Annotated in this window: 40 protein-coding genes and 2 pseudogenes; 21 read left to right on the forward strand and 21 right to left on the reverse strand. The window is 35.7% G+C overall.

What is annotated here, in order from left to right; all coding sequences use genetic code 11:
- Positions 1 to 254: 254 nt before the first annotated feature.
- Both ACTF48_RS05940 and ACTF48_RS05945 read left to right on the forward strand, forming a co-directional pair.
- Positions 255 to 557: a DUF983 domain-containing protein gene (locus ACTF48_RS05940; protein WP_438962230.1), complete on the forward strand. Its 303-nt coding sequence runs from the start codon at positions 255 to 257 to the stop codon at positions 555 to 557.
- Positions 541 to 1,167, forward strand: a complete 627-nt coding sequence (locus tag ACTF48_RS05945) for a Crp/Fnr family transcriptional regulator (RefSeq protein WP_438962231.1) — start codon at positions 541 to 543, stop codon at positions 1,165 to 1,167. Before ACTF48_RS05940 ends, ACTF48_RS05945 begins: the two co-directional genes overlap by 17 nt.
- A 320-nt stretch (positions 1,168 to 1,487) precedes the next feature.
- Here ACTF48_RS05945 and purB read toward each other — a convergent pair whose 3' ends face one another.
- The 19 genes and pseudogenes from purB to ACTF48_RS06040 form a co-directional block, all read right to left on the reverse strand.
- Complete coding sequence (gene purB, locus ACTF48_RS05950) at positions 1,488 to 2,831, reverse strand: adenylosuccinate lyase (protein ID WP_438962269.1); 1,344 nt, start codon at positions 2,829 to 2,831, stop codon at positions 1,488 to 1,490.
- A gap of 52 nt (positions 2,832 to 2,883) precedes the next feature.
- A complete protein-coding gene (locus ACTF48_RS05955) occupies positions 2,884 to 3,444 on the reverse strand; it encodes an adenylosuccinate lyase (protein ID WP_438962232.1) in 561 nt (186 codons plus the stop codon).
- Positions 3,444 to 4,259: a hypothetical protein gene (locus tag ACTF48_RS05960; protein WP_438962233.1), complete on the reverse strand. Its 816-nt coding sequence runs from the start codon at positions 4,257 to 4,259 to the stop codon at positions 3,444 to 3,446. Before ACTF48_RS05960 ends, ACTF48_RS05955 begins: the two co-directional genes overlap by 1 nt.
- A 44-nt stretch (positions 4,260 to 4,303) precedes the next feature.
- Positions 4,304 to 4,987 (reverse strand): SIR2 family NAD-dependent protein deacylase, encoded by a 684-nt coding sequence (locus tag ACTF48_RS05965; protein WP_438962234.1) that lies wholly within the window; start codon positions 4,985 to 4,987, stop codon positions 4,304 to 4,306.
- 9 nt (positions 4,988 to 4,996) lie between these two features.
- Entirely contained in the window at positions 4,997 to 6,160 is a 1,164-nt protein-coding gene (locus ACTF48_RS05970; RefSeq protein WP_438962235.1) for a class I SAM-dependent methyltransferase, read from the reverse strand.
- Positions 6,161 to 7,264, reverse strand: coding sequence for an AI-2E family transporter (locus ACTF48_RS05975; protein WP_438962236.1), 1,104 nt, complete (start codon positions 7,262 to 7,264; stop codon positions 6,161 to 6,163). It abuts the gene before it with no gap.
- Between the two features lies 1 nt (position 7,265).
- A complete protein-coding gene (locus ACTF48_RS05980) occupies positions 7,266 to 7,904 on the reverse strand; it encodes a DUF4159 domain-containing protein (protein ID WP_438962237.1) in 639 nt (212 codons plus the stop codon).
- Positions 7,905 to 8,233: 329 nt separating this feature from the next.
- Entirely contained in the window at positions 8,234 to 9,052 is an 819-nt protein-coding gene (gene kdsA, locus ACTF48_RS05985; protein WP_438962238.1) for a 3-deoxy-8-phosphooctulonate synthase, read from the reverse strand.
- A gap of 3 nt (positions 9,053 to 9,055) precedes the next feature.
- Positions 9,056 to 9,463 (reverse strand): rhodanese-like domain-containing protein, encoded by a 408-nt coding sequence (locus ACTF48_RS05990; RefSeq protein WP_438962239.1) that lies wholly within the window; start codon positions 9,461 to 9,463, stop codon positions 9,056 to 9,058.
- Between the two features lie 9 nt (positions 9,464 to 9,472).
- The gene (locus ACTF48_RS05995) at positions 9,473 to 9,781 is read right to left on the reverse strand and encodes a rhodanese-like domain-containing protein (RefSeq protein ID WP_438962240.1); all 309 of its coding nucleotides are present in this window, start codon (positions 9,779 to 9,781) and stop codon (positions 9,473 to 9,475) included.
- 1 nt (position 9,782) lies between these two features.
- Positions 9,783 to 11,198: an MBL fold metallo-hydrolase gene (locus tag ACTF48_RS06000; RefSeq protein WP_438962241.1), complete on the reverse strand. Its 1,416-nt coding sequence runs from the start codon at positions 11,196 to 11,198 to the stop codon at positions 9,783 to 9,785.
- Positions 11,199 to 11,300: 102 nt separating this feature from the next.
- A complete protein-coding gene (locus ACTF48_RS06005) occupies positions 11,301 to 11,987 on the reverse strand; it encodes a thioredoxin family protein (protein ID WP_438962242.1) in 687 nt (228 codons plus the stop codon).
- 2 nt (positions 11,988 to 11,989) lie between these two features.
- Positions 11,990 to 12,472: a TlpA disulfide reductase family protein gene (locus ACTF48_RS06010; RefSeq protein WP_438962243.1), complete on the reverse strand. Its 483-nt coding sequence runs from the start codon at positions 12,470 to 12,472 to the stop codon at positions 11,990 to 11,992.
- 168 nt (positions 12,473 to 12,640) lie between these two features.
- A complete protein-coding gene (locus ACTF48_RS06015; RefSeq protein WP_438962244.1) occupies positions 12,641 to 13,138 on the reverse strand; it encodes a YkgJ family cysteine cluster protein in 498 nt (165 codons plus the stop codon).
- A 228-nt stretch (positions 13,139 to 13,366) separates the two neighbouring features.
- On the reverse strand, positions 13,367 to 14,257 hold the full coding sequence (locus ACTF48_RS06020; protein WP_438962245.1) for a bifunctional 5,10-methylenetetrahydrofolate dehydrogenase/5,10-methenyltetrahydrofolate cyclohydrolase: 891 nt from the start codon (positions 14,255 to 14,257) through the stop codon (positions 13,367 to 13,369).
- A gap of 73 nt (positions 14,258 to 14,330) precedes the next feature.
- A pseudogene (locus tag ACTF48_RS06025) lies at positions 14,331 to 14,591 on the reverse strand (four helix bundle protein); the annotation flags it as partial.
- A gap of 9 nt (positions 14,592 to 14,600) precedes the next feature.
- Positions 14,601 to 14,723: a hypothetical protein gene (locus ACTF48_RS06030; protein WP_438962246.1), complete on the reverse strand. Its 123-nt coding sequence runs from the start codon at positions 14,721 to 14,723 to the stop codon at positions 14,601 to 14,603.
- Between the two features lie 31 nt (positions 14,724 to 14,754).
- A complete protein-coding gene (gene ffh, locus ACTF48_RS06035; RefSeq protein WP_438962247.1) occupies positions 14,755 to 16,083 on the reverse strand; it encodes a signal recognition particle protein in 1,329 nt (442 codons plus the stop codon).
- A gap of 286 nt (positions 16,084 to 16,369) precedes the next feature.
- On the reverse strand, positions 16,370 to 17,251 hold the full coding sequence (locus tag ACTF48_RS06040) for a Brp/Blh family beta-carotene 15,15'-dioxygenase (protein WP_438962248.1): 882 nt from the start codon (positions 17,249 to 17,251) through the stop codon (positions 16,370 to 16,372).
- Between the two features lie 86 nt (positions 17,252 to 17,337).
- Between ACTF48_RS06040 and ACTF48_RS06045 the strand changes: the two genes are divergently transcribed.
- Positions 17,338 to 18,072, forward strand: a complete 735-nt coding sequence (locus ACTF48_RS06045; RefSeq protein WP_438962249.1) for a bacteriorhodopsin-like — start codon at positions 17,338 to 17,340, stop codon at positions 18,070 to 18,072.
- A gap of 248 nt (positions 18,073 to 18,320) precedes the next feature.
- Here ACTF48_RS06045 and ACTF48_RS06050 read toward each other — a convergent pair whose 3' ends face one another.
- Complete coding sequence (locus ACTF48_RS06050) at positions 18,321 to 18,752, reverse strand: FKBP-type peptidyl-prolyl cis-trans isomerase (protein ID WP_438962250.1); 432 nt, start codon at positions 18,750 to 18,752, stop codon at positions 18,321 to 18,323.
- A 253-nt stretch (positions 18,753 to 19,005) separates the two neighbouring features.
- Between ACTF48_RS06050 and typA the strand changes: the two genes are divergently transcribed.
- The 5 genes from typA (at position 19,006) to ACTF48_RS06075 (ending at position 24,807) form a co-directional block, all read left to right on the forward strand.
- On the forward strand, positions 19,006 to 20,811 hold the full coding sequence (gene typA, locus ACTF48_RS06055; RefSeq protein WP_438962251.1) for a translational GTPase TypA: 1,806 nt from the start codon (positions 19,006 to 19,008) through the stop codon (positions 20,809 to 20,811).
- Positions 20,812 to 21,120: 309 nt separating this feature from the next.
- Positions 21,121 to 22,059, forward strand: coding sequence for a hypothetical protein (locus ACTF48_RS06060; RefSeq protein WP_438962252.1), 939 nt, complete (start codon positions 21,121 to 21,123; stop codon positions 22,057 to 22,059).
- 2 nt (positions 22,060 to 22,061) lie between these two features.
- Positions 22,062 to 22,352 carry a hypothetical protein gene (locus ACTF48_RS06065; protein ID WP_438962253.1) on the forward strand — a complete coding sequence of 97 codons (291 nt, stop codon included), beginning with the start codon at positions 22,062 to 22,064 and terminating at the stop codon, positions 22,350 to 22,352.
- 65 nt (positions 22,353 to 22,417) lie between these two features.
- A complete protein-coding gene (locus tag ACTF48_RS06070; RefSeq protein ID WP_438962254.1) occupies positions 22,418 to 23,509 on the forward strand; it encodes a DegT/DnrJ/EryC1/StrS family aminotransferase in 1,092 nt (363 codons plus the stop codon).
- Positions 23,509 to 24,807, forward strand: coding sequence for an O-antigen translocase (locus ACTF48_RS06075; protein WP_438962255.1), 1,299 nt, complete (start codon positions 23,509 to 23,511; stop codon positions 24,805 to 24,807). Before ACTF48_RS06070 ends, ACTF48_RS06075 begins: the two co-directional genes overlap by 1 nt.
- 57 nt (positions 24,808 to 24,864) lie before the next feature.
- On the opposite strand, the gene ACTF48_RS06080 is transcribed toward ACTF48_RS06075, so the two are convergent.
- Positions 24,865 to 25,260, reverse strand: a complete 396-nt coding sequence (locus ACTF48_RS06080) for a hypothetical protein (protein ID WP_438962256.1) — start codon at positions 25,258 to 25,260, stop codon at positions 24,865 to 24,867.
- A 150-nt stretch (positions 25,261 to 25,410) separates the two neighbouring features.
- Between ACTF48_RS06080 and ACTF48_RS06085 the strand changes: the two genes are divergently transcribed.
- From ACTF48_RS06085 to ACTF48_RS06145, 13 genes and pseudogenes are all read left to right on the forward strand, one after another.
- Entirely contained in the window at positions 25,411 to 26,178 is a 768-nt protein-coding gene (locus ACTF48_RS06085; RefSeq protein WP_438962257.1) for an exonuclease domain-containing protein, read from the forward strand.
- A gap of 134 nt (positions 26,179 to 26,312) precedes the next feature.
- Complete coding sequence (locus ACTF48_RS06090; protein ID WP_438962258.1) at positions 26,313 to 29,090, forward strand: LuxR family transcriptional regulator; 2,778 nt, start codon at positions 26,313 to 26,315, stop codon at positions 29,088 to 29,090.
- A 293-nt stretch (positions 29,091 to 29,383) separates the two neighbouring features.
- Complete coding sequence (locus ACTF48_RS06095; protein ID WP_438962259.1) at positions 29,384 to 32,560, forward strand: glycoside hydrolase family 2 TIM barrel-domain containing protein; 3,177 nt, start codon at positions 29,384 to 29,386, stop codon at positions 32,558 to 32,560.
- Positions 32,561 to 32,572: 12 nt separating this feature from the next.
- Positions 32,573 to 34,018: a hypothetical protein gene (locus ACTF48_RS06100; protein WP_438962260.1), complete on the forward strand. Its 1,446-nt coding sequence runs from the start codon at positions 32,573 to 32,575 to the stop codon at positions 34,016 to 34,018.
- 18 nt (positions 34,019 to 34,036) lie between these two features.
- The gene (locus ACTF48_RS06105; protein WP_438962261.1) at positions 34,037 to 34,891 is read left to right on the forward strand and encodes a glycoside hydrolase family 16 protein; all 855 of its coding nucleotides are present in this window, start codon (positions 34,037 to 34,039) and stop codon (positions 34,889 to 34,891) included.
- Positions 34,892 to 34,925: 34 nt separating this feature from the next.
- Positions 34,926 to 35,699, forward strand: coding sequence for a PKD domain-containing protein (locus tag ACTF48_RS06110; RefSeq protein ID WP_438962262.1), 774 nt, complete (start codon positions 34,926 to 34,928; stop codon positions 35,697 to 35,699).
- A 153-nt stretch (positions 35,700 to 35,852) separates the two neighbouring features.
- Positions 35,853 to 37,256 (forward strand): Ig-like domain-containing protein, encoded by a 1,404-nt coding sequence (locus ACTF48_RS06115; RefSeq protein ID WP_438962263.1) that lies wholly within the window; start codon positions 35,853 to 35,855, stop codon positions 37,254 to 37,256.
- 130 nt (positions 37,257 to 37,386) lie between these two features.
- Entirely contained in the window at positions 37,387 to 40,851 is a 3,465-nt protein-coding gene (locus ACTF48_RS06120; RefSeq protein ID WP_438962264.1) for a hypothetical protein, read from the forward strand.
- A 67-nt stretch (positions 40,852 to 40,918) separates the two neighbouring features.
- Positions 40,919 to 42,178 carry a glycosyl hydrolase family 17 protein gene (locus tag ACTF48_RS06125; protein ID WP_438962265.1) on the forward strand — a complete coding sequence of 420 codons (1,260 nt, stop codon included), beginning with the start codon at positions 40,919 to 40,921 and terminating at the stop codon, positions 42,176 to 42,178.
- A gap of 92 nt (positions 42,179 to 42,270) precedes the next feature.
- A complete protein-coding gene (locus ACTF48_RS06130; protein WP_438962266.1) occupies positions 42,271 to 43,746 on the forward strand; it encodes a glycoside hydrolase family 30 protein in 1,476 nt (491 codons plus the stop codon).
- Between the two features lie 5 nt (positions 43,747 to 43,751).
- Entirely contained in the window at positions 43,752 to 46,088 is a 2,337-nt protein-coding gene (locus ACTF48_RS06135; protein ID WP_438962267.1) for an MFS transporter, read from the forward strand.
- Positions 46,089 to 46,090: 2 nt separating this feature from the next.
- Positions 46,091 to 47,008 (forward strand): glycosyl hydrolase family 17 protein, encoded by a 918-nt coding sequence (locus ACTF48_RS06140; protein ID WP_438962268.1) that lies wholly within the window; start codon positions 46,091 to 46,093, stop codon positions 47,006 to 47,008.
- A 280-nt stretch (positions 47,009 to 47,288) separates the two neighbouring features.
- Positions 47,289 to 48,998 (forward strand): annotated as a pseudogene (locus ACTF48_RS06145) (hypothetical protein); the annotation flags it as partial.

Consider the following 48,998-nt stretch of genomic DNA (forward strand, 5'->3'; position numbering starts at 1 on the left):
CACTAATATATAGATTTATTAAGAAACATGGAAGTGAGTTATGAATAGACATACTTACAAGTTGAAGATTACTCTATCATAAAAGAAAGTAATCTGTAACAAGTGTTACACTTGTTACAAATTCCTGAAGGTATTTTTGAGGTAAAACATTTATTACCTTGAAAAATTCTATTTTATACAGTATTTTGTTCTTAAAGTGTCCTCAATGCAGGCAAGGAGAGTTCCTTGAGGCCAATCCTTATAATTTTTCTAATATGAATAAAGTTAAAAAGAACTGTCCTAAGTGTGATTTAAAGTACAGTATTGAGCCTAGTTTTTATACTGGTTCTATGTATGTATCTTATGGAGTAGGAATCGCTTTTGCGGTGGCAACTTATATGTTGTTACTTATTTTTGGCTTTGCTGATAACCCTTTTACTATTTTTATTGCGATTGTTACAGTTCTAGCCATAACTTTTCCATATATTGGTGCTGTTTCAAAATCTATATGGGCTCACTTATTTTTCAAATATGATAAGCTCATAGCAAATCAAGTAAAAAATGATTCAGGAGCTTAATGAATATTATGGGTCCCAGTTTGAATTACCACTCATAGAAGAAATCAACAGTGTTGCCACATTTGTAGAAATGCCAGCTGGACAAGACGTCATGAAGCCAGGGCAGTACATTAGATCCATGCCCTTACTACTTTCTGGAAGTATTAAAGTTATGAGGCCAGATGATAATGGTGATGAACTTTTATTATATCATTTAGAGCGCGGTAGTACCTGTGCCATGACTATGACCTGTTGTGTAGGAAACACTAAAAGTGAAATACATGCAGTAACAGAAACACCTGTCAAGCTGCTCATGATTCCTGTTTCTAAAATGGAAGAATGGTCTTCTAAGTATAAAACCTGGCGCAATTATGTTTTTGCAAGTTATCATGAGCGCATGATGGAATTACTAGAAAGTGTAGATAAAATAGCGTTTCACAATATGGATGAACGTCTAGAAAACTATCTTAAAGATAAAATTAAGATACTTAATAGTAAACATATTTACACGACTCATAAAGAAATTGCGGCAGACCTACATACTAGCCGAGTGGTGATTTCAAGGTTGCTTAAAAAAATGGAAAACCTAGGTAGGATTCAATTGCACCGCAGCTTTATAGAGGTTTTATAAAATGCTTTTATGTTGGTGTTTACCAGTTGTTTCTTTTTAAAATCTGAACCAGCTGTAACTATTCAATGAGTTTTGTGTGAATCCTGTATTCCTTATACCTATTTACATTCCTAATGTCGCATATAATTCGTTTCTTTTTCGCCTATATTTCAAAATAAAATGAAACCGTAGCTTAGGCTATGCTTTAATTTTCTTTATCATCTAGTCAAAAAATAATTCAAATTAAGAATACAGCATCAGAAACATAAATTGGTATTAGATCCAGCTTTTGTGAACTTACTGTTTTACTGTGGAATCGAGTAAGTAAAAGGTTTTTTGAATTAAATACCAGTAAATGTAGCAGGTGTAATCGCTTTCATTTCCTTTTTAATAGCATCACTGACTTGAAGACCTTCTATAAATTTAGAAATACTTTCTCCTGTTATTTTTTCGTTAGTTCTAGTCAGCTCTTTTAAAGCTTCATAAGGATTAGGGTAGGCTTCACGTCTTAAGATAGTTTGTATAGCCTCAGCCACTACGGCCCAGTTATTTTCTAAGTCTTGAGCAATCTTAACTTCGTTTAATAGAAGTTTACTTAAACCTTTCATTGTTGCTTTTATAGCAATCATGGTATGTGCAAATGGGACACCTACGTTACGTAGAACAGTAGAGTCTGTTAAGTCACGCTGTAATCTTGAAATAGGTAATTTTGCAGATAAGTGTTCAAAAAGTGCATTTGCAATACCTAGGTTTCCTTCACTATTTTCAAAGTCTATAGGGTTTACTTTATGCGGCATAGCACTAGAGCCTACTTCACCTTTTTTTATTTTTTGCTTAAAGTAATCCATGGAAATGTAAGTCCATATATCTCTGTCTAAATCTATAAGAATAGTATTGATACGTTTTAAGGTATCAAATAACGACGCCATATGATCATAGTGCTCGATTTGAGTAGTCGGGAAACTGTGCGTTAAACCTAGTCTGTTTTCTACAAAATCTTCACCAAAGTTTTTCCAGTCTACCTGTGGAAATGCCACATGATGTGCATTATAATTTCCTGTTGCTCCACCAAATTTTGCTGCGTGCTGCACTTGATCTAGCATGTTTAATTGTTCTTCTAATCTAACGGCAAATACATAAAACTCTTTACCTAGTCGAGTAGGAGAGGCTGGCTGGCCGTGAGTGCGCGCCAGCATGGGAATATGAGCCCAGTCTGCACTGAGTTTTTCAAGTGTTTCTTTTAATGTCTCAATTTCGTTTCTGTAAACTTCTTCTACAGCATCTTTTATAGAAAGTGGTATTGCTGTATTGTTAATGTCTTGAGAGGTTAACCCAAAATGGATGAACTCCTTATGTTCTTCAAGACCGAGTTGATCAAATTGTTCTTTGATAAAATATTCCACGGCTTTTACATCGTGATTAGTTACTTTCTCGATGTCTTTTATAGCTTGTGCATCTGCATCAGTGAAATGGCGGTATATAGCTCTTAACTGCTCTTGGGTTTGTTCAGGAAATGGCTGGAGTTGTTGTATTCCGCTTTCGCTTAAAGCGATAAAATATTCAATCTCTACCAGCACACGGTAGCGTATTAAGGCATATTCTGAAAAGAAAGGTGCAAGGGTATCGACTTTAGAATGGTAACGACCATCTATGGGAGAAATAGCTTGTAAAGCACTAGGCATAATTATGTCTTTAAAGCGTGCTAAGATACGATTTTAAATACTGATTTTCTTAGATTTAAGAATCTAATTTATCAATAATATGACGAGCACTGGACTTAAAACCGTTACCATAATCCTCATCTAATTTTTGAAGTAGAATAGGTTTTAATTCTGGATAAATCCAGTCAAATTCTTTCCCAAATTCATATAGTGCATATACGGCATAAGCCATATTTGCAGTTTTATCTGTGGTGATTAAAACCTGAAAACAACCTTCTACCATCTGCTCACGAATCTGTTTTGTTAATAGTGCCTTTACGGTGTTTTCATGTTTGTGATAATATTTTTTAGAAAGAATACTTGCTATTTTACAAAGCGCTCGCATACCTGAGGAGTTGATGGGCATTTCATATAAGGCACCTATCTCCTTGAGGTAAGGATAACAGTATTCTTCATGTAATAAAAAGGACTGCTCTAGTGCCCAGCATGCTTGATGAGAAATCTCATTTTCTGGATTGCAAAAGTGGATGAGGTCTGGAAGTAAATCGTGTTTTACCGCAGTAGTTCCTAGACGTACTCTTTCGGCTTTATAAGCTTTGAGCTGTTCTAGTTGAGTTTTGAGTTGGTTTGCGGTCATTAATCAAAGAATGCTTTGAACTCTTTGTGTTCAGCGCCAAATTTATTTAAATCTATTGAAAAGAAAACCGATTCATTACCAGCATCGCAAATAATCTCTAAAACGTTTTGAGCATCTACTTCTCTTATTTTAGGGCGTTGACTGGTTTGTTTAGGGTCATTTTTATCATTAATCACCCAAGTTTCTTCATAAGCGATATCGCTTAGTAAACTTTTGGTTCTACAGAGCTCACCTTTGTTAGAGGCAGCAGTATAAATTGAATAAATAGTTCTTCTCGTGGTTTCAGTATTATCTGTAGGTGTTTGATCTAGTTGAATTCTAAAAAGTATACGTGCATCAGGATTAGATATAATATTATTATCCATATGAAGTCGCGATGTTTTAACACAACTAGTATTGTTCCCGTTACATGACCAATAGCCTTCTTTGCTCGATAGTTCTAGTTGTACTTTGCATCCATAACATGAAACAGAACGGTTACTGATTTTATAACCATCCTTATATTTTGTAAGTAGTGCTGCGGTTTGAATATTTTCACCGGTATTAGTTGCTACTAGTGCGTATACAAAAGTATCACTATCAGCTATTTTAATCTTTTTAATATTAAAAGTTCCAGCCTTAAAAAGATCAGGCGTTTCAGAATCATTGATCATCTCGTTCCATTCAGTTATCAATTCATCGTTTTTAATACGATCCCCATGGAATTTATAGAGTGATAATTCTTTTACTTTTTGAGCGGTTAAATCTTCAGGCATATCGTTTTCTACACAAGAAAACAAGAAACTCACTAAAATGAGCAATAAAAAAATTCTCATAAGACACCTTTTCCTAAAGATATGAAAAAATATTTTGGAAAAAATTAACCTTCTAGAGTTAATAAATCAGCCACTTTTTGTACTCCAGTACTCGCTTTTTCGGCGAGTACTTTTAAACGGCCCTTACTTTCTAAAGATGGATTAGGATCTACGAAGTATATGGGGCAGTGTTGCGGTGCAAAATCTTTAAGTCCTGCAGCTGGATAAACTTGAAGTGAGGTTCCTACTATAAGAAGTACATCTGCCTTTGCTGTAATCTCTATAGCTTGTTCCATAGCTGGAACTTCCTCACCAAACCATACAATATGTGGTCGCAATTGCGATCCAGCGTCACATAAATCACCTAAATGAAGATCATTTTCCCAGTATTTCTGGTCCATATAATTCTTACTGCTACGTACTTTGCGTAACTCACCATGTAAATGAATGACCTTAGAAGAACCAGCACGTTCATGGAGATCATCTACATTTTGTGTGATCACATGGACATTAAAATTGCGCTCCATTGCAGCGATGCAGTGATGTGCATGGTTAGGAGCTACTTCTTTTAACTGTGCTCTACGCTGGTTATAGAAATTAAGTACCAGTTCTGGATTTGCAGCAAACCCTTGTGGTGATGCGACTTCCATCACATCGTGTCCTTCCCATAAACCACCAGCATCTCTAAAGGTAGAGATTCCACTTTCTGCACTTACACCAGCGCCAGTTAATACGACTAAATTTTTCATCGGGTTAAATTATACTTTTTGAGCCTCAATAACAACTTGGTTACCATGAATGCTTGTAAAAAAAAGATAATCGGTGTCATGTTCTTTGAGTTGAAATTTTTGGCGTAATTGATGTACGCTTTCGCGGAAGTTTCTAGTCACCACAGCACGATGACTTTTACCATAGGAACGCTTTATTTCTTTAGGTTTGTATGCTTTAATTGCTTTAATTAAAAAAGTTCTTCCCGGAAAATTAATCTGTTTCTCGCTGGTAAATAGATGAGCGTCTTGGTCTATTTTTTTAAGCTCAAACTGCTCACAAATACTGCCAAAGGCTTGTGATTTCATTACAGCAGCATTAGGCTCGTAGAGGTAGGTAAGTGGCTCGCTCAGTGAAGGTAGTACTGTAGTATTCCATTTAAAATTGAGCTGTGGTTGTTCTGTTTCTAGATTTACACAGTGGATAAGAGGTGTGCATTCTTCTTTTTCAACAATCCAGAGCAGTTCTTTTACTTCATTTTTTACCGCAACTATATGCACCGCACTTACATGTTTGAGTTGTTTGAAACCGGCAGTAAGGTCTAGCATGGGTGATGTTTTAATCATCACACGTTTTCCTTTTTCTAATAATAATTTTAGATTATGGATCACGTTAGGTTCATAATCTTCTAGTAAAATAGCTTTACTATTCACGGCAGTTTTACGGCTTGGATCTAGATATATTAAGTCATAGCTATGTGGAGATCCTGTTAAGAACTCTATACCGTCACCAGCGATACTTTTTGTTTGTAACTCTTGTGCCTTAAAGGATTGTGAGGCGATTTCTTGTAATGAAGTGTTGAGTTCTACGTGTGTGGTTTTTGAATACGCTTTCGCGAAAGCGGCTATATCAATACCGAATCCGCCTGTTACATCAATCATGCGCTCACCATCATATAAGCCAGCCTTATAAAGTGCTGTGGACCAAGAGCTGGTTTGTTCTAGATTCATTTTAGGCGGGAAAATGACCTTTTTATTATTAAATAGATGCGGGAATTTAGCCCGTGCTTTTTGCAATCCCACCAGTTGTTGAGTGAGTTGCTTACTGGTGATATCAGTAAATGGGTGTTTTTTAAGAATGAAAGATGCCGCATGATCATGGAGGTGCTCCATTAAATAATCACGTACATCTTGCTGTAACAGCTTTAAATTCATCTATAAATTACGTGTGAGTTTCTGGACTATTTTATACTCGCTTAAAAACTCTTTAGAAATCACTTTAAGGGCTGTGTAAGTAGGTATAGCAAGCACTAAACCTAAGACACCAAACAATAATCCAGCAATTAAAATAATGATAAATATCTCTAGTGGATGTGATTTTACACTCTTACCAAAGATCAGTGGCTGGTTTATAAAGTTATCTATGAGTTGCACTACAGCATAGCCTATAGCTACTATGATTAACTTAGGTAGAATAGTTACCGTAAAGTCTGCATCTAGGTTATCACTGATCACAAAAGCCATCATAAGCACAGATCCTATTACTGGTCCTAAATAGGGAATAAGGTTTAACAGTGCGCAAAAAAACGCGATGATTAAAGCGTTCTCAACACCTACTATGAGTAAAATGATACTGTACAGGATAAATAATATAATTACTTGTAGCACTAGACCTATAAAGTATCGTGAGAGTAAGTTTTTAATACTATTAAAGGCTCTTAAAAATTTCTCTTCGTTCCCTTTTTTAGCAAATATTAAGACACCTTCTACAAGTAACCTGCTATCTTTTAATAAGAAAAATGTAATAAATAAAACGGTAAAAACACCGATCATGATATTACCTAGTGTGCCAAATAGAGTGTTTACAAATGCTGGAATTATCTCTACATTAAAATTTTTAATGTAGTCTAAACTTTGCATGCGATCTAGTAGGTTTACATTATCGATACCAAAGAAATCACTAACTTGAACGTTCAGTACTTCTAGATTAGCACCTACTTCATCCCAGTTGATATCTTCTAAGTTTTCCATTTGTTCCAGGACTACAGGAATAATCATGTATGTGACACTAAGCAATAGCGTTATGATTATAAACAAAGTGATTACTACGGCGAGAACATTAGGGAATTTTAACCGATCTCTTAAAAGAATTACTAATGGTCTACCTATTAAAGATAATACTGCGGCGATACCTATGTATAATATCACAGATTGTATACTCCATAAGAACCAAAACAAAAGTAAAATTCCTCCTATAATACCTAGGGCTCTTAAGATTCCATAAGCAATAGATTTTGCAGATAAGGCAGTCTGTTTCATATTAATGAGTAAAAACGTATTTAATAATATTTGCTCCCATATCCAGTGCTTTTTTGCGCACTTCTGGAGGATCATTATGTACTTCTGGGCTTTCCCAGCCGTCACCTAGATCTGCTTCAAAGGTGAATAATAGAACCAATCTACCTTCATGAAAAATACCTAGAGCCTGTGGTCGCTCACCATCATGTTCATGTATTTTAGGCAAACCTTTAGGGAATGAAGCGTGGTTATTAAAAATTTCATGGTTTGCGGGTAATTCTATAAGTTCCTTATCAGGGAACAGTTTTATAAGTTCTTTTTCTAGGTAAGGTCTCATTCCATAGTTATCATCTATGTGTAAAAAACCACCACTAAGCATGTAGTTTTTTAAGTTTTCTAGATCTTCTTCATTGAAAATTACATTACCATGTCCGGTCATGTGAACAAATGGATACTGAAAGATGTCAACACTGCTTGCCTCTACCGTTGCAATTTCAGTAGATAATTGCGTGTCTATTTCTTCATTACAGTAACTAGCTAGGTTAGTTAAGGCAGTAGGGTTTGCATACCAGTCGCCACCACCATTATATTTGAGCACTGCGATTTCTTGTGCTGCGACTAGATTAAAAGTAGCTATTAAAAGGATTAATAAATTCTTCATAAGGTCAAATATCTAACAATCTTTGAGAGGTTGAGCATTTTATCATTATTTTTTTGTTGAATAAACGGTTACTGCTTGATAAAAAGGAATACTAGTTAATCATTTAATACCGCATATAAAATCGTTTCCTTTTAAGTTTTTATACGTTAAAAAACAATTAAGCAGCTACCACTATGCAGTGATTACTTGTCTCTATAAACTTAAAAATAATTCAATTCACTTTAGCGACATTATAAACACATTATGGTAGGAGTGATATCTAATTAGGACATAAAAAAAAGCCTGAGATATAGAATATCAGGCTTTTTGAACTGCGTATTATATCGTTCTTAAAACGACTGCACCATTTTTCTAATGGCTACGAGTCGTGTTAGTAGTCCTTCTAAATATTGTAAATCGAGCATATTTGCCCCATCACTTTTTGCATTTGCTGGGTCAAAGTGTGTTTCTATAAATAAACCATCTACGTGATTCACTATTCCTGCCCTAGCAATAGTTTCTATCATGTCAGGTCTACCACCAGTAACGCCACTAGATTGATTAGGTTGTTGTAAACTGTGTGTAACGTCAAGTACGGTAGGAGCAAACTCTCTCATAGTAGGAATTCCTCTAAAATCTACAATCATATCTTGATAACCGAACATAGTACCACGATCTGTAATCCATGCTTTATCGCTTCCTGTATCTTTTACCTTCTGTACCGCATGTTTCATAGCCTCTGGAGACATGAACTGCCCTTTTTTTAGATTGACTACTTTACCCGTTTTGGCTGCGGCTACGACTAGGTCTGTTTGTCTCACTAAAAACGCTGGAATTTGTAGTACATCTACATATTCAGCGGCTTTTGCAGCATCACTTACTTCGTGAATATCAGTAACTGTAGGAACTCCAAAGGTTTCAGACACTTTACGTAATATTTTAAGTGCCTTTTCATCACCTATACCGGTAAAACTATCTATACGGCTGCGGTTTGCTTTTTTAAAACTTCCCTTAAAGACATAAGGGATTTTAAGGTCATCTGTAATTTTCACCACTTTTTCAGCGATACGCAGTGCCATATCTTCACCTTCTATAGCGCATGGTCCACACAGGAGAAAAAAGTTATCTGCCGCTGCGTGTTTGATTTTTGGGATATCTGTTAATTGCATCTGTTATTCTTTTGTTTTTAGAACTATTTCTTTGCCGCTTGCTTTCCATTTACTCAAACCGCCATCGAGGTCAAAAATTTTTATAAACCCTTTGTCTTCAAGGATTTTTGCACATTGAGCGCTTTCTAAACCACCATCACAATAAACAAGTACAGGTTCTTTATGATTCAGTTCAGCAATGATCTTTTGAAGATTTTTACTATCTAATGGTATGTTGATAGCTCCTTCTAGATGTCCTGTTTCAAACTGCTTTTTGGAACGCACATCTACTACCACAGCCGCTTCAGACTCCATAATTGCTTCAGCCTCTTCAGGGCTTATCATTTCTATGGTTCCTGCTTTTGCGTCAAAACAACTTTGAGTAACTGCAACGGCGAGCACAAGACTTAGTATTAAGAGTATTTTCTTCATCAGTATAGGTTAAGCGATGTCGCCGTCCCACTCGCTAAAACCGCCTATTAAATTATAAGTAGTTTTAAAACCCATCTGGTTCATGATCTGGCAGGCCTGAGCACTACGTCCACCAGCTCTACAATAAACGTAATAGTTCTTAGACTTATCCATTTCCTGAAGAGCTGCCATGAGTTCTTGTGGTTTGAAAATATCGTGGTGTACTGCATTTGGAATCATGCCTTCGGCCACCTCGTCATCAGTGCGCACGTCTATAATTACCGCATGATCGTCTGTTGCGATAAGTTCTTTCCATTCTTGTTTTGTTATATCTTTCATACTAAATTGAACAACTTGATGTTTCAACTATTTTTTGAGTTCCTAAATTAGTCTTTTTTATGGCGCCAAAACCACCTTCTACGTTTACTACATCATGGATACCATGGGCAGCTGCAATACTAGCAAAAATTACTGATCTATAACCACCACCACAATATACATGGTAACGTTTACTGTGATCTAGTGTGGAGAGTTCACTGTGAATTTGATCTAGCGAGTGTAATGGTACTCCATCTACGTGAGCACTATTATATTCACCAGGTTTGCGTGCGTCTATAGGGTTTACGACTGATCCATTTGCGAGACCATCTATAAAATTTTGTGCAGTAACATTTTCTGTTTGTTGCGTTTCAAAACCTGCGTTTTTCCATGCTTCAATTCCGCCATCTAGATATCCTAAGGCGTTATCATAGCCTACTCGAGCTAATCGTGTTACTGTTTCTTCTTCACGACCGTGAGGTGCGATAAAGATTATTTTCTGATCTATGTTTTCTATAAGAGCACCTACCCATGGAGCAAACTGCCCATCTAGTCCTATAAACCAGGATCCTGGAATACTTGCTGCGGTGTACTCTTGTGGAGTGCGCACGTCGAGTACTAGATAATCTCCATCATCTACCAGTGCCTTAAAAGACTGGGCATTCATAGCGGTATTTCCTCGAGAAATAATCTCGTCTATACTAGAATTAACACCTTTATTCATCCACACGTTTTTAGGGAAATAAGCAGGTGGTGGCGCTATACCAGTAGTCAGTTCTTTTATAAAATCTTCCTTACTCAAATCTGTAGCAAGGGCATAATTAGTCTTCTTTTGATTTCCTAAGCTGTCATAAGTTTCTTTACTCATACTCTTACCACAAGCACTTCCTGCACCATGCGCTGGATATACGATAATGTCATCTGGTAATGGCATGATTTGATGGTGTAAGGAATCATACAAATGACCAGCGAGATCCTCAGTGCTTAAGTCAGACTTTGCGGCAAGATCTGGTCTTCCCACATCACCTATGAATAATGTATCACCTGTAAAAATTGCTTTTTCTTTACCTTCTTCGTCTTTTAATAAGTAGCAAGAAGATTCCATGGTATGACCAGGCGTGTGTAGTAGTGTAAATGTTACTGCTCCTACTTGAAAAACTTGTCCGTGTTTTGCTTTCGCGAAAGCGTAACTCGTCTCAGCATTAGGGCCTAATACAATGGTAGCACCTGTCTTATCTGCTAGATCTACGTGACCAGAAACAAAATCTGCATGAAAATGTGTGAGGAACACGTATTTAATGGTAACCTTATCTTGAGCTGCTCTATCTATATATTGTTGTACTTCTCTTAATGGGTCTATAATAACAGCCTCACCAGCCGATGCGATGTAATAAGCACCTTGAGCAAGACATTTAGTGTAATGTTGTTCTAAAATCATGTGTTGTGAGCTATTCTTTGTGCAAAAATACGATTTTGAAATAGTTCTAAATAGAAAAACCCATGCATAAACATGGGTCTAGGATTAATAAAATGGATGGTATTATTTTTTAATAGAACATCCTATGGCAACGGTTTTAGATGGATTAATTTCTTCACCATTTATCAAGTGGTTTACAGCATCCCTGAGATAATCATTTTTAATAGCGCTTGCATCTTTATGATTATCATCTATGGCTCCTATATATTTAACAATGTTCTCACCATTTTCCTTTTGTAGTAAAAACACATGTGGTGTTTTAGTAGCTCCATATTGCGGATATATTTTCTGTCCTGCGTCAAAAAGGTAAGGAAAAGTAAACCCTTTTTCCTGAGCTCTCACTTTCATATTTTCAAAACTATCTTCTGGATAAGCTGCTGGGTTATTAGGATTAATAGCAATAACTGGATAACCTTGTTCTTTAAACTCTTTATCTAGGGCTATAATGCGATCTTCATAAGCCACAGAATAAGGGCAGTGATTACAAGTAAATATCACTATAAAACCTTGAGCCTCTTTAAAGTCTTTTAAAGAAACCATGGTGTCATCTATGTTTTTAAGCAAAAAGTCTGTTGCCACATCACCTATATCATAGCCGTTTATAGCTCTTGCTGTAGTCGTTTTCTTTTTTATGGTATTTGGGGTTTCGTTTTCATGGTCTTTATTAGTGTCAAAACTAATAATGCCACTGGCTAAAACAGCTATTAACGCCATAACGGCAACTGCGGTTAATACTTTTAATGTTTTCATGATTATTTATTCATTAAGGATAATACCTCTGTTTCTAACTCCTTATATTGAAATTCTTGATTAAAGAATTTTTTTTGATTCTTATATTTTAATAGTGTAACTGGAATAGCGCCATCCCAGTGTTGATCTACCATAGGGATGTACTCTGCGGCATAAGGGTGATTCAATAACTTTACTTGCGACTGGATGTTGTTCTTTTTAAGAAAAGGGTTCACTTTACTTTCTAGGTTTTCCACATCATCTAAAGAGATGAGTATGACATCAATATCATCTTTATATGCGGCTTGTAATTTTTCAAAAGCAGGTAATTCATCTACACATGGTTTACACCACGTAGCCCAGAAGTTAATAACTTGAAGTTTTTCAGGGGCTCCATCCATTAAGTGAGTCATGCCCTCAAGATCTATAACGATTGCCTTTTGTGGAACAGGCTCACTACAGGAAATAACGATTAATAACAATAAGGGGAAAATAATATTCTTCATAAGGTCAAAGATAATACAGCTTTAGAATATGATATTTATTTTAACTACCCTTAGCATTTGCTTGTTAATTAATCTTAAGAAATAATGCTGGTCCTACATTTAATACCAAATTGAATCTATTTTAACGACATTTTAAACACAAATAGGTATGAAAGCCTAAAAAAAGTCTCAATTCATGGGAATAGAGGCTTTCATTTTTTCTACTATTTTAAAGGCTGCTGGACAAATAGCGGTATTCTTTACCGTTAGATTTCCTATTTGTTGGAATTTGCGCCGGTCTGTATGTGGATATTCTCTACAGGCTTTGGGCCTGACTTCATATATAGAACAATAATTATCTGCTCCTAAGAAATGACATGGTACTTGCTGTAGGACATAATCATTATCTTCATCCACACGTAAAAACTGGTCAATGAAATCGCTAGGTTTCATTTTAAAGTGCTTTGCAATTCTATCGATGTCTTTATGAGTAAATAAAGGTCCGGTGGTTTTACAGCAATTTGCACAAGTAAGACAATCTACATCTTCAAAAGTTTCATCGTGCAGTACTTGCATGCGAGCGTCTAGATCTCGCGGTGTTTTTTTCTTAAGTCTTTTAAAATATGCTTGATTCTCCTTTTTCTTTTGGGCAGCAAGTTGCGGTAACGATTTTAAAAAATCTTCCATTATTTACATTTTCTATAAGTCATAAAGCTCATATACCTCATTAACTTCACGTAGTTATATGACTCTAAATAAAGTTTAGTGAGTCTCTTTAAATTATGCGTTACTAATAACAGAGTTTAAAACTGGATTTATTTAAGTCCTATAGCGTTTCTACCAGAAAATGAAATGCATGTTTTGTAAAACTCGCTTTGAACACTTACACACTATACAGGAAGTCGTGTTTTTAAATTATGATCTGTTTGCCGCTCTGTGACGTTCTCTAGCGAGTAATGTGTTTTTTAAAAGCATAGCTATGGTCATAGGACCTACACCACCAGGAACCGGTGTGATATGGCTTACTTTTTTAGATACATTTTCGTAATCTACATCACCAGTGATGTAGTAACCACGTTCACGAGACTCATCTGGGACACGAGTGATTCCCACATCTATAATTACTGCATCATCTTTTACCATTTCTGCTTTTAAGAATCCTGGTACACCTAGTGCTGTGATAATAATATCTGCCTGTGATGTGATTTGAGTAATGTTTTTTGTGTGACTATGAGTAAGTGTTACCGTAGAGTTTCCTGGGAAACCTTTTCTACCCATTAAAATACTCATAGGTCTACCTACGATGTGTGAACGACCTATCACTACCGTATGTTTCCCTTTAGTATCCACATTATAGCGGTCTAATAATTCCAAAATCCCAAAAGGAGTCGCAGGAATAAAAGTACTCATATCCAGAGCCATTCTACCAAAGTTAGTAGGATGGAAACCGTCCACATCTTTATCTGGATCTACGGCCATTAAGACTTTCTGGGTATCTATTTGTTTAGGAAGTGGTAGCTGCACGATGAACCCGTCAATCTCTGGATTATTGTTAAGTTTTTCAATTTCCCTTAAGAGTTCTGTTTCACTGGTCGTATTAGGCATGCGCACCATAGTGCTTTCAAAACCCACACGTTCACAAGCACGAACTTTAGAACCTACATAAGTTAAACTAGCACCATCATTCCCTACAATTACAGCAGCGAGGTGAGGAACTTTTTCTCCTTTATTTTTCATTTCTTGAACGATCTCTGTAATCTCGTTCTTAATGTCGTTACTTGTTTTTTTTCCGTCGAGTATAGTCATTTTGGTGAATTATTGCCAATTGCCCATTTTTAAATTGCTTGCGCAATTATAGATTGTCAATTAAAATTAATAGTTATATATCGTATTTTTTTCCCTTTCGGTCACTTTTTTTAAGATATTTCATAGAACCAGCGGTTTGCGCTTTACAATTCTCCATTTTTGAAGCTATATCAAGAAACTTATTTTGATCTACATATTTTCTATCAAGGCATCTGTATAATTGAGATTTTGATTCTCCACAACTTGCTTTAGCAATGCTTAAGAACTGTATAAACTCTTTATTACCGTCTCTATCAAATCCTTCGGCAATGTTATCCATAACAGAGGCTGTTGAACGATTTAATTAATTCCACAAACCATAATCTTTTTGAAGATCACTAATTAAATATAGGTCGTAAACGTCGTTACATATTTCTCTAGATTTCTTCCATATTTCGAGGTCTTCAAATGATTGGTAATGAGCCATAGGTTGTTTTCTTAATAAAAATAGGAAATCACTATCTCATTTTACCTAGCGCATTCATCATGGCTTTTCCTTTACCACCTTGCATCATCTTCATCATTTTGCTCATTTGATCAAACTGCTTTAAGAGTTGATTTACCTCTGTTACAGTCGTACCACTACCTTTTGCGATTCTTTTTTTACGAGAACCATTAATGACTTGTGGTTTTGTGCGTTCTTCTACGGTCATGGAATGTATAATAGCCTCTATTCCTTTAAAAGCATCATCATCTATATCTACACCTTTGAGCATTTTTCCGGCACCTGGGATCATTCCCATAAGGTCCTTCATGTTACCCATTTTCTTGATTTGCTGGATTTGGGAAAGAAAATCATCAAAACCGAACTGGTTTTTTGCAATCTTCTTGCTTAGTTTGCGTGCCTCTTCTTCGTCAAACTGTTCTTGAGCTCGTTCTACAAGGGAAACCACATCTCCCATTCCTAGGATACGATCTGCCATACGTTCTGGGTAGAACACGTCTATCGCTTCCATTTTTTCTCCTGTACCTATAAACTTTATAGGCTTATCCACCACAGTTTTAATAGATAGAGCCGCACCACCGCGAGTATCACCATCTAACTTAGTAAGGATCACACCGTCAAAGTTGAGACGATCATTAAAAGCCTTGGCAGTGTTTACTGCATCTTGTCCTGTCATCGCATCAACCACAAAAAGAGTTTCTTGAGGTTTTATAGCCGCATGAACATTTGCAATTTCGGTCATCATTTGCTCATCTACAGCAAGACGACCAGCGGTATCAATAATTACAGCATTGAAACCATTTTGTTTTGCATGAGCAATGGCAGCTTGAGATATTTTAACGGGATCTTTTTCATCACGGTTAGAAAAAACCTCAACTCCTACACTTTCTCCCACCACGTGTAACTGGTCTATGGCGGCAGGACGGTATATATCACAAGCTACTAAAAGAGTTTTTTTGCTCTTTTTAGTTTTTAAAAAGTTAGCCAGTTTTCCTGAAAATGTCGTTTTACCAGAACCTTGTAGTCCTGACATAAGAATCACCGTAGGGTTACCAGTAAGATTCAAGCCTATAGCGTCACCACCCATGAGCTCAGTAAGTTCATCTTTTACGATCTTAGTAAGAAGCTGACCTGGTTTAAGAGTAGTAAGTACTCCTTGCCCTAGGGCTTTTTCTTTAGCACGAGCGGTAAATTCTTTGGCTATTTTATAGTTTACATCGGCATCTACTAGGGCACGACGTATTTCTTTAAGGGTATCTGCTACGTTTACTTCGGTAATGCTACCATGTCCTTTAAGGACATGCATCGCTTTATCGAGTTTGTCAGTTAAATTATCAAACATATTTTTGACTCATTTTTTGAAGATTGCAAAGATAGAATTTCGCTGCTTGTGTTTCAAGAATTTAGAGCTGTTTCTTGTCTCGCTTTCGCGAAAGCGTAATTACACCAAATGGAATTTATAAAGTCTTCATACATAGTTTCTTTTTTAATTACTTTTTACTTAAATCTATTTCTTTAGCTAGGGCTATGCAAAGAATTTACACCTTCAACTAAGCTATGAAATAATTCAATTTATTTTTTTAAATACATTTATATTAGTTATTGCTAGACCTTATTGTTATAACAAATTATTTTTTATGAATTCCATGCATCACAAAAACATGGGGGAAAGTAATGCCACCTAAAAAAGCAACAATCACCGATAGGAACAGAACTGTTTTTTCATTTAGGAAGTAATATAATACTCCTAGAAATAGTAAAGCAGTGATCCAGAATAAAATGGATGATTTTACATATTGTATTATCGCACGTTTATTAACAGCACCTTGTAAGTGATCTATTTGATGATATATAGAAGGTATGCTGTGCCAAAGAATAAAGTAAATAGTAAATCCCCATATTAAACTACTACTGGCAAATATGATATATATGACAATCAAATAAAGTATTTCTTTTAAAAGGTGAGTTATTGCTACTTTATTTAAAACAATGATTCCTAATAGTAAGGTAGTAACTGCAAGAATGTAAAAAGTCCATTTTAAGTAACTTAGAGTTATTGTGCGGTGAATTAAGTCATGAATAATAGAAAGACTATAAGTACTATTTAAATATAATAAGGCCATGATAATACTGAGGCCATAAGTGGTTATAAAAAGTGTTTTACTAATGCTGCTCTTTAACGAGTATCTTTCAAAATGTTCCTGACCAAAATGAAATCCACTCACAATTAAAAAAAGAGCGAGCACTATGTCTGGAATTATAAAGAAGGCTATAAATCCAGCTATTACTGCAGCTGCATAAATACTTATAAAGAGAATCGATTTACTTAACGGCAAGTTCTTGTTTTTAAAATATATCTTTAAATCATTTGCTCCATGTCCTACGCCTATAGATAAAATAAGGAAATACCCAACGTTAATTTCAAGTTCTTTAGGTATTTGAATAGCGAGCCATAACCCAATAAAACTTAGAATAAGAATGACCTCATATAGTCGAGAAGAAAGGTTCATCAAAATTTTTGTTTAAAATTAACATTATAAAATTAAACATTATTGTTCAAACTTTCATACATTTACTTGAACAAAAAAACAAAAACATGAACAAATTACTTTTATCTATCGATGTAGCGCGTTTAGCTGCAGATGATTACGTAGGATTTACATTCTTTGTGGGATGTATGGCTATGATGGCAGCAAGTGCTTTCTTTTTCTTATCAATGAACTCCTTTGATAAAAAGTGGCGCACTTCAATTTTAGTATCAGGTTTAATTACCTTTATTGCAGCAGTACATTACTGGTACATGAGAGATTACTGGTCTGGATTTCAAGAATCTCCAGTATTCTTTAGATACGTGGACTGGGTCCTTACGGTTCCATTAATGTGTGTAGAGTTTTATTTAATTCTGAAGGTAGCAGGAGCTAAAAAGTCTCTAATGTGGAGATTAATCTTCTTCTCAGTGATTATGTTAGTAACTGGATACTTTGGAGAAGCAGTAGATCGTGATAACGCATGGTTATGGGGTCTTATTTCTGGTATCGCATATTTCGTTATAGTTTACGATATATGGTTCGGTCAGGCTAAAAAACTAGCAGTTGCTGCTGGTGGAGATGTGCTTGCAGCACATAAGACTTTATGCTGGTTTGTACTTGTAGGATGGGCTATTTATCCTTTAGGTTATATGGCAGGTACTCCAGGATGGTATGATGGACTTGCAGATCTAGGGTTACAAATGGATGTGATCTACAACATAGGAGATGCGATCAACAAAATAGGCTTCGGTCTAGTAGTGTATAACCTAGCGGTTCAAGCCTCAAAAAAGACTGAAGCTTAAAATAACTTCATAGTATTTTAAATTACCCCTTAGAAATAAGGGGTTTTTTTATGAGTTATAATGATGTCGCATTTCAGCTTTTAATTGAAAACAACTCTTAATTTTCTTTACACTAAAATTTGTCGACACTTATTTTTTATACCAAAATTAATGTGTCACTGAGTTGCCGTTAAGGCGATAGAAAAATTATAAAAAAAGCGTGTTGGAAAAAATGCCAACACGCTTTTAAGTATTAAAATAGGTGTTACCTAGTTAATTCCTACTACTTCTAGTTCAAAAACGAGGTCCTGACCAGCGAGTGGATGGTTTGCATCTACTACGATGTGATCTTCTTGAACCTCTGCAACTCTTAACTGGCGCTCTGTTCCATCTGGGTTTTGAGAAACAAGTCCCATTCCTACTTCTGGTTGTACTTCTTGAGGTAGTTGAGCACGATCTACCTTGTGGAAATTTTCTTTTATTACTTCACCATAAGCTTCGGCCATAGGGATTTCTATGGTTTTTTTCTCATTAACCTTCATGTCTATCAGGCCGTTTTCAAAACCTGGGATTAACATTCCTTGACCTAACTGTGCTTCTAGAGGATCTCTATTTTCTGAACTGTCAAAAACTTGACCTGTAGATTTTAACTTTCCTGTGTAATGCACTCTTACGGTGTCATTTGCTTTTACTTGACTCATAAATTTTGATATTTTTTATCAGCGACAAAGGTATGGATTAGAACTGCCAAGCCAAATGAAAGTGTGGTTAATGTCCTGAATTTAAGAAAGGTTTAGGGATATGATGAAAAACAATATTAAGGTATGCTCACAACTCAAAGACTCATAGCTCACATAATCAACAACTTTACCCTTAATCATCATTTAACTTAACAAAACCTTAAAAACCAATAAATAAGACTATTTTTGCAGCCGCTTAGAAGCATTATTTTTTATGAAAGATATTAGAAACATTGCCATTATTGCTCACGTAGACCACGGTAAGACTACGTTAGTAGACAAAATTTTACACCATTGTGAAACCTTCCGTGAGAATGAAACTACCGGAGATTTAATTCTTGATAACAACGATATTGAACGTGAACGCGGGATTACCATCCTTGCAAAAAACGTATCAGTAATGTATAAAGGAACTAAAGTTAACATCATAGACACGCCTGGTCACGCCGATTTTGGTGGTGAAGTAGAACGTGTTCTTAACATGGCTGATGGTGTACTACTTCTGGTAGATGCTTTTGAAGGTCCTATGCCACAAACACGTTTTGTATTGCAGAAAGCAATCGACTTAGGGTTGAAACCTTGTGTAGTTGTGAATAAAGTAGATAAAGAAAACTGTACTCCTGATGAGGTGCATGAATCTGTTTTTGACTTAATGTTTGAACTAGGTGCTGAGGAATGGCAACTGGATTTCCCTACCGTTTACGGTAGTGCAAAAAACAACTGGATGAGTGAGGACTGGAAGAATGAAACCACTGACATCGAGCCACTTCTAGATATGGTAATCGAGCATGTTCCAGCTCCTAAGGTAGAAGAAGGAACGACTCAAATGTTAATTACATCTTTAGATTTCTCTAACTATACAGGACGTATTGCCATAGGTCGAGTAAAAAGAGGATCTATTAAAGAAGGTCAAAACGTTACCTTATGTAAGCGTGATGGATCACAGACTAAAACTAAGGTTAAGGAAGTTTACGTTTTTGATGGAATGGGAAAGGCCAAAGCTAAAGAAGTAATGGCCGGTGATATTTGTGCGATTGTAGGTCTAGAAGGTTTTGAAATAGGGGACAGTGTTGCCGATTTTGAAAATCCTGAAGCTATGGAAACCATAGCCATAGATGAGCCTACTATGAGCATGTTGTTTACGATTAATGATTCGCCTTTCTTTGGTAAAGATGGAAAATTTGTGACCTCACGTCATATTAAAGATCGTTTAACTAAAGAAGTAGAAAAAAACCTTGCATTACAAGTACATGAAACTGATAGTGCAGATAAGTTCATGGTCTTTGGTCGTGGAGTATTACACCTTTCTGTTTTAATAGAAACGATGCGTCGTGAAGGTTATGAATTACAGATAGGACAGCCACAAGTAATTATTAAAGAAATAGATGGTGTTAAATGTGAGCCTATAGAAGAGCTTACTATAGACTTGCCAGAAACGGTAAGTGGTAAGGCTGTTGAGATGGTAACCTTGAGAAAAGGAGAAATGACTAGTATGGCGCCTAAAGGTGAACGTATGGTTTGTGAATTTAAAATTCCTTCTCGTGGTATTATAGGATTACGTAATCAGTTGATCACCGCAACGGCTGGTGAGGCAATTATGAATCACCGTTTTGTAGGTTTTGAACCATATAAAGGAGAAATTGCTGGACGTATTAACGGTTCTATGATCTCTATGGAAAAAGGAACTTCTATTCCTTACTCTATGGATAAGTTACAAGATCGTGGTAAATTCTTTATAGCTCCAGGTGAAGAGATTTATGGAGGTCAGGTAGTAGGAGAGAATTCTAGACCAGATGACCTTGCTATTAATCTTACTAAAACTAAGAAATTATCTAACGTGCGTAGTGCAGGTAATGATGATAAAGTAAAAATAGCTCCACCGGTTAAATTTACCTTAGAAGAAGCTCTAGAATACATCCAAAAAGATGAATATGTAGAGGTGACGCCTAATCACCTCAGGTTACGTAAAATTTTCTTAGATGAAAATGAGCGTAAACGTGCAGGAAAACAACTTTCTTAATGGATTCATTAAGTGGAGATAAAATAAAAGCAGATTCTTTTGAATCTGCTTTTTTTATGAACATTGCTATTGATTCTTCTCTTTGTGGTAAGCAAGTGTTTTATACCCATTTACATTCCTAATGTCGCATATAATTCGTTTCTTTTTTGCCTATATTTCAAAATAAAATGAAACCGTAGCTTAGGCCATGCTTTAATTTTCTTTATCATCTAGTCAAAAAATAATTCAAATTAAGAATGCGGCATTAGAAGCATAAAGTGGTATTAAATCACAAACCTTCTACTATCTTAGCATCTTGAAATAGTCCTATTGAGTATTAAAATAGTAACATATCAAAACGATAATGCTGCCTTATGGAATGCTTTTATTAAGCAATCTGTTAATGGTACTTTTTTGTTAGAACGTGATTTTATGGATTACCACAAGGACCGTTTTCAAGATGCAAGTTTACTCATTTATAAAGATGATGTCCTTCTAGCATGTGTTCCTGGAAATACCGTTAAAGACTCATTTTATAGTCATCAAGGACTTACCTATGGTGGTGTTTTTATTAAAAATGACTTAAGCTCTGAAATGCTTCAAGAAGTCATAAAAGAGTTGATAAAATATCTTCAGAACACTTTTCATGCGATTGAGTTCAGGTGGCAACCACAGATTTATAATGTGCGGCATGATGAGGTATTAAGATTTTTTAATAACTATGGTTTTACTACAATTGATACTTTAAATAATCTTCATTTAGATTACCAGCAATCGCCTAAAATTTCTTCAAAGAAAACGGCAGGCTATCGCAATGGTAAATTTGATGAGTTGAGATTAGAGATCAATCACGATTTTGAATCCTTCTGGAATCAGGTTTTGATACCGCAATTAAATTCCAGACATGATGCAAAACCAGTACACAGCATCGCCGAAATGGAATTACTTGCCTCTAGATTTCCAGACTCCATAAAACAATACCTGATATATGAAAGTGAGCAGTTACTGGCAGGTGTTACCTTTTTTAAAAAAGGAACTATTGTAAAATCACAATATGCTGCAGCTACCGTTCCAGGTATGAAAAAAAGTGCGCTCGACTTTTTGTATCTCGAGGCTATACGAGATTTTAAAGGTCAAGGATTTAATTATATAGATTATGGACATGTTAACCATCCAGATGGTTCTGTGAATAGAGGTTTGCAACGTTTTAAAGAGGAATTAGGAGCTGTAAACCAAACGGTTTACAGGTCACAATGGACTAAAAATTAAAGATGAAGTATAGTAAACGCTCCTTACATTTTGCTTGGATTTCACTCATTATCGCATCCCTGTTTTTAATTTTATCTCAAATTTCTAGAGATTCTAGTACCCAGTGGGATGGTGTGGTTAGTTATTTAATAACCTTTCAGTATATGAGTATATTAATAGGTTTTACTATGGCTATGCTAGGCTGGAGAGAAGAAAAAACTAAAGCTCAGCGCTGGGCATTTTTTATGAATGTACTTCTATTTATGGCTTTAGCAGCTTATTTTTTAGGGACCTACATTTATAAAATGACTTAAAAAGTAAACATGCGTTCATACTTTATTATTTTTAAACACGTTTTAACCACACCATAATTTATATTTTGAAGATACCTTATTTGCCATTACGAGAACTTAATGAGCGGTTTACCGTTCAAGATGAGCAAGCTTTTAAAAGAGTTCACGCATCTGGAAGGTTTATAGGTGGTGATGAGGTACAGCTTTTTGAAAAAGAATTTGCGGGCTACTGCGGTGTTTCAAATGTGGTTTCTACAGGAAATGGTCTGGATGCGCTCACCATCATTCTCCTTGCCGAAAAGCAATTAGGAAACTTGCCAGAAAATGCAAAAATTTTGCTGCCGGCACATACTTATATTGCTACTTTTCTAAGTATTGCTCATGCTGGAATGCAACCAGTTCCGGTAGATGTTACAGAACTTTTACTGAGCGTTGAAAATCTTAAATCACAGATCGATCGAGTAGATGGAATTATAGCGGTAGATTTATATGGTAAGTTAGTAGGTGATGAGGTATACGCTTTCGCGAAAGCGCAACAAAAACCCATTTATTGTGACAGTGCACAATCTCACGGAGCCATTAATGCATCGGGTCACCGATCAGGTTGCCTGGCTAAAGCTAGCGCCTTCTCGTTTTACCCGACTAAAAATTTAGGAGCTTTAGGTGATGGTGGCGCGATAACTACAAATGATTCTGAACTGGCAAGAGTAGCCAGACAAATCGCAAACTACGGTCGTGAAAACCGATTTAAAAATCCATTAAAAGGTGTGAATAGCCGTCTAGATCCTATTCAAGCTGCTTTTTTAAGAAATAGACTTCTTATCCTTGATGCAGATAATGCTCATAGAGTAGCCATAGCACAACGTTATTTTAACGAAATGACTAATGACCACGTGCGACTTGCATCAGCTGATTTCCTAGCACATAACGCTGTACATGTTTTTCCTGTTTTTGTCCTTGATAGAGCACATTTTCAAGATTATTTAGCACAAAAAGGGATAGAAACTAATGTGCACTATCCGTTGCCACCTCACCTACAAGAAGCTTTTCAAGAACTCAATGATCTATCATTTCCACAAACAGAGTACCTTCATAAAACAGAGGTAAGTTTACCATGTCATCCATTATTAAGTGATGCTGAAATGAGCTATATCATAAATGCCATTAATTCTTATTAATGAGATCGCTTTACGATTTTTTTAAAAACAATTTATTGCTTAAAATAGCGAGCTTTAATGGAGTTTTTATAGTTCTTAAAATAGGAATAGGCGTAGTTATGTCTAAAATTATTGCAGACTATGCAGGTGCTGCTGGTATGGCTATTATGGGGAATTTGCGCAATTTTACACAAGGTGTACAGACATTTTCCATATTAGGGTTTGAACATGGACTGGTTAAGTATGCCGCTGCTTATCATAAAGATTTACCATCACTTAAATCTCGTTTTAAAACAGCATGGACTCTGGCTATAACGGCAAGTGTTCTACTCGCCTTAATCATCTTTATAGGAGCTTCATGGCTGGATAGTTACTTGATAGCGAGTGACGTGTCATTTGTAAATCTTTTTAGACTTTTTGCGATATCATTGCCTTTCTATGTGTTTTTTATCTTCATGACTTCCATCTTACAAGGATTTCAGGTTTTTAAAAAATATATCACCTTACAGATCATAGTAAGTGTGACTATTTTCTTGATGTCGGCATATTTGATATATAACTATAATCTGACAGGAGCTTTATATGGAATTGTGATGGTTCCCTTTGTGCAGTGTTTGATCGCTATATTTATTTTTAAAAATGCTGTTAAAGGTGCTGTTTCTCTTAATGAACTCATAGGTTTTAACTGGGATATTAAACTATCTCGTAAGTTGTTTTCATTCAGTATTATGGCGCTAGTGAGTGCTTTTTTATTACCTACAGTTGCTATATTGGTACGTAATGAGGTGCGTGTGCAAGTAGGAGATATAGAGGCAGGCTGGTGGGAAGGAATGGTACGTGTTTCTAGTTATTATTTGTTATTTGCAACCAGCTTGATAAGCATGTATGTGCTACCTAAACTCAGTTCAAGCGGTAGTGCAGCTCATTTTAGAGCAACAGTGTTCTACTTTTATAAAACTATTTTACCATTATTAATGATAGGACTAGTAATGGTGTTCTTAACTCGGGATTACATTATTCTATATTTATTTAATGAAGAATTTGAAGGTATGCGACCACTTTTTAAGTGGCAATTAATGGGAGATTTTATAAAAATCGTAACTACGGTTCTAGCTTTTCAATTTGTAGCACGCAATGATATTAAAAGATATCTTATAGCTGAGATCCTAAGTGTTCTATGCTTCTACATGTTCAGTATGTTGTTATTACCGCACTATGGAGTAGAAGGAATAGTTATGGCTCATTTGTGTAACTATGCCACTTATTTAGTACTCCTACTTATATTGTTAAGAAAAGAGCTATTTAATTTTTCTTCTTAGGATCTTGCTGAATAGGAAATGCAAGAAAGACAAAAAAGGAAGTAAGGAGTATTCATATTATTCTTTTTCTATAGTATGGAGATAGTTTTGATATTCTGTTTTTATGAATTCAGTACCGTACTCGTTTACAATTTCTTTATTCATCGCCCGCGCATAGCACATTTCTTGAGGCGTCATGGTACAACCTTTAGATTCAAAAGAGATGTTGTACTTACTTTTCATAAGAGCTAGAAAATCTGGAGCACTGGTCATGGGGTTTGCCATTAAACCATAGTTCACATAAATAAACTCTTTACGTGCTGCCATTACAGCAGCGTTTTCTTGTATTGCTTCACAGGTTAAGCTGTCCTGAGAAATGAGTGTTTTTACTTTATGATCTGAAACGTTTTCATTAGTCTGACCACTGGTAATCATTCCAGTAAACACAGCAATAGTACATAAAAGGTATTTCATATCTTCTTTAATAAGTTCTCTCCAATAAATGTGCCTACTTATGAGGAGTGGCTATCTTTGTAATTAAAATAAATTAATACTGGGTGATGTTGTAGGTTACGCTTTCGCGAAAGCGTAATTCACAAAATCACTATTTTTAAACCACTTCCCATGCAGCTTAATCTACGCAGACCTATTTGTTTTTTTGATCTAGAAACAACAGGAACTAATATTTCAAAAGATCGTATAGTAGAGATTTCAATTCATAAAGTACTGCCTGATGGATCTGAGAAAACATATACATATAAAGTGAATCCTACGGTTCCTATTCCTGCTGAAACTACTGCTGTACATGGTATTACTGATGAAATGGTGAAGGACGAGCCTGTATTTAAGGAACTAGCACACGAGATCCATAACCTTATTAAAGATTCAGATCTCGCTGGATTTAATTCTAATAGATTTGACATTCCTTTACTTGCTGAGGAGATGTTGCGTGCTGGAGTAGATTTTGACATGGGAAATCGCAATGCGATAGATGTTCAAAATATCTTTCATAAAATGGAGCAACGCACTCTAGTGGCTGCTTATAAATTCTATTGTAATAAAGATCTAACTGATGCGCATAGTGCTGAGGCAGATACTGTCGCTACTTATGAGGTCCTGAAAGGTCAGCTGGATAGATATCCTGAACTGGAAAATGATATGAACGCACTAGCAGAGTTTTCTACGAGACGCAAACCAATAGATTTTGCTGGAATGCTCGCTTTTAATGAAAAAGGCGAGGAGTGTTTCAACTTTGGAAAACATAAAGGTAAAAGAGTAGTTGATGTACTTGAAAAAGAACCTGGTTATTACAGCTGGATTCAAAATGCAGATTTTCCTTTGTACACTAAAAAAGTCCTTACGGCTATTAAGTTACGCGGCTTTAATAATTAACCCTTGTAGAGGTAGTTAGGTTACTTCAATATTTTACAAAACATTGGTTTGACTGAGGTTATGATCATACTGTGGTTATAAGTATAGTGTTTCTGTTGTGTTTTTTTTAATTACATTTGAATAAAACCTGACCATTGAAAACCTTATCTTTTTTAACATTACTACTACCATTCTTGTGTTTTACTCAAGAGCTACCGCCATTAAAAAATTATGAGCCTTCAGAGTATAGTGCTGGTAATCAGAACTGGATGATTTCTGAAGCTCAGGATCATTTTATTTATGTGGCAAATAATAAAGGGTTGCTGGAATTCAATGGTGCTCAATGGAGTCTTTATAAAACACCTAACGAGAGTATAATGAGATCTGTGAAGGTGGCAGGTGATCGCATTTATACGGGTTGTTACATGGATTTCGGTTACTGGAAAAAAGATGAAAGTGGTAACTTAAACTACACTTCTTTAGTTGAAACACTAAATGTTACCGTTAAAGAAGATGAGCAATTCTGGAATATTATCATAAATGAAGATTATGTGCTATTTCAATCGTTATCAAATATATACTCATACCGTATAAGTGATGGAGTGGTAACTACTCTCGTTTCTGACTCTAGAATTAATAAATTTTTTAAAGTAGGCGATCGTTATTATTACCATGTATTAGAAAAAGGACTGTTTACGATATCTAACCAAAAGTCAGAAGCCGTTAACGAATCTAAGTTTTTTAAAGAAAACACCGTGGTTTTCATGTTTGAAAAGGATTCTCATTTTTACTTTATTACTGAAGATGCTCGCATTTATAAACTGGAGAATAAGGAACAAATATTTGTTTCAAAAGTTAACCTAGATGAAGACTTAACTATTTATAGCGCCTTAATGCTGAGCGATGGATCATTACTATTAGGGACCATTTCAAACGGCTTGATTTCTATAAACATAGATGGCACGACAAATTTTGAGATGAGCCAAGGCAATGGACTCATTAATAATACTTGTCTTTTTGTGTTTGAGGATTTAAATAAAAATGTGTGGTTGGGATTAGATAATGGTATAAGTTCTATAAATATAGATTCTCCTTATCTTATTTATAATGATAAAGAAGGTTTGCTAGGAACTGTCTATGATTCTTTTTTTCATAAGGATAAACTATACCTAGGGACTAATCAAGGATTGTTCTATAGAGAAAAAGAGGACAGTGACTTTAAATTTATGGAAGGAACTCAAGGTCAAGTATGGTCTATTACAGAGTTTAATGGAGATGTTTTTTGTAACCATAACTCGGGTGTTTTTATAATTAAGAATAAAAAAGCTGAGAGAATAAAGGGAATTAAAGGCGTTTGGGATATACATCCTTTAGAAAATGAAACCTCTTTTTTAATAGCTGGTACTTATGATGGTCTTTATATGTTAAGTAAAGAAAGTGGAAAATGGCAATTAAGGAATAAGTTAACGGGTTTTGATATCAGCTCTAAAGATGTAGAGGTAGTAAACGCAAAAGAAATTTATGTAAACCATGAGTATAAAGGAGTTTTCAGGCTTTCTATTCAGCCCGACTGGACTCAAGTAGAGAGAATAGAGAAACTTGATTACTTAGGTAAAGGAATAGGTTCTGATATTAAAAGCTTTAAGGGGAAATTATTTTTTGCTAAGCAGGATTCCTTGTTTATTAAGGAGTCAGGACAAGAAAAATTTATCTTTAATGAAGAATTGAGCACTGTAGTAGAGCAAAGTATTTATACATCTGCCACTTTAATAGATAATAATGATTATTTATGGGTGTTTAATAGTGCTTATATCTCTAAGATAGGTGTAGAAGATATAGATGGATCTTATTTCATTGAAAAAATATTCTTAAGTAAAGATGTGCGAAATGAAAAAGTAGGCTACGAAAGCCTAACTCCATTAAGTGTTGGCACTTACATTATTGGGTCTTCTTATGGATATACTGTATTTAATGAAAGCAGGATTCAAGAGTCACCACATGAGGTTTTTATAAATCAAGTGAGTTCTATAAACGATGGTGCTGTTATGAACTATGACCTGGATTCAAATCTCGAAATTCCTTTTAAAGAAAATTCTTTTACCATAAGTTATTCAGTTCCTACATACAAGTCTTTAAATACGGTTGAATACCAGTTCAAGCTACTCAATGAAGGTGATGAATGGAGTACATGGGCAAAAAAAACAGCCGTAGATTTTAAAAACTTAGCATATGGTGATTACTCCTTTAGGGTTAGATCCAGAATTAATGAGACTGTTTCTTCAAATATAGATTCCTTTGATTTTTCAATAGCAAAACCGTTTTACATAAGTAATACGGCTATGGTTATCTATGGTGTTTTAATTATTCTGGTGATCATATCTTTAAATGGTTTTTACATTTGGTATTTTAAGAAACAGAAGAAAGAAGCCTTACAAAAGCAGCAAAAAGAACTAGAGCTTAAAAACCTTACTAATGAAAGGAACCTTGTTCAATTAAGAAATGCAAAATTGCGTAGCGATATTGAGCACAGAAATAAGGAACTTGCTATTTCTACTATGGCCATGATTAAGAAAAACGAAACGCTTAATGAATTGAAACAGGAGTTAGAGAACTTACCTAAATCTGCCGAGTCCAGTTCACTGAAAAAAATGTTAGATAAAAATTTAAACAGTAAGCAAGATTGGCTCACTTTTGAAGAGGCTTTTAATAATGCAGATAAAGACTTTTTCAAAAAAATAAAAGAAGTACATCCATCACTTACATCTGGTGATTTGAGACTTTGTGTTTATTTAAGGCTCAACCTGTCTTCTAAAGAAATTGCTCCCTTACTTAATATTTCACCTAGAAGTGTGGAGATAAAGCGATATCGTTTGCGTAAAAAGCTAGGTTTATCTAGAGAAGATAGTTTAACAAGCTATATTGTTGAGATATAATACGCTTATAATTTAGTTTTTAAACTTAACATTATTACATCATTTGTTAATTTTATATGATCTATCTTACTTTTTATAAAAATTAAGTCATTGTTAATAAGGGTTTTATTTTTTTACCTCTTCGTTTTTCTTTGTTAAATTGATATTTTTAAGCGCTGTATAATTTTTGTAGGGTTTGTTTTTTTTGAAATCTTCATAAAACAAATCTACTTTTATCCAATAAATATACGTGCTATATTAATTATTTAGAATTAACCACGAAAACGATTTTTTAAACCAGTAATAACAATTTTATGAGGAGTATTTATTTAAGTGTTACACTCTGTCTTTTTGGATTATTTGCATTTGCGCAAAATCAGAAAGTAGAGCTTTCTAGTGATGTGAACGGTCACACTCTAATAGTTGATGGAAAGCCATTTATTATTAATGGAATGAATTGGGATTATTTTCCCATTGGTACAAATTATAACTACAGTCTCTGGAAGCAGTCTGATGATGTTATTAAAGCTGCCCTTGATGCAGAAATGGGTTTACTTAAAAATATGGGAGTAAATTCTATAAGACAATATACTGGTGTGCCTCCTAAGTGGATTACCTATATATATGATAATTACGGAATTTACACGATGTTAAACCATTCCTTTGGGCGTTATGGTTTAACGGTAAATGGTTCTTGGGTTGCTAATACTGAATATGGTGACGCTGCAACAAGAAAACTTTTACTCAAGGAAGCAACCGATATGGTAGCAGAGTATAAGGATACTCGTGGTATCTTAATGTTCCTTTTAGGGAATGAAAATAATTATGGGTTATTCTGGGGTGGTGCTGAAACTGAGGATATCCCAGTTAAGGATCGCAAATCCACTAAAAGAGCACGATCCATGTATAAAGTTTTTAACGAGGCCGTGGTTAAAATGAAAAAAGTAGATAGCTCTCACCCGATAGCTATTTGTAATGGGGATTTACTCTTTATAGACATCATTGCCGAAGAGTGTAAAGACATTGACATATTTGGAACCAATATGTATCGAGGAGAAACTTTTACAGATGCTTTTGCTGTCGTAAAAGAGAAATTAAATAAGCCTTTAATGTTCACAGAATTTGGTGCCGATGCTTTTAATGCTATTGAGAATCAAGAAGATCAAAAGTCTCAAGCTTATTACATGGTGAATAACTGGAAAGATATTTATAAAAATGCCGCTGGTATGGGGTTAGCTGGAAACTCCATAGGAGGTTTTACCTTTCAGTTTAGTGATGGCTGGTGGAAATTTGGTCAAACTAAGAATCTAGATGTTCATGATAGTAATGCATCTTGGTCTAATGGTGGTTACAAAAGTGACTTACTGCCTGGTCAGAATAATATGAATGAGGAATGGTTTGGTATTTGTGCAAAAGGAAAAACAAATTCTCGTGGACTATATACGCTTTATCCTAGAGCTGCCTATTATGCGCTTAAAGATGTTCATAATTTAAACCCTTATGGATCAGGTATAGATGCTGCTTTTGTTGATAATTTCTTTAACGGAATTAACTTAATGGAATATGTACTTAAAGCAAGAGGTGATAAAGCCGCTGCTGGAACTGGTGGTGACGGAGAGATGTTGCGTATAAGTAGGTTAAGCGCACAGTTTACCTCATTTAATACCGGTGGAACCTTAATTACTACACCAGAAAATCAGGATCCTACGTCTAATGCCACTCCTAATCAGTTAGGTTTTGACCACATGCAATCTTATTTTGTTGGAATAGAAGGGAAACCTGCTGCAAATATGAGAGCCAAAGTAGATGTCAATATAACGGGTAATGTAGCGCAAAATCCAATAGATGAAATTTTTTATGAAAATAGAACAAGACCTGTTATCGTTGAAGGAGCTGATGGAGAAGATGTCACTTTAGTTGATAATAATCGTTTACAAGTTTATCAAGCAGAGTTTGAATGGAACGCAAAGGAATTTGACCTGAGAGGTTTTTACAGAACAGGTCATTATCATTGGGCTTATGAAGGTGACTTCTTTAACCTGTATCCTGAAGCTAATTACGGTCCTAACCTAGATATTTATGGAGGAGAAATTTTAGGAGCAGAGATAGACGGGAAAGGAATGTTTGAAGGCTTAAAAGCTGCAATAGGTCCTCAACTCTGGTGGGGCGCAAATCCTACTATGCTATTTAAGTATAGAAAACAAATAGGTCAATGGGATGTTGCTGGTATTTATCATCGTGATTTTGATCGTAATATTGAGTTTGATCCTATTACTGGTGCCCGTGTTATTGATCCTGTTCAGGCACGTAGTGGTATTATTCCACCTTGGGCTACAGAACGCGCTACAATTGCTGTGCAACGACAGTTTGGTAAAGTAGGTGTTATGGTAGGAGGAATTTGGGCTGGAAGTCCGTTAAATGGTTTGTCTTATCAAGATTTTACTGGTGAATCAGGTAATTATACGGTTTATGAGGATCGTATCAACTCAAACGATAATTGGGGTGGAAAAGTAAAGGTGACTTATGAAGGCGGTCGTTTTAATATGTACGGGCAAGCATCTGTAATGGGGCTAGTGGCAAACGGTGGAGCAGATCAAACGCAAACCTTTACTGGATGGAGATTGAAAGATAGTGGTAGTGGTAATATGACTAATGTACTTTCTGGTTTTACTTACACTATGGGAGACATTCAAATTGCACCTAACTTTATGTGGCAAAAACCTCTAGTAGATGCAATGCCTAACGATATAGACGGACCTGGTAGATTACGTAACGTTATAGATGATCCATTTGCAGTTAGAAATGGAAACCGTGAGATGACTGCAGGTGAATTATTACTTACTTATGACCCTACTCCAGGTACCTGGATGTATGAATGGGATAATGATAGAGCCGAAGATGCAAAATTTGCTATGAATCTAGGTTTTGTTTACCGTCATTTACCTACTAATATGGATGCACACATAGGTTTTCTTGCAGATCGTACATTCTTTGCTTTCCCGACAGCAGCTCCTGCAGAGGACTTATGGGAAGTTAATTCAAGAATGGTATCTAAATTAAATCCTGACTTAGGTCTTATTGCAAATATGTATTACGGTAATGGACAGGCTAATGGTGACTCTGAAAGAACTATTACTAGATATGGTGGAGACCTTAGAGCCATTTACAAGAATTTCAAATTAGAAACTCATGCGAGATTTAACGATTGGGGTCCTTTTGATTACCATAGAGATTTCAACTTGACATTCCCATATCAATTCATGCTAGATATATCTACTAGTCTAGGTAAACCAGACTGGTTTATTTTACCTAGCACGCGTATAGGGTTACGAGGAACTTTCAGAGGTTTAAATGAAAACTCTCCGCGATTTGCTCCGGCAGCAATACCAGCAGGTACATTTCCAGCAATTAATCCGGGAAGTGCGGTAGGATTCCCTGATGGTTCAGAATGGGAAATAAGAACTTATGTTCATATAAATATTGGGAACTAAAAAATAATAGGCATGAATTATAGAGCTAAATTAAAAGACAACTTCATATATCTATTAGCAGCCATGATGCTTATGGTAGGTTGTGAAAGAGAATTATCAGACGATTCTGTTTTAGCTACTAATCCTAAAAAGGGAGAGGTTTTTACAGACAACTTTGTAAGTATGGGAAGTGATTTTTATTTCCCTTTCCTAGGAGCAAAGCCAGACGTTTTTTCTGTAGACAATGAGGAAGGATACGAAAGTGATGCTTCTATCCGTATAGATGTTCCTAATGCAAATGATCCTACAGGTGGATTTGCAGGTGCCATTTTTAGATCTGATGCTGGTCCTAGAGATTTAAGCGGTTTTGATGCATTAACTTTTTGGGCAAAGGCATCTCAAGGTGTCACTATAGGAGAATTCGGCTTTGGTGTGGATTTTGAAGGAGATGTTCATAGAGTAGCGCTAACTAACACCAGCTTAAGTACTAACTGGCAAAAAATTACTATTCCCATTCCAGATGCTTCTAAATTGACTCAAGAAAGAGGAATGTTTTGGTTCTCAGCTGGGTCTCAAGGAACTGGTGGAAATGCATATACTTTTTGGGTAGATGAAGTGCAATTTGAAAAATTAGGAACGGTAAGATTAGAGAATCCTTTCATTTTTGATGGTCAGGATGTTTCATTAAATGTTTTTGTAGATCAAGAAATAGGAACTGAAAATCTGGGAGCAATTTTTAACCTAGAAAATGGACAGAATTTATCTGTAAGTGCTGCGCCATCTTACTTTGAATTTATATCTAGTGATAGTAATGTGAATAGTGACTTCATGTTCAACGATCAAGATCAACTTGTCACTACCGTAGATAATACAGGGACATCTGTAGTTACTGCGCAACTAGCAAATCAATTAGCCCTAGGCTCATTAACTTTAAATGCGACAGGTTCTTTTGATAACGCAACAGACCCTACAACTCCTGCAGCAAATGTTACTTCTGTTTACAGTGATACTTATACTAGTGTAACCGGATTTGATCCTGGAATATTTGCTGGAAGTAATATTGGAAATATTTCTGTGCAAAACTTTGGTGGTAACGAGCATTTAAGTTATCAATCTGTTGATTTTGTGGGATTAGGATGGGATAACACTATTGATGTATCCAGTAAGACCACGATGCATATAGATATCCAGCTTAAAAGTGCAGCTGGTTCAAATGTAGTTATAGAATTAATCGACTTTGGACCAGATGATACCGATAATGGATTTGGTGGATCAGATGGAACAGCTGGAGGATTTAATGCTTCAAATTTATTAGTTCAGGATGATTGGATCAGCCTAGATATTCCTTTAAGCTCTTTTACCTTACCTACTGGTGGTGGTGGATCAGGATCACCTAATCTTTCTAACCTAGGTTTTGTCGTTTTTGTTTCTAATAACGGCGCTTCTTTTCTAGTAGATAATATCTATTTCTACAATTAATCAATAAAGTAAATAAAGATGAAAATTAAATCTCAAAATATAGTAAGTAAAGGCTTCATATTTATAGGTGCTATTGCACTTTTAAATAGCTGTGAAGTTGATACAACGCAAACAGTAACCACATTTGATAACCTAGTCATGTCAGATGAATTTAACGTGGATGGTGCGCCAGACAGTAATTTATGGACCTATGACATAGGTGATGGAACTAACGAAGGTTTACCTGCAGGTTGGGGAAATAATGAACTACAGTATTATACAGACAGACCAGAAAATGTAACTGTTGAAAATGGTTATTTACTGATTACAGCACAAGAAGAAAGTTTTGAAGGATCTTCCTATACATCAGCTAGAATAAAGACTGAAGGATTGTTTGAGCAAGCCTACGGTCGTTTTGAAGCTCGTATTAAAGTTCCTTATGGGCAAGGTTACTGGCCAGCATTCTGGTTGTTAGGTAATGATTGTGATACTAATACCTGGCCAGCATGTGGCGAGATTGATATTATGGAATACGTAGGCGATGAACCTACTAGAGTTTTTGGATCTGCACATGGTCCCGGATTCAGTGGTGGAGAATCGATTTCAAAGGATTTTGTTCTTGAAAATGCCAGATTTGATACAGAGTTTCATGTTTTTGGGATAGAATGGTCACCAGATTATATCAACTACTATGTAGATGATGTGCTATACCAGCAAATTACTAGAGAAACTATCGCAGAACAAACTGATGGACAAGGAGAATGGGTTTTTGACGGTCCATTTTATATCATTCTTAATGTGGCAATAGGTGGTGACCTGCCAGGATCACCTAATAGTGAAACAGTTTTCCCTCAAACCATGCTTGTAGATTACGTTAGGGTATACCAAGAGTAACATACAGTTTGTTCAATTATATAAATAATCAAAAATGAAAATAGTAAATTATATCATAAAAAGCCTATTAGTTCTCACGGTTATCACAGCAGTTTATTCTTGTGAAAGCGAGGAAGTTGTGGAGAAAATACCAGCATTAAATGCTGAGTTTACCCAAACGATAGATCAGGCAAGTGCTCAAGTCTCTTTCATAAACTTATCCACAAATGCGGTATCTTATGAATGGGATTTTGGCGATGGAACTACATCTACCTTAATAAATCCAGTGAAAACCTATGATCTAGGTGGTACTTACTCAGTAGAATTAACCGTTAGGAATGGTGATGAATCAGACACATTTCAGGATGATATTGTAATAGAAGAGATCTTTAATGGTGGATTAATCGTTAATGGTGATTTTGAAAATGGAGCTGCACCATGGATTCAAGGTGTGGATGATAGCAATCCAGCACCTGTTGTTACTGATAGTGGTAATACCTATTATCAGGTGAATGTTACAAATCCTGATTCTACACAGCCGTACTTAATTAACATGAGCCAAAAGTTAGAAATCACAAATGGTACGACTTATGTCCTAACTTTTGATGCATGGTCTGATGTGAATAGAACACTTATTGCTGGAATAGGTTTAAGTGGTCCTCCTTTTGATAACGATGTAGATACCGTAAATCTTACGACTACTCTACAGACCTTTCAACTCACTTTAACTGCAGGAGGATTTGGTGCGCCAGATGCTCGTGTACTATTTGACTCAAATGGTGACGCTGGTCAGGTAAATATTGATAATGTTTCTTTAGTAGTTCAATAATTAGGGACTGTTTTAAAGTTTCTTATCATCTGTTATTACGCTTTCGCGAAAGCGTAATATTATAGATTTTTTAATCCTTTTATTAAATAATTAAAGATTTCAATCACTTGATTTGTAGTCAGATGGTTTAATTCTTACTTAAAAAACCAAAAAATGAATTTTAAAAAAAGTGTATTGTTAATCCTATCGTTTTCTATTTTATTAAGTTGTGAACGAGACTTATCAGATGATGCTGTTCTAGCAAGTTTTCCAAAAACAGGTGATGTTTATACAGATACTTTTGTTAATATGGGAAGCGATTTTTACTTACCATTTGAAGGTTCTAAGCTTACAGCTTTTTCCATAGATAATGAAGAAGGCTATTTAAGTGACTCTTCCATCCGCATAGATGTTCCTAATGAAGTAGATCCTACAGGTAATTATGCAGGTGCTATTTTTAGAGTAGATGGCGTGCCTAGAGACTTAACAGGTTTTAACGCACTTACCTTTTGGGTAAAAGCTTCTCGTGGTGTGAGTATAGATGCCGTTGGTTTTGGTAATGATTTTTTAGGAGATACGTATCAAGTTACCGCAAATGACGTAAATGCAGACACAAGCTGGTCTCAAGTAACTATTCCTATACCTGACTCGTCTAAATTAATTCAAGAACGTGGTATGTTCTGGTACTCCATGGGTACTCAAAATACCGCAGGATCTGGTTATACCGTGTGGTTTGATGAAATAAAATTTGAAAATTTAGGAACTATAGGACAGCCTAGACCTGCGATATCAAATGGAGAAGACGTTGTAACTAATTCTTTTACAGGTGTAGAACTTCAAGTTAATGGTTTAATTGAAACATTTAATTTAGGTTCAGGTCTTGATCAAGTGGTAACAGTAGCACCTAGTTATTATGATTTTACCGCTTCTAATCCTAGTGTTACCGCTGTAGATAGTTTTGGTAATATTGCTGTCACATCTGCTGGTACTTCTGTGATAACAGCAACTTTAGCAGACAGGAACGCTGCTGGATCATTAACGGTTAACTCACAAGGAGTTTTTCAATTACCACCAGCACCTACAAGAGACCCAAGTAGAGTAGTTTCTATTTTTAGCGACGTTTATAATGATATTCCCGTTGATTTTTTTAATGGATATTGGCAGCCTTTTCAAACTACTTTATCTGCAGATTTTAGTGTAAACTCTGATCAAATACTGGGCTATAGTAATTTTAATTTTGTTGGGAATCAATTTTCTAGTCCTACTATAGATGCGACTGTTTACCCTAATTTGCATATAGATATGTTCATACCTGCTCAAATTGAACCAGATTTAGATTTCTTAATAACCATAAAGGATTTTGGAGCAGATCAAGTTGATGGTGGTGGAGATGATACGATACAGCAAGTGTTTTTCTTTGCGTCAGATTTCACGGCAAATACTTGGGCATCATTTGATATACCAGTAACCATGGCAAATAGAAATAATATAGGGCAGATTATTTATGAAAACATTAATAATCCTACTACGTCATCCATAGAAAGCTTTTATCTAGATAATATCTACTTCTATAATTAATGATTAGCGTCTTTAATTTTAGTTAAGAATTATTTCCTTTCTAAGAGCATCTATAAGATGAACGGCCCGTGGCACTTTGATGATTAAAAAAAAAATACTAAGAATAATATAATTAGAGAGTAACAACTACATGATGAATAACCCAATTTATATAGGCGATAGTGTATCTAAACATTCTACTAGCGATGTAAAAGGACAGCTCGTAGATTTCCAAAACGAAAAATATTATAAAATAAGTAATCACGACGCGATGCGCCCATTTTTTATGAGCATAGTAAGTGATTCTAATCACTGGATGTTTGTGTCCAGTAATGGTGGTTTAAGCGCTGGTCGTAAAAACAGTGATAATGCCTTATTCCCTTATTACACAGATGATAAGATCACAGAATCTGCAGATGTTACTGGTAGTAAAACCATCATTAAAATCCAGCAAGATGATCGCGAGGTGTTATGGGAACCATTTTCTGATCGATGCACAGGAATTTATAAAGTAACACGTAATCTCTACAAGAATGTTTATGGTAATAAATTAGTTTTTGAAGAGATCAATCACGATTTAAACCTAACCTTCAGATATTCTTGGAATTCAAGTGATTTATATGGATTTGTAAAAAAATCTGAGTTGCTCAATCATAACGATAGTGCCGTGAAACTTACAGTACTTGATGGTTTGCAAAATGTGCTTCCAGCAACCGTTGGAGAAGATTTGCAAAAAGCATCTAGTAATCTTGTAGATGCCTACAAGCGCACAGAACTTAAACCAGAATCAGGAATAGGAATCATAGCCCTTAGTGCTGTAATCGTAGATAAGGCAGAACCTAGTGAAGCTTTAAAGGCTAATATTGTTTGGTCCTTAGGCGTAGAAAATCCTAAATATTTGCTTTCCAGTACTCAGTTAAATAGTTTTAGAAAAGGAAATCCTATTACCGGTGAAACAGATGTAAAAGCAGAAAAAGGAGCATATTTTACCATTTCAGAAATTAAATTAAATGCTGGTTCTACAAAGGACTGGTATTTCATGGCAGACGTTAATAAAAATATCGTCTCTATTAATGACCTTTCTAGACAAATTGAAACTGACGCTAACCTTATTGAAAAAATAAAAGAAGATATAGCCTTAGGTTCTCAAAAACTTAACAAGCTCATAGCTGCATCTGACGGGTTACAGTTAACCGCAGATCCTTTAACTAATAACAGACATTTTGCAAACACCATGTTTAACGTGATGCGTGGTGGAATTTTTGATAATAATTATGTAATAGAAAAACAGGATTTCTTAACCTATTTAAAAGCCGCAAATGTTACCGTTTATGATACTCATAAAGCAGCGATAAGAACCTTAGAGGATACCTTCAATCACAGAGACTTACAACTACTAGCACAATCTGGATCAGACTCAGACTTTAAAAGATTAGTCATTGAGTATCTACCTTTAAAGTTTAGTAGGAGACATGGTGACCCTAGCCGTCCATGGAATAAGTTTTCTATTAATACTCGTAGTGAGGTAGATGGTTCTAAAATCCTAGATTATGAAGGAAACTGGCGCGACATTTTCCAGAACTGGGAAGCACTAGCACATTCTTATCCAGAGTTTGTAGATGGAATGATCCATAAGTTTTTAAATGCCACAACCTTTGATGGTTATAATCCATATAGAGTTACAAAAGGCGGTTTTGACTGGGAAGTTATAGAAGAAGATGATCCATGGTCTTACATAGGTTACTGGGGTGATCACCAAATTATTTATTTGTTGAAATTCTTAGAGTTCATAGAAAACTATTATCCTGGTAAACTAGACGATTTCTTAAATGAAGACCTATTTGTTTATGCAAATGTGCCTTATAAAATTAAGGAATATGCAGCCATTTTAAACAATCCTAAAGACACTATAGACTTTGACTACCGTTTACAAGAAGTTATAGAAGAACGTAGAGAAGCACTAGGAGCAGATGGAGCTTTACTGAAAAATGCCACAGGTGATATTTACCGAGTTAATTTAGTTGAGAAATTGCTCGCCACCGTACTTGCTAAGGTTTCTAACTTCATTCCTGAGGCTGGAATATGGTTAAACACACAGCGTCCAGAATGGAATGATGCAAATAATGCACTAGTAGGGAATGGAGTTTCCATGGTAACGCTTTACTATTTAAGACGTTTCCTAAAATACTTCCATGGTTTTATTAAAGAAGCAGATTTTGAAAACACCACTGTTTCTCAAGAACTAGAAACTTTTTATACCGCAGTGAGTGCTACATTAAAGGATCATCAAGCAGTACTCGATGGTTCTATGAATGATACACATCGTAGAACCATTCTAGATGGATTATCACAGCCTGCAAGTGATTATAGAGCAGGTATTTATGATCATAACTTTTCTGGTAAAAAAGCAGCAGTTTCTAAGAGCAGTTTAGTTGAATTTATAGAAGTAACCTTAAAATACCTGGATCACAGTATAGATGCAAATAAGCGAGAAGATGGTATGTACCATGCTTATAATTTAATGACTGTAGAGGATAGTGGAGATGTGAGTATTTCTTATTTATCTGAAATGCTAGAAGGTCAAGTGGCTGTTTTAAGCTCTGGTTATTTAAGCTCTGAACAAGCCCTAGAAGTTATGGATGGATTAAAGTCTAGCGCTTTATTTAGAGAAGATCAGTACAGTTATATTCTCTATCCTAATAAAGATCTACCAGGTTTTGAAGAAAAAAATATCATTCCGCAGGAGCTGGTTGCAAAATCAGAACTGTTACAACGATTGATTAAAGATGGTAATCCACAAGTTATCGTTCAATCACACACTGGTAGTTATCATTTTAATGCCAGCTTTAATAATGTAAATAGCCTTAAAAAAGCCCTTACTGAGCTATCTCAATCTACTTATGGAACATTGATTGCTCAAGAGCAAAGACAGTTAGAAAAAACTTTTGAAATTGTATTTAATCACAAGGCTTTTACAGGTCGATCTGGAACCTTCTTTGGTTATGAAGGATTAGGCTCTATCTACTGGCACATGGTCTCTAAGCTGCTTCTTGCCGTGCAAGAATGTGCTTTAAAAGCGGTTAATGAAGGTGCAAGTCCAGTCATAGTTGGTAAAATGCTGGATCATTATTATGAGATTCAAGCAGGAATAGGCGCTCATAAATCTCCAGAGTTATATGGAGCCGTTCCTACAGATCCATATTCACACACTCCAGCTACTAAAGGTGCGCAACAACCAGGAATGACCGGACAGGTTAAGGAAGATATATTGAGCCGTTTTGGTGAATTAGGAATAGTAGTTAAAAATGGTGTACTCAGTTTTAAACCCAGCTTATTAAGAGAACAAGAGTTCCTTAAGGAAGCAAGAGAATTTGATTATATAAATATAAATCAAGAGAAACAATCCCTTAAGGTAGCTGCTGGATCTTTAGCGTTTACTTATTGTCAGGTACCAGTCGTTTATTCCCATAGCGATAAGGAATCAATAACGGTTTCTTTCCATGATGGTAGCGATATTTCTTTTAATAATTTAGAGCTGGATCATCAAACGAGTCAGTTATTATTTGCACGTGCAGGAAAAATAAAATTAATAGAAGTTCATTTAAAGAAATCATAAATACAGGTGTTTAGATATCCGCTTTCGCGAAAGCGGATACTCTAACTACTTAAAAATAGAACCAGTCATGAAGGCCATAACCACATCTTTACTTACCCTTTTAATTCTTTTTACAGCTTGTAAAGGTGCTACAGAGCCCGATGAAATAGTGACAGAACCCAAAATGAAGACAGCCAAAGAAATTTTATCCAATCCAGACTATTTAGCCATTTCTTATGGCGGTTATCGTGGTAAAAATAGAGATGAGCAACCTGCAGTTGCCCAACTCAAAGATGATATGAGAATATTATCTGCCATGGGTATTAAGATACTGCGCACTTATAATGTGCAGTTACCTCAAGCCTCAAATATCGCAAAGGCCATTGAAGAGCTTAAAAAAGAAGATCCTCAATTTGAAATGTACATGATGCTAGGAGCATGGATCGACTGTAAAAACGCATGGACAGGATTAGAGCCAGATCATAATGTAGAGAGCGAGGCAAATGCAGGAGAAATAGAGCGTGCGGTGGCACTTGCAAACCAGTATCCTGAGATTATAAAAATAATTGCAGTAGGTAACGAGGCGATGGTAAAATGGGCAGCAAGTTATTATGTGCAACCTGGAGTCATCCTTAAATGGGTGAATCATCTTCAGGATCTAAAGAAAATGGGTAAACTACCATCAGATCTATGGATCACGAGTTCAGATAATTTTGCCTCATGGGGCGGCGGCGATTACATTTATCATACACCAGATTTAACAGAGCTATTTAAAGCAGTAGATTATGTTTCCATTCATACATACCCTATGCATGATACGCATTATAATCCTGTTTTTTGGGGTACGCTGAATTATGAAAAAAGCTTAACAGACGTAGAGAAAATGGATACGGCTATGTATAAATCACTGGATTATGCTAAGTCGCAATACCGCAGCGTGGTAGACTATATGAAAGTTATAGGAGTAGATAAGCCAGTACATATAGGAGAAACGGGATGGGCTACGGTTTCTAATGGACACTATGGACCAGATGGCTCTAGAGCTACAGACGAGTATAAGTCTGCAAAATTTTATCAGTTAATGAGAGAATGGACCAGGAGTGAAGGAATTGCTTGTTTTTACTTTGAGGCCTTTGATGAACAGTGGAAAGATGCTAAAAACCCTAAGGGTTCTGAAAATCATTTTGGATTATTTACCCTTAAAGGAAAAGCAAAATATGCACTATGGGATCTCGTAGATCAAGGTAAGTTTAAAGGCCTTTCCAGAGATGGTAAGAAGATCACAAAAACCTATGATGGCAGCAAGAAAAAACTAATGAAAGATGTTCACTTGCCTCCATTAAAATAAATTGAAGTATACTATCGGGAACATGCTTAACGGTAAAATTAAAGCTTATGAAAATCACTCTTTACGGAACAATTTGTTCAATACTATTTTTTATGACCAGCTGTAAAAACCAAAACGATTCTCAGTCATCAAGTGATAAAAAGGAACTAGATGTGAAGGTCTATGAAACATCTGCAGCAGGGAATAATCTTGCAGAGGTAACACCTTTTATTACCGCAGATAGTACCTCAATTATTACTGTTAACGAAGATAAAAAGTTTCAAACCATAACAGGTTTTGGTGGTGCATTTACGGAGTCTTCGGCTTATTTGCTTAATAAGTTAAGTAAAAAAAATAGAGATACGATTCTTAAAGCATATTTCTCTCGAGAAGGAGCAAACTACTCACTCACGCGCACACATATGAACAGTTGTGACTTTTCATTATCACAATACTCTTACTCACCCGTAGTAGATGATATGGAGCTGGAGCACTTTAGTATAGAAGAAGATCGCGATGATTTAATCCCTATGATTAAAGACGCCTTGGCAACCTCTCAAGACGGATTCAAAATTTTTGCATCACCATGGACAGCAGCGCCATGGATGAAAGATAATAACCACTGGGTAGGTGGTAAATTACTACCCAAATATTATGACACCTGGGCGCTTTTCTTTTCTAAATACGTAGAGGCTTATGAAGCTGAAGGAATACCTATCTGGGGTTTTACCGTAGAAAATGAACCTCATGGAAATGGTAATAACTGGGAAAGCATGCATTTTACACCTAAAGAAATGACAGATTTTGTTCAATTTCATTTAGGACCTAAACTAGAAGCAGATGGTTATGGAGATAAAATAATCTTAGGATACGACCAGAATAGAGCTGGAATTAAAGAATGGGTAGATGAAATGTATCGAGATGAAGCATCATCAAAGTATTTTGATGGTACAGCAATTCATTGGTATGAAAGTACCTATGAAGTTTTTCCAGAGCAATTACAATATGCCCATAACAAGGCACCAGATAAGTATTTAATCGAGACAGAAGGTTGTGTAGATTCAGAAGTGCCAGCCTGGAAAGATGATCAATGGTACTGGTCTAAGGAAGCAACAGATTGGGGTTGGGATTGGGCTAGTGAAGAAGAAAAATATTTACACCCTAAATATGCTCCAGTAAATCGATATGCTAGAGATATCATAGGCTGTATGAATAATTGGGTAGATGGTTGGGTAGACTGGAACATGGTTCTTGATAAACAAGGTGGTCCTAACTGGTTTAAGAATTGGTGCGCCGCTCCAGTGATTGTAGATCCAGAAAATGATGAGGTGTACTTCACACCACTGTACTATACCATGGCACATTTCAGTAAATTTATAAGACCTGGTGCTAAGGTAATTGAAGTAAATAATACAGATACAGCGCTGCAAGTAACAGCAGCAAAAAATCCTGATGGCACCATTGCCGTAGTTATTTTTAATGAAGGGAAAGAAGATAAAAGTTATTTATTACGCTTTCGCGAAAGCGAGATCAACATTAACCTAGGTCCACAAAGTTTACAAACTGTTGTAATACCTAATCAAAACTAAAAGTTATGGCTACTACAAGTAAAGTTCATTTTGGTCAGAAAGTTGCATTCGGTATGGGTATGCTGGCAAATCAAATGTTTCCAGCAGCTTTAGGTATTTTTATGGTAGTACTCGTACAGAATTTGGGTTTCCCTACTTGGATGTGGGGAATCTTATTTTTCTTGCCACGAGTTTTTGATTCCATTACTGATCCTGTGATGGGGTTTATATCAGATAATACGAGGTCTATATGGGGTAGAAGAAGACAGTACGTTTTAATAGGAGCCGTAATTATGGGGATTTCTTTTTGTTTAATGTGGCAACTCTATGAGGCAGATGGGCTGAGCTATAATTTTACATATTTCTTACTGTGGTCTATTGCATTTTATTTAGGGCTCACCATTTTTAGTGTTCCCTACGTAGCCATGGGATATGAGATGAGTGATGATTTTCATGAACGCACTAATATTATGGCAGTAGCCCAGTGGATAGGGCAATGGGCTTGGGTTATTGCACCATGGTTCTGGGTAATAATGTATGATCCAGAATGGTTTGAAAATGGTGCCGTTGCAACTCGTACTATTGCAATTTGGGTAGGTGTGATTTGTGCAATTCTTGCTATGATTCCTGCATTTTTTATTAAAAGTGAATCTACCCTAGATGATGAGAGCTTAGTTCCACTTACTATAAAAACAATAGGAGGAAGTTTAAAACAAATCGTTGATAATTTTAAAGAAGCTTTTAAAATTGATGATTTTAAAAAATTATGTTACTCTACTTTTTTAATCTTTAATGCTTTTAATACTGTTGCAGGTTTTTCATTTTTTATAGTAGTTTATTATCTGTTTGCTGGAGACGCTGGAGCTGCTGGAATATGGCCTACTTTATTAGGTAGTGTAGGTGCATTAGTAACTACTTTTTTAGTCATTCCTGTGGTTGCAAAAATGTCTAAGGCTCTAGGTAAAAAGAAGGCCTTTCTCTGGTCTCAAGGGATTTCCATATTTGGTTACATCCTTCTATGGTTTCTTTTTATCCCTGGTAAACCTTACATGTTCTTAATTGCTTTACCTTTCTTTTCTTTTGGTATAGGTAGTTTATTTACCTTAATGATGTCTATGACATCTGATATTATTGACATCGATGAGTTAAATACTGGAAAACGGAGAGAAGGAGTTTTTGGTGCTATTTACTGGTGGATGGTGAAATTTGGTTTTGCTATTGCTGGACTTTTAACAGGTGCTATAATGTCCTTAGTAGGATTTGTTCCTGACGCGGTGAACACAGAAGAATCAATTACTGGAATCAGACTTTTTTATTCAGGACTACCTATCGCAGGGACTCTTGCTGCTATGTGGATTATGCGTAATTATAGCCTTACAGAAGAAAAAGCTGTCGAAATCAGCGCACAACTTACTGAAAGAAAAAAGGAAAAGAAAGTACCTGTGAGTTCTTCATTCTATGCACTGAATAAATTACAGTCTTTGGCATCTTATCAGGGAAATACAGCTTATCCCACTGATTTAAAATCTGATATCACTTCATTAGAGCTTGATGCTCAATTTAAGTCTGTATTAAATGCTAGGTTACACGGTTTATGTTTTAGCCCTTATCGTGATGGTCAGGATGTGGGACATCAATTAACGGGTACACAAATAGATGAACGTATGGGGATTATTGCACCTTACGTGAATTGGATTCGTTCTTTTTCATGTACTAATGGAAATGAGTTGATTCCATTATCTGCTCGTTCTAAAGGTATTAAAACCATGGTAGGCGCATGGATCAGTGATGATAAAGAACAAAATGAGTTAGAAATTCAAGGTCTCATCGCACAAGCTCAAAAAGGTATGGTAGATATAGCCGTAGTAGGAAATGAGGTCTTGTTAAGAGAAGAACTTACTATAGATGAATTAGTAGCTTATATTAACAGGGTAAGAGAAGCATTACCCGATCTTCAAATTGCTTATGTTGATGCCTATTATCAATTTGTAGAGAATCCTATATTAGTAAAGACTTGTGACGTGATTCTAGCAAACTGTTACCCGTTCTGGGAAGGATGTGACGTGAATCAATCAACAGCGTATTTAAACGAAATGCACACGGCGCTGCTTAGTGTTGCTAACGGTAAAAAAATCATCATTGCAGAAACAGGATGGCCTAATCAAGGAAGTGATAACCAAAACGCAATTCCATCTAAAAGTAATGCCATGAAATATTTTGTGAACGTGGCTAACTGGGCTAAAGATAAAGGAGTTGAACTATTCTACTTTTCTTCATTTGATGAGTCGTGGAAAGTACATCAAGAAGGTGATGTAGGAGCCCGATGGGGAATCTGGGATAAAAATGAAATTTTAAAATACTAAATATGTCTTTTAGAAAAGAACAGTTTTTACAATCTATACCATCTAATAGAGCGCAGCATGCACAATCAGACGGTATTATTTTAGAAAATTATGCTGAGTTAGATTTAAAGCAGCTTTGGCATGACACATTAAATAATGGTCAGCATGGAATTTGCTTTAGTATGTATGAAGATGGTCAGGAACCTGGTGATCATATTACAGAACAGCAAGTAGAGCGTCGTGTTAAAATTCTAAAACCTTATACTAAATGGATACGTTCTTTTTCATGTATAGAAGGTAATGAGTTTGTGCCTCAAATGGCACATAAACATGGTCTTAAAACATTAGTTGGAGCATGGTTAAGTGATGACCTGGATAAAAATGAACTAGAAATAGAAGCACTCATTGAGTTAGCTCAAAAAGGAATAGTAGATATTGCGGCAGTAGGGAATGAGGTGTTATATCGCAATGATCTGACTATTGAACAACTACTATCTTACATAAAAAGAGTAAAAGAAGCGCTGCCTGATGTTCCAGTAGGTTATGTAGATGCTTATTATGAATTTGTAGTACATCCAGAACTTGTAGAGAATTCTGATGTGATTTTGACTAATTGTTATCCATATTGGGAAGGAACACCTATAGATTATGCACTAGGTCACATGAATGATATGTACCATCAAGTATTAAAAGTTTGTAAAGGTAAAAGGGTTATAATAACTGAAACGGGATGGCCTAGTAAAGGAGAAAGCCTAGGAGCTGCTCATCCCTCTGAAGAAAATGCTATGAAATATTTCATAGACACTCAAAAATGGGCCCACAAAAATATGATAGATGTTTTCTATTTTTCATCTTTTGATGAATCATGGAAAAAAGGAGATGAAGGTGAAGTAGGAGCTTACTGGGGATTGTGGGATAAGCATGAAAAGCTTAAATTCTAGTAATGTAAACAATAATGAAAACGTTATAGTGACTTTACCTATCGTAAAATAACCACAACATTACCACAACATTACGCTTTAAAGTACTGATTAATAGGTTTGTGATCACTGAACTTAATTCGGTCCATATCTATTGAATGTCTTGAATCATGCTGCTTTAAGGTAGTGTTTCTACGAAAACGTTATATGTATGTTTTTTGTAGCAGTCATAAATTCTTAAATACAGCAATTCAAAGCTATATTTGAATAAGTTAAATTAAAATCACTTAAATTAAATATTATGAAGAAAATTACTTACTTATTAATGTTGTTCGTTACCACTATTGGTTTTGGGCAATCGATGCCGTTAGATTTTGAAGTGCCTGAAGATGATAATTGGGGTGGCTTTAATGGAACTGCAGCTTCAGTAGTAACTGATCCTACTGATGCAACTAATTCAGTTCTACAGATGATTGGGGCTGGTGTTGACTTTGATGGAGCCGCACTTACATTAGATACTTTTGTAGATCTTTCTGACGATACAAATAACACTATATCCATGCGCATTTGGGCGCCTGATGCAACAACGAGAACCCATTTATTAAAAATGGAAGGTGGAAGCTCTGGTGCAACAGAATTAACTTTTACTACCAACGTATCTGGATGGCAAACGGTTAATGTTGATTTTGGTGCAAATTTAGGTACCGAGTATCCTATTATTGTTTTATTTACAGATTCAACTGCAGGTAACACCGCTACAGGTACCTATTATATAGATGATATTACAGCGCCTAACGGAGCTGTCATTCCTACTACACCTACACCTATGGGGCCTGCTCCAGATCCTACTGCACCGACAAATGAGGTTTTAGCAATAAACGCTGATACTGGTGGTTACACAAATACATGGGTTAGAGATTATAATTTTGGTACTGTTTCTACGGTGGATCTAGGAACTGCCGGTGTTAATAATGCATTGCAATATAATCTTGCTCAAGCAGGATATGGTGAAGGAACAAATGCTGTTACTGATATTTCAACATATAATTTTTTACAGTTTGATTACTGGGCAGATAGTAACTCTACAGAGATTAGGTTTTTCTTAATCGATAATAATGGTGGTGTTGTTGAATACTTTTACGAAATAGGTGGAGCTGCTCCACAAGAAGCAATGGTTAATGAAGCATGGACTCATGTAGAAATTCCATTATCATTCTTTGAAAATACAGCTCCTAATAATCAATCAGGAACTGGTGGTTTTTCAAAGGCAAATTTCTTCCAATGGAAAATAGATGCATCTAGTAACTTACAGTCTGATTTTGTTTACATAGACAATATTTACTTCTCAGAAAACGCATTAGGCTCAACGCCACCTAATAATGTTCCTATGGTTCCTGCACCGACACCTACCGCAGCAGCAGCTGATGTAATTAGTTTATTTAGTAATGCATATACAAATGTTCCTGTAGACACATGGAGAACTGGATGGAGTGCTTCCTCTTTGACAGACACTCAAATAGCAGGTGATGATGTTAAGCTTTACAATAATTTAGATTTTAATGGAGTAGAGACTGTGTCAAATCCTATTGATGCAAGTACTCCTGGAATGATGTTTTTTAACATGGATATTTGGACTGCAGATGCGACTCTGTTTAGAGTTAAGTTAGTAGATTTCTTAGGTGATGGCTTTGGTGGTGGATCTGGAGATACTGAAGGAGAATTAACGTTTACACCAGCACAAGGCCAATGGGTGACTTTATCTATGCCATTAGCTGATTTTACTGCAGCTGGTATGACTTCGTTTTCAGATTTTAGTCAATTGGTTATCTCAGCACAACCTGTTGGTGGAGCAAATATTTATGTAGACAATGTTTATTTCTCAAGAAATGCTGTAGCGAGTAATAACGATGTTCAAAACGTAGATTATACTATTTTCCCTAACCCAACTACTAATCGCTGGAATGTAAGTGCAGTAAACACTTCTATCGATAGTATTCAAGTATATGATATG

Source organism: Nonlabens sp. (assembly GCF_965660805.1).
In the GTDB taxonomy this organism is placed as follows: Bacteria; Bacteroidota; Bacteroidia; order Flavobacteriales; family Flavobacteriaceae; genus Nonlabens.

Bases quoted from the DNA above. Each gene is read 5' to 3' on its own strand.
- ACTF48_RS06140 (WP_438962268.1), top strand. From the start codon at position 46,091: ATGTCTTTTAGAAAAGAACAGTTTTTACAATCTATACCATCTAATAGA.
- ACTF48_RS06115 (WP_438962263.1), top strand. From the start codon at position 35,853: ATGAATTTTAAAAAAAGTGTATTGTTAATCCTATCGTTTTCTATTTTA.
- ACTF48_RS06040 (WP_438962248.1), bottom strand. From the start codon at position 17,251: ATGAACCTTTCTTCTCGACTATATGAGGTCATTCTTATTCTAAGTTTT.
- ACTF48_RS06015 (WP_438962244.1), bottom strand. From the start codon at position 13,138: ATGGAAGATTTTTTAAAATCGTTACCGCAACTTGCTGCCCAAAAGAAA.
- ACTF48_RS06030 (WP_438962246.1), bottom strand. From the start codon at position 14,723: ATGGCTCATTACCAATCATTTGAAGACCTCGAAATATGGAAGAAATCT.
- ffh (WP_438962247.1), bottom strand. From the start codon at position 16,083: ATGTTTGATAATTTAACTGACAAACTCGATAAAGCGATGCATGTCCTT.
- ACTF48_RS06105 (WP_438962261.1), top strand. From the start codon at position 34,037: ATGAAAATTAAATCTCAAAATATAGTAAGTAAAGGCTTCATATTTATA.
- ACTF48_RS05965 (WP_438962234.1), bottom strand. From the start codon at position 4,987: ATGAAAAATTTAGTCGTATTAACTGGCGCTGGTGTAAGTGCAGAAAGT.
- ACTF48_RS06085 (WP_438962257.1), top strand. From the start codon at position 25,411: ATGCAGCTTAATCTACGCAGACCTATTTGTTTTTTTGATCTAGAAACA.
- ACTF48_RS05940 (WP_438962230.1), top strand. From the start codon at position 255: ATGAATAAAGTTAAAAAGAACTGTCCTAAGTGTGATTTAAAGTACAGT.
- ACTF48_RS06020 (WP_438962245.1), bottom strand. From the start codon at position 14,257: ATGACTATACTCGACGGAAAAAAAACAAGTAACGACATTAAGAACGAG.
- ACTF48_RS05960 (WP_438962233.1), bottom strand. From the start codon at position 4,259: ATGAGAATTTTTTTATTGCTCATTTTAGTGAGTTTCTTGTTTTCTTGT.
- ACTF48_RS06065 (WP_438962253.1), top strand. From the start codon at position 22,062: ATGAAGTATAGTAAACGCTCCTTACATTTTGCTTGGATTTCACTCATT.
- ACTF48_RS05970 (WP_438962235.1), bottom strand. From the start codon at position 6,160: ATGAATTTAAAGCTGTTACAGCAAGATGTACGTGATTATTTAATGGAG.
- ACTF48_RS06080 (WP_438962256.1), bottom strand. From the start codon at position 25,260: ATGAAATACCTTTTATGTACTATTGCTGTGTTTACTGGAATGATTACC.
- ACTF48_RS06110 (WP_438962262.1), top strand. From the start codon at position 34,926: ATGAAAATAGTAAATTATATCATAAAAAGCCTATTAGTTCTCACGGTT.
- ACTF48_RS05955 (WP_438962232.1), bottom strand. From the start codon at position 3,444: ATGACCGCAAACCAACTCAAAACTCAACTAGAACAGCTCAAAGCTTAT.
- ACTF48_RS06125 (WP_438962265.1), top strand. From the start codon at position 40,919: ATGAAGGCCATAACCACATCTTTACTTACCCTTTTAATTCTTTTTACA.
- ACTF48_RS06095 (WP_438962259.1), top strand. From the start codon at position 29,384: ATGAGGAGTATTTATTTAAGTGTTACACTCTGTCTTTTTGGATTATTT.
- ACTF48_RS06045 (WP_438962249.1), top strand. From the start codon at position 17,338: ATGAACAAATTACTTTTATCTATCGATGTAGCGCGTTTAGCTGCAGAT.
- ACTF48_RS06130 (WP_438962266.1), top strand. From the start codon at position 42,271: ATGACCAGCTGTAAAAACCAAAACGATTCTCAGTCATCAAGTGATAAA.
- kdsA (WP_438962238.1), bottom strand. From the start codon at position 9,052: ATGCAATTAACAGATATCCCAAAAATCAAACACGCAGCGGCAGATAAC.
- typA (WP_438962251.1), top strand. From the start codon at position 19,006: ATGAAAGATATTAGAAACATTGCCATTATTGCTCACGTAGACCACGGT.
- ACTF48_RS06075 (WP_438962255.1), top strand. From the start codon at position 23,509: ATGAGATCGCTTTACGATTTTTTTAAAAACAATTTATTGCTTAAAATA.
- ACTF48_RS06000 (WP_438962241.1), bottom strand. From the start codon at position 11,198: ATGATTTTAGAACAACATTACACTAAATGTCTTGCTCAAGGTGCTTAT.
- ACTF48_RS06005 (WP_438962242.1), bottom strand. From the start codon at position 11,987: ATGAAAACATTAAAAGTATTAACCGCAGTTGCCGTTATGGCGTTAATA.
- ACTF48_RS05975 (WP_438962236.1), bottom strand. From the start codon at position 7,264: ATGAAACAGACTGCCTTATCTGCAAAATCTATTGCTTATGGAATCTTA.
- ACTF48_RS06135 (WP_438962267.1), top strand. From the start codon at position 43,752: ATGGCTACTACAAGTAAAGTTCATTTTGGTCAGAAAGTTGCATTCGGT.
- ACTF48_RS05995 (WP_438962240.1), bottom strand. From the start codon at position 9,781: ATGAAAGATATAACAAAACAAGAATGGAAAGAACTTATCGCAACAGAC.
- ACTF48_RS06050 (WP_438962250.1), bottom strand. From the start codon at position 18,752: ATGAGTCAAGTAAAAGCAAATGACACCGTAAGAGTGCATTACACAGGA.
- ACTF48_RS06100 (WP_438962260.1), top strand. From the start codon at position 32,573: ATGAATTATAGAGCTAAATTAAAAGACAACTTCATATATCTATTAGCA.
- ACTF48_RS06120 (WP_438962264.1), top strand. From the start codon at position 37,387: ATGATGAATAACCCAATTTATATAGGCGATAGTGTATCTAAACATTCT.
- ACTF48_RS05945 (WP_438962231.1), top strand. From the start codon at position 541: ATGATTCAGGAGCTTAATGAATATTATGGGTCCCAGTTTGAATTACCA.
- ACTF48_RS06010 (WP_438962243.1), bottom strand. From the start codon at position 12,472: ATGAAGAATATTATTTTCCCCTTATTGTTATTAATCGTTATTTCCTGT.
- ACTF48_RS05990 (WP_438962239.1), bottom strand. From the start codon at position 9,463: ATGAAGAAAATACTCTTAATACTAAGTCTTGTGCTCGCCGTTGCAGTT.
- ACTF48_RS05980 (WP_438962237.1), bottom strand. From the start codon at position 7,904: ATGAAGAATTTATTAATCCTTTTAATAGCTACTTTTAATCTAGTCGCA.